The organism is Microbacterium sp. SWDP-B6 (genome assembly GCF_059803615.1).
This window is the reverse complement of sequence record NZ_JAPFGV010000004.1, coordinates 1-55,938: the sequence shown is the minus strand read 5'-3', so window position 1 is coordinate 55,938 and position 55,938 is coordinate 1. Positions and strand designations below refer to the sequence as shown.

56 protein-coding genes and 1 riboswitch (1 of these 57 only partly in view) are annotated in these 55,938 nt (G+C 67.6%); of the genes, 36 read left to right on the top strand and 20 right to left on the bottom strand.

Features of this window, described 5'->3' with window-relative positions:
* Positions 1 to 224, top strand: partial view of a class I SAM-dependent methyltransferase gene (locus OPU70_RS07560; protein WP_311879468.1) — the 3' portion only. Its footprint begins 526 nt before the window's first position; the window shows 224 of its 750 coding nt (coding positions 527–750); the start codon falls outside the window, past its left edge; it ends in the stop codon at positions 222 to 224.
* 49 nt (positions 225 to 273) lie between these two features.
* On the top strand, positions 274 to 1,347 hold the full coding sequence (ychF, locus tag OPU70_RS07555) for a redox-regulated ATPase YchF (RefSeq protein ID WP_042542040.1): 1,074 nt from the start codon (positions 274 to 276) through the stop codon (positions 1,345 to 1,347).
* Positions 1,348 to 1,410: 63 nt separating this feature from the next.
* Here the strand turns inward: ychF and OPU70_RS07550 are convergent, their stop codons facing one another.
* Entirely contained in the window at positions 1,411 to 1,701 is a 291-nt protein-coding gene (locus tag OPU70_RS07550; RefSeq protein WP_498557453.1) for a hypothetical protein, read from the bottom strand.
* Between the two features lie 76 nt (positions 1,702 to 1,777).
* Entirely contained in the window at positions 1,778 to 2,557 is a 780-nt protein-coding gene (locus OPU70_RS07545; protein ID WP_498557452.1) for an alpha/beta fold hydrolase, read from the bottom strand.
* 84 nt (positions 2,558 to 2,641) lie between these two features.
* On the opposite strand from OPU70_RS07545, the gene OPU70_RS07540 reads away from it, so the two are divergent.
* Together OPU70_RS07540 and OPU70_RS07535 are read left to right on the top strand one after the other, a co-directional pair.
* Positions 2,642 to 4,408, top strand: coding sequence for a GNAT family N-acetyltransferase (locus OPU70_RS07540; protein WP_498557451.1), 1,767 nt, complete (start codon positions 2,642 to 2,644; stop codon positions 4,406 to 4,408).
* A 40-nt stretch (positions 4,409 to 4,448) separates the two neighbouring features.
* Positions 4,449 to 4,604 carry a hypothetical protein gene (locus OPU70_RS07535; protein WP_498557450.1) on the top strand — a complete coding sequence of 52 codons (156 nt, stop codon included), beginning with the start codon at positions 4,449 to 4,451 and terminating at the stop codon, positions 4,602 to 4,604.
* Positions 4,605 to 4,742: 138 nt separating this feature from the next.
* On the opposite strand, the gene OPU70_RS07530 is transcribed toward OPU70_RS07535, so the two are convergent.
* Positions 4,743 to 5,849 (bottom strand): N(5)-(carboxyethyl)ornithine synthase, encoded by a 1,107-nt coding sequence (locus OPU70_RS07530; protein ID WP_309694259.1) that lies wholly within the window; start codon positions 5,847 to 5,849, stop codon positions 4,743 to 4,745.
* Between the two features lie 248 nt (positions 5,850 to 6,097).
* Between OPU70_RS07530 and OPU70_RS07525 the strand changes: the two genes are divergently transcribed.
* From OPU70_RS07525 to OPU70_RS07515, 3 genes are read left to right on the top strand one after another with little or no spacing between them, the layout of a single operon-like run.
* Complete coding sequence (locus OPU70_RS07525; RefSeq protein ID WP_309687074.1) at positions 6,098 to 6,661, top strand: alpha/beta fold hydrolase; 564 nt, start codon at positions 6,098 to 6,100, stop codon at positions 6,659 to 6,661.
* 5 nt (positions 6,662 to 6,666) lie between these two features.
* On the top strand, positions 6,667 to 7,203 hold the full coding sequence (locus OPU70_RS07520) for an isochorismatase family protein (RefSeq protein WP_498557449.1): 537 nt from the start codon (positions 6,667 to 6,669) through the stop codon (positions 7,201 to 7,203).
* Between the two features lie 49 nt (positions 7,204 to 7,252).
* The gene (locus tag OPU70_RS07515) at positions 7,253 to 8,917 is read left to right on the top strand and encodes an ABC-F family ATP-binding cassette domain-containing protein (RefSeq protein WP_498557448.1); all 1,665 of its coding nucleotides are present in this window, start codon (positions 7,253 to 7,255) and stop codon (positions 8,915 to 8,917) included.
* Positions 8,918 to 8,920: 3 nt separating this feature from the next.
* Here the strand turns inward: OPU70_RS07515 and OPU70_RS07510 are convergent, their stop codons facing one another.
* The 3 genes from OPU70_RS07510 to OPU70_RS07500 all read right to left on the bottom strand — a co-directional run bounded on the left by OPU70_RS07510 (position 8,921) and on the right by OPU70_RS07500 (position 10,316).
* On the bottom strand, positions 8,921 to 9,265 hold the full coding sequence (locus OPU70_RS07510) for a LysR family transcriptional regulator (protein ID WP_079112513.1): 345 nt from the start codon (positions 9,263 to 9,265) through the stop codon (positions 8,921 to 8,923).
* Positions 9,266 to 9,399: 134 nt separating this feature from the next.
* Complete coding sequence (locus tag OPU70_RS07505) at positions 9,400 to 9,699, bottom strand: iron-sulfur cluster assembly accessory protein (RefSeq protein WP_042542033.1); 300 nt, start codon at positions 9,697 to 9,699, stop codon at positions 9,400 to 9,402.
* 77 nt (positions 9,700 to 9,776) lie between these two features.
* A complete protein-coding gene (locus OPU70_RS07500; protein ID WP_228385670.1) occupies positions 9,777 to 10,316 on the bottom strand; it encodes a GNAT family N-acetyltransferase in 540 nt (179 codons plus the stop codon).
* A gap of 97 nt (positions 10,317 to 10,413) precedes the next feature.
* On the opposite strand from OPU70_RS07500, the gene OPU70_RS07495 reads away from it, so the two are divergent.
* Complete coding sequence (locus tag OPU70_RS07495; RefSeq protein ID WP_042542032.1) at positions 10,414 to 10,956, top strand: Dps family protein; 543 nt, start codon at positions 10,414 to 10,416, stop codon at positions 10,954 to 10,956.
* Positions 10,957 to 10,976: 20 nt separating this feature from the next.
* Here the strand turns inward: OPU70_RS07495 and OPU70_RS07490 are convergent, their stop codons facing one another.
* On the bottom strand, positions 10,977 to 11,510 hold the full coding sequence (locus OPU70_RS07490) for a DUF6328 family protein (protein ID WP_311879459.1): 534 nt from the start codon (positions 11,508 to 11,510) through the stop codon (positions 10,977 to 10,979).
* 69 nt (positions 11,511 to 11,579) lie between these two features.
* Here OPU70_RS07490 and OPU70_RS07485 point away from each other — a divergent pair, with 69 nt between their 5' ends.
* Entirely contained in the window at positions 11,580 to 11,801 is a 222-nt protein-coding gene (locus tag OPU70_RS07485; RefSeq protein ID WP_042542030.1) for a hypothetical protein, read from the top strand.
* Positions 11,802 to 11,811: 10 nt separating this feature from the next.
* On the opposite strand, the gene OPU70_RS07480 is transcribed toward OPU70_RS07485, so the two are convergent.
* Positions 11,812 to 12,393 (bottom strand): 1-acyl-sn-glycerol-3-phosphate acyltransferase, encoded by a 582-nt coding sequence (locus OPU70_RS07480; protein ID WP_042542029.1) that lies wholly within the window; start codon positions 12,391 to 12,393, stop codon positions 11,812 to 11,814.
* A 96-nt stretch (positions 12,394 to 12,489) separates the two neighbouring features.
* Here OPU70_RS07480 and OPU70_RS07475 point away from each other — a divergent pair, with 96 nt between their 5' ends.
* Positions 12,490 to 12,633 (top strand): hypothetical protein, encoded by a 144-nt coding sequence (locus OPU70_RS07475; protein ID WP_164481686.1) that lies wholly within the window; start codon positions 12,490 to 12,492, stop codon positions 12,631 to 12,633.
* A gap of 28 nt (positions 12,634 to 12,661) precedes the next feature.
* Here OPU70_RS07475 and OPU70_RS07470 read toward each other — a convergent pair whose 3' ends face one another.
* Positions 12,662 to 14,140, bottom strand: a complete 1,479-nt coding sequence (locus OPU70_RS07470; protein WP_309687097.1) for an MDR family MFS transporter — start codon at positions 14,138 to 14,140, stop codon at positions 12,662 to 12,664.
* A 171-nt stretch (positions 14,141 to 14,311) separates the two neighbouring features.
* Between OPU70_RS07470 and OPU70_RS07465 the strand changes: the two genes are divergently transcribed.
* Positions 14,312 to 16,357 (top strand): ABC transporter ATP-binding protein, encoded by a 2,046-nt coding sequence (locus tag OPU70_RS07465; RefSeq protein ID WP_079112518.1) that lies wholly within the window; start codon positions 14,312 to 14,314, stop codon positions 16,355 to 16,357.
* 7 nt (positions 16,358 to 16,364) lie between these two features.
* Here OPU70_RS07465 and OPU70_RS07460 read toward each other — a convergent pair whose 3' ends face one another.
* From OPU70_RS07460 to OPU70_RS07430, 7 genes are read right to left on the bottom strand one after another with little or no spacing between them, the layout of a single operon-like run.
* Positions 16,365 to 17,138, bottom strand: coding sequence for an SDR family NAD(P)-dependent oxidoreductase (locus OPU70_RS07460; protein ID WP_311879455.1), 774 nt, complete (start codon positions 17,136 to 17,138; stop codon positions 16,365 to 16,367).
* Positions 17,139 to 17,158: 20 nt separating this feature from the next.
* Positions 17,159 to 18,106, bottom strand: a complete 948-nt coding sequence (locus OPU70_RS07455; RefSeq protein ID WP_311879453.1) for a glycosyltransferase family 2 protein — start codon at positions 18,104 to 18,106, stop codon at positions 17,159 to 17,161.
* Positions 18,107 to 18,143: 37 nt separating this feature from the next.
* Entirely contained in the window at positions 18,144 to 19,283 is a 1,140-nt protein-coding gene (locus OPU70_RS07450; protein ID WP_311879452.1) for a cysteine desulfurase family protein, read from the bottom strand.
* A gap of 5 nt (positions 19,284 to 19,288) precedes the next feature.
* Positions 19,289 to 20,140 (bottom strand): carboxylating nicotinate-nucleotide diphosphorylase, encoded by an 852-nt coding sequence (gene nadC / locus OPU70_RS07445; RefSeq protein WP_498557447.1) that lies wholly within the window; start codon positions 20,138 to 20,140, stop codon positions 19,289 to 19,291.
* The gene (gene nadB / locus OPU70_RS07440) at positions 20,140 to 21,642 is read right to left on the bottom strand and encodes an L-aspartate oxidase (RefSeq protein WP_498557446.1); all 1,503 of its coding nucleotides are present in this window, start codon (positions 21,640 to 21,642) and stop codon (positions 20,140 to 20,142) included. Before nadB ends, nadC begins: the two co-directional genes overlap by 1 nt.
* Positions 21,639 to 22,976: a quinolinate synthase NadA gene (gene nadA / locus OPU70_RS07435; protein ID WP_498557445.1), complete on the bottom strand. Its 1,338-nt coding sequence runs from the start codon at positions 22,974 to 22,976 to the stop codon at positions 21,639 to 21,641. The genes nadB and nadA overlap by 4 nt, the downstream gene beginning before the upstream one ends.
* Entirely contained in the window at positions 22,973 to 23,689 is a 717-nt protein-coding gene (locus OPU70_RS07430) for an NUDIX hydrolase (RefSeq protein ID WP_042542020.1), read from the bottom strand. Before OPU70_RS07430 ends, nadA begins: the two co-directional genes overlap by 4 nt.
* Before the next feature lie 245 nt (positions 23,690 to 23,934).
* On the opposite strand from OPU70_RS07430, the gene OPU70_RS07425 reads away from it, so the two are divergent.
* The 13 genes from OPU70_RS07425 to OPU70_RS07365 all read left to right on the top strand — a co-directional run bounded on the left by OPU70_RS07425 (position 23,935) and on the right by OPU70_RS07365 (position 40,339).
* Entirely contained in the window at positions 23,935 to 25,629 is a 1,695-nt protein-coding gene (locus tag OPU70_RS07425) for an ABC transporter substrate-binding protein (RefSeq protein ID WP_498557444.1), read from the top strand.
* A gap of 39 nt (positions 25,630 to 25,668) precedes the next feature.
* The gene (locus tag OPU70_RS07420; protein ID WP_042542018.1) at positions 25,669 to 26,664 is read left to right on the top strand and encodes an ABC transporter permease; all 996 of its coding nucleotides are present in this window, start codon (positions 25,669 to 25,671) and stop codon (positions 26,662 to 26,664) included.
* Complete coding sequence (locus tag OPU70_RS07415) at positions 26,657 to 27,637, top strand: ABC transporter permease (protein ID WP_079112526.1); 981 nt, start codon at positions 26,657 to 26,659, stop codon at positions 27,635 to 27,637. The genes OPU70_RS07420 and OPU70_RS07415 overlap by 8 nt, the downstream gene beginning before the upstream one ends.
* Positions 27,634 to 28,497, top strand: coding sequence for an ABC transporter ATP-binding protein (locus OPU70_RS07410; RefSeq protein ID WP_475436360.1), 864 nt, complete (start codon positions 27,634 to 27,636; stop codon positions 28,495 to 28,497). Before OPU70_RS07415 ends, OPU70_RS07410 begins: the two co-directional genes overlap by 4 nt.
* On the top strand, positions 28,494 to 29,330 hold the full coding sequence (locus OPU70_RS07405; protein ID WP_079112527.1) for an ATP-binding cassette domain-containing protein: 837 nt from the start codon (positions 28,494 to 28,496) through the stop codon (positions 29,328 to 29,330). Before OPU70_RS07410 ends, OPU70_RS07405 begins: the two co-directional genes overlap by 4 nt.
* Before the next feature lie 126 nt (positions 29,331 to 29,456).
* Positions 29,457 to 29,551: riboswitch (glycine riboswitch) on the top strand.
* A gap of 234 nt (positions 29,552 to 29,785) precedes the next feature.
* Positions 29,786 to 30,970 (top strand): glycine cleavage system aminomethyltransferase GcvT, encoded by a 1,185-nt coding sequence (locus OPU70_RS07400; RefSeq protein ID WP_042542014.1) that lies wholly within the window; start codon positions 29,786 to 29,788, stop codon positions 30,968 to 30,970.
* Positions 30,967 to 31,344 carry a glycine cleavage system protein GcvH gene (gcvH, locus tag OPU70_RS07395; protein WP_042542013.1) on the top strand — a complete coding sequence of 126 codons (378 nt, stop codon included), beginning with the start codon at positions 30,967 to 30,969 and terminating at the stop codon, positions 31,342 to 31,344. Before OPU70_RS07400 ends, gcvH begins: the two co-directional genes overlap by 4 nt.
* Before the next feature lie 61 nt (positions 31,345 to 31,405).
* On the top strand, positions 31,406 to 34,237 hold the full coding sequence (gcvP, locus tag OPU70_RS07390; RefSeq protein WP_498557521.1) for an aminomethyl-transferring glycine dehydrogenase: 2,832 nt from the start codon (positions 31,406 to 31,408) through the stop codon (positions 34,235 to 34,237).
* 225 nt (positions 34,238 to 34,462) lie between these two features.
* Positions 34,463 to 36,136 carry a peptide ABC transporter substrate-binding protein gene (locus tag OPU70_RS07385; RefSeq protein ID WP_153302152.1) on the top strand — a complete coding sequence of 558 codons (1,674 nt, stop codon included), beginning with the start codon at positions 34,463 to 34,465 and terminating at the stop codon, positions 36,134 to 36,136.
* 103 nt (positions 36,137 to 36,239) lie between these two features.
* A complete protein-coding gene (locus OPU70_RS07380) occupies positions 36,240 to 37,166 on the top strand; it encodes an ABC transporter permease (protein ID WP_042542011.1) in 927 nt (308 codons plus the stop codon).
* Positions 37,159 to 38,103: an ABC transporter permease gene (locus tag OPU70_RS07375; RefSeq protein WP_042542010.1), complete on the top strand. Its 945-nt coding sequence runs from the start codon at positions 37,159 to 37,161 to the stop codon at positions 38,101 to 38,103. The genes OPU70_RS07380 and OPU70_RS07375 overlap by 8 nt, the downstream gene beginning before the upstream one ends.
* A complete protein-coding gene (locus OPU70_RS07370; RefSeq protein WP_079112530.1) occupies positions 38,100 to 39,773 on the top strand; it encodes a dipeptide ABC transporter ATP-binding protein in 1,674 nt (557 codons plus the stop codon). Before OPU70_RS07375 ends, OPU70_RS07370 begins: the two co-directional genes overlap by 4 nt.
* Positions 39,774 to 39,775: 2 nt before the next feature.
* A complete protein-coding gene (locus OPU70_RS07365) occupies positions 39,776 to 40,339 on the top strand; it encodes a PH domain-containing protein (protein ID WP_498557443.1) in 564 nt (187 codons plus the stop codon).
* Positions 40,340 to 40,354: 15 nt separating this feature from the next.
* Here OPU70_RS07365 and OPU70_RS07360 read toward each other — a convergent pair whose 3' ends face one another.
* The gene (locus OPU70_RS07360; RefSeq protein ID WP_498557442.1) at positions 40,355 to 41,140 is read right to left on the bottom strand and encodes a CPBP family intramembrane glutamic endopeptidase; all 786 of its coding nucleotides are present in this window, start codon (positions 41,138 to 41,140) and stop codon (positions 40,355 to 40,357) included.
* A gap of 101 nt (positions 41,141 to 41,241) precedes the next feature.
* On the opposite strand from OPU70_RS07360, the gene typA reads away from it, so the two are divergent.
* From typA to OPU70_RS07340, 4 genes are all read left to right on the top strand, one after another.
* Positions 41,242 to 43,155, top strand: coding sequence for a translational GTPase TypA (typA, locus tag OPU70_RS07355; protein WP_042542007.1), 1,914 nt, complete (start codon positions 41,242 to 41,244; stop codon positions 43,153 to 43,155).
* Positions 43,156 to 43,318: 163 nt separating this feature from the next.
* Positions 43,319 to 44,203, top strand: coding sequence for an aggregation-promoting factor C-terminal-like domain-containing protein (locus tag OPU70_RS07350; protein ID WP_052493020.1), 885 nt, complete (start codon positions 43,319 to 43,321; stop codon positions 44,201 to 44,203).
* 172 nt (positions 44,204 to 44,375) lie between these two features.
* Positions 44,376 to 45,389, top strand: a complete 1,014-nt coding sequence (gene glsA, locus OPU70_RS07345; RefSeq protein ID WP_042542006.1) for a glutaminase A — start codon at positions 44,376 to 44,378, stop codon at positions 45,387 to 45,389.
* Between the two features lie 28 nt (positions 45,390 to 45,417).
* Positions 45,418 to 47,061, top strand: coding sequence for an MFS transporter (locus OPU70_RS07340; RefSeq protein WP_498557441.1), 1,644 nt, complete (start codon positions 45,418 to 45,420; stop codon positions 47,059 to 47,061).
* A 3-nt stretch (positions 47,062 to 47,064) separates the two neighbouring features.
* On the opposite strand, the gene OPU70_RS07335 is transcribed toward OPU70_RS07340, so the two are convergent.
* A complete protein-coding gene (locus tag OPU70_RS07335) occupies positions 47,065 to 47,613 on the bottom strand; it encodes a helix-turn-helix domain-containing protein (protein WP_079112533.1) in 549 nt (182 codons plus the stop codon).
* A gap of 93 nt (positions 47,614 to 47,706) precedes the next feature.
* Here OPU70_RS07335 and OPU70_RS07330 point away from each other — a divergent pair, with 93 nt between their 5' ends.
* From OPU70_RS07330 to OPU70_RS07300, 7 genes are all read left to right on the top strand, one after another.
* Positions 47,707 to 48,417: an AzlC family ABC transporter permease gene (locus tag OPU70_RS07330; protein WP_455904513.1), complete on the top strand. Its 711-nt coding sequence runs from the start codon at positions 47,707 to 47,709 to the stop codon at positions 48,415 to 48,417.
* Entirely contained in the window at positions 48,414 to 48,728 is a 315-nt protein-coding gene (locus OPU70_RS07325) for an AzlD domain-containing protein (RefSeq protein WP_056376172.1), read from the top strand. Before OPU70_RS07330 ends, OPU70_RS07325 begins: the two co-directional genes overlap by 4 nt.
* A gap of 35 nt (positions 48,729 to 48,763) precedes the next feature.
* On the top strand, positions 48,764 to 49,240 hold the full coding sequence (locus tag OPU70_RS07320) for a histidinol dehydrogenase (protein ID WP_367821124.1): 477 nt from the start codon (positions 48,764 to 48,766) through the stop codon (positions 49,238 to 49,240).
* Between the two features lie 9 nt (positions 49,241 to 49,249).
* The gene (gene fdxA / locus OPU70_RS07315; RefSeq protein ID WP_042542002.1) at positions 49,250 to 49,570 is read left to right on the top strand and encodes a ferredoxin; all 321 of its coding nucleotides are present in this window, start codon (positions 49,250 to 49,252) and stop codon (positions 49,568 to 49,570) included.
* A 3-nt stretch (positions 49,571 to 49,573) separates the two neighbouring features.
* A complete protein-coding gene (gene dapC / locus OPU70_RS07310) occupies positions 49,574 to 50,686 on the top strand; it encodes a succinyldiaminopimelate transaminase (protein WP_498557440.1) in 1,113 nt (370 codons plus the stop codon).
* Between the two features lie 144 nt (positions 50,687 to 50,830).
* The gene (locus OPU70_RS07305) at positions 50,831 to 52,150 is read left to right on the top strand and encodes a citrate synthase (RefSeq protein WP_153302153.1); all 1,320 of its coding nucleotides are present in this window, start codon (positions 50,831 to 50,833) and stop codon (positions 52,148 to 52,150) included.
* A gap of 11 nt (positions 52,151 to 52,161) precedes the next feature.
* Positions 52,162 to 52,632, top strand: coding sequence for an SRPBCC family protein (locus tag OPU70_RS07300; protein WP_042542000.1), 471 nt, complete (start codon positions 52,162 to 52,164; stop codon positions 52,630 to 52,632).
* Between the two features lie 98 nt (positions 52,633 to 52,730).
* Here OPU70_RS07300 and OPU70_RS07295 read toward each other — a convergent pair whose 3' ends face one another.
* Positions 52,731 to 54,146: a DEAD/DEAH box helicase gene (locus OPU70_RS07295; protein WP_042541999.1), complete on the bottom strand. Its 1,416-nt coding sequence runs from the start codon at positions 54,144 to 54,146 to the stop codon at positions 52,731 to 52,733.
* A 227-nt stretch (positions 54,147 to 54,373) separates the two neighbouring features.
* Positions 54,374 to 55,327 (bottom strand): 2,3,4,5-tetrahydropyridine-2,6-dicarboxylate N-succinyltransferase, encoded by a 954-nt coding sequence (gene dapD / locus OPU70_RS07290; RefSeq protein WP_498557439.1) that lies wholly within the window; start codon positions 55,325 to 55,327, stop codon positions 54,374 to 54,376.
* Between the two features lie 65 nt (positions 55,328 to 55,392).
* Here dapD and OPU70_RS07285 point away from each other — a divergent pair.
* A partial coding sequence (locus OPU70_RS07285; protein ID WP_498557438.1) for a M20/M25/M40 family metallo-hydrolase occupies positions 55,393 to 55,938 on the top strand: 546 nt, incomplete at its 3' end.

The window sequence follows — 55,938 nt, the reverse complement described above, 5'->3', positions numbered from 1 at the left end:
TCACGCACGTCGAGAAGCAGCAGTGGGAGTGGACGCGCGCGATGAGCAGGACGAAGTTGCACCAGATGGCGCTCTCACGCAGCTACCTCATCACCGCTCCCGCCGACGAGCGCGCGGAGATCACGCGACAGATGGACGACCTGTTCGACGAGCTGGGGCTCGAGGGCGACTCGACGATCGACCTCCCCTACGTGACGCACGCGTTCCGCGCCGTGCGCGCCTGACCGGCATCCCGGAGGGGCTGCGCATCTGCGCCAGGTAGACTCGACCCCCGTGGCTCTCACTATCGGAATCGTCGGCCTGCCCAATGTCGGCAAGTCCACCCTTTTCAACGCTCTCACCAAGAACGACGTGCTCGCGGCGAACTACCCGTTCGCGACGATCGAGCCGAACGTCGGGGTGGTGAATCTTCCCGATCCGCGTCTCGACAAGCTCGCCGAGATCTTCGGCAGCGAGCGCATCCTGCCCGCAGCGGTGTCGTTCGTCGACATCGCCGGTATCGTGCGCGGTGCCAGCGAGGGCGAGGGGCTCGGCAACAAGTTCCTCGCGAACATCCGCGAGGCCGATGCGATCGCTCAGGTCGTGCGCGGTTTCGCAGATGACGATGTCGTGCACGTCGACGGCGCGGTCAACCCGGCATCCGACATGGAGACCATCAACGCCGAGCTCATGCTCGCCGACCTCGAGACCGTCGACAAGGCGATCACGCGGTACGAGAAGGAGGTGCGCGGCAAGAAGATCGAGCCCGTCGTCCTCGAGACCGCCCACGCGGCCAAGGACGCCCTCGAGCGCGGTGTGCTGCTGTCTGTCGCCGGCATCGATCTGACCCCGATCCGCGAGCTCGGGCTTCTCACGGCCAAGCCGGTCATCTTCGTCTTCAACGTCGACGAGGGCGTGCTCACGAACGATGCGCGCAAGGCGGAGCTCGCCGCTTTGGTCGCTCCGGCGAAGGCGATCTTCCTCGACGCGAAGATCGAGTCCGAGCTGATCGACCTCGACCCCGAGGATGCCGCAGAGCTGCTCGCGTCGACCGGCCAGGACGAGTCCGGTCTCGACCAGCTCGCCCGCATCGGCTTCGACACCCTCGGTCTGCAGACCTACCTCACCGCTGGCCCCAAAGAGGCTCGCGCGTGGACGATCCCCAAGGGATCCAAGGCGCCGCAGGCTGCCGGCGTCATCCACACCGACTTCGAGAAGGGCTTCATCAAGGCCGAGATCGTCTCGTTCGACGACCTCGTCGAGACCGGCTCCGTCGTCGAAGCCCGATCCAAGGGCAAGGCCCGCCTCGAGGGCAAGGACTACGTCATGCAGGACGGCGACGTGGTGGAGTTCCGCTTCAACAACTGAGCGGGGTCCGGCCCGAGCGCTGAGGAGATTGAGGGCGGCTCGCACGACGCCGCGGGTCGCGAATCAGATCTCGTCGCCACGCAGAGCGCGCGCGGTCCAGCCGACCCGCACCAATGCCTCCGCAAGGCGGTCGGCGGCAGCGCGCGCGACGTCGAAGCTCGCATCGGAGCAGACGTCGACGGCGATCGGCGGCGGATCGGCGAAGCGTGGTATCTGCACCTCCGCCCAGGCGTCGGGCGAAAGCGGTACCCGAGGGGACGCGGTGCGTGCGTCTCTGATGGCACTGTCCGACGCGAAAGCGATGACGTCCAGCGCATGGAGCTTGGTGATCGGCATGTCCACGACGATGGTCACGACGAAAGCCGCGTTTGCGGTATCCCGGAACTCTGGCCTCACCGCATGAAGGTATCACTCGGCGCGAACAGTCGGTCTAGCCGCGACGCTCGACGTCCTGACGCAAGACCTCGGGCCACGCTTCGACATCTCCCGGGGTGCGAGCGACCGCAAGAGTTGCATTCGGGAGCAGTGCGGCGAGGGATTCGGCGGTCGACAACGGGTGGCCTGGATCATCGACCCACGCCAAGATCGTCGTCGGCACATCGATCTGCGCGACGGCCTCAGGGGCAGGAAGGTCGCTGAGGGCCGCGCCGCGCAGCAACGACGGCAACAGAGCGTCGGCGACGTCGGGCCATGTCTCCGGGGCGCCGACGGTGGCCGGGGGCGGAACTGATCCCCGCGTGGCGGCGTGGAACGCTTCCACACCGTCAGACTCGATGAGCGCAGCCGCTGCTCGGTAGTTCGCGGCCTGATCGGGTCTGGTGTCCCACGCGGTGGGCGGCACCATGAGCGTGAGCCCGGTGAAGCGGTCAGGCTCGAGCGACGCGGCGTGCAAGAGCGTCGCGGCGCCCATGGAGGGGCCGACTCCATGGACGCGTTCGCCCGGGAACCAGTCATCGAGCAATCGCAGAAGATCCTCGGCGAGGTTGTGCCAGCGGTAGTCCTCCGGGACCTTTCGCCCCGTCGACCTGCCATGGCCGCGTGCGTCGTATCGCAGCAGTCGTGTTCCGCTGAGCCCTCGACCCAGATCGAGATTGAGCACTCGATCGCGGGCACGGCTCGACGTGAGACCGTGCAGCTGGACCACCGGGTGTCCGCCTTCATCGCTCAAGGACACAGCCAGCTCGGCTCCGGGCACCTCGAAAGTGGGCATCGGGCTCCTCGATCGGGGACTCACCGCGTCGGCTCGGGCAGTCGTGGAGTTTTCAGGTTATCTGGGGCCGCTAAGGTACTGCCCATGCGACTGACCAACGTCACGCACCTCCGCCTCCCGTTCGGACGGCTCTGGGGGTACGACGTGAGCGCGTCTGGGCTCGGGCGACGCATCCCCGTGTCATTCGATCAGCGACTCCACGTCGGAGCAGGCGACCGATCGGGCTCGTGGATGGCATTGTCCTTCCGGCTGCCTGCAGCGACTCGACGCGAGTCGATCGCCGATGCCTGGCTGGCTGTCGTCGCTCGCCACGGCACGCTGCGATCGGCATTCGCGCCCGGTGCTGACGGCGATCCCGTGCTTCACGAGATCGAGATCGGCCCCGGAAGCTGGGTCGAGCATCAGGTGGCCCCCGGCCAGGCTGTCAACGATGCCTTGCGGGACATCCTCGACGCGGCATGTTCGCCGTACCAGCATCCTTCGCATCGCCTGTGCGTGTTGGAGACCGCTGCGGGGCTCACGGTCGTGATCGCGGCGGACCACGCGCACGTCGACATGTGGTCGATGCTGGTGATCGCGCGCGACCTGCTGTCTGCCCTCGATGCCGAGAGGGCAGGCGCGAAACCGATGCCGGAGGCGGCGCCGGCGTTCGTCGAACACACGCAAGCATTGCTCGATCGGGATGCTGCGCCAGACCACGTTCGTCAGCGATGGAAAGCCATCATCGAGGACAGCGGCGGTGTGATGCCGCAGTTCCCGTTGCCGCTCGGCACGCCCGAGCCGCATCGTGAGCGCGTGGAAGTGCGCGATGTGTTCGACGTCGACGACGCGGCAGCCTTTGCCGTGCAGGCGCGTGACGACGGCGTCTCGACCCTCGCACGCGCGGTGGTCGCGATGACCGCGGTGACGCGCGAGTTGGCGGGCACCCCGCTTCGAGCCGTGTTTCCCGTGCACAGCCGCTTCGAGGACACGTGGCATGACTCGGTCGGCTGGTTCATCACCAACTCCGTCCTGGAGTCGGACGTCGCCGAGCCGCGCGCGGCGGCGGCCGCGGTGAAAGAGGCGGTGCAACTCGGTGCGTGGCCGCTCGCCGACGTACTCGCTCCGTGGGGTGGCATGCCCGTAGCGCCTGGGATGTTCGCGATCTCATGGCTGGATCTGCGCAGGCTGCCGGTGCGAATCGACTCCGTCGCGCTCGACGCCCAGTATGTCAGCGCGGCGACCGACACCGACGGCGTCATGCTGTGGTTCATCCTCGATGAGTCGGGCCTGCACCTGCGATGCCGCTATCCCGATACCGCTGAGGCTCGCGCCAACGTCGGCGGGTGGCTCGACCTGTTTGTGGCCAGACTGCAGGCGGACGCGCGGTCCTCTGTCCGTGGGCGACTGCAGGTCGCCGACCGGACCTTCCGGCTCGAGCGTGCGAGCCGCGATGACATCGAGGCCATCGCTGCGCTGCTGCTCGATGATCAATTCGGCTCGGACCGTGAGAGCGTCGAGCTCGAGCGATATGAAGCCGCCTTCAGCGCGGTCGCTCGCGACAGTTCCCACTATCTGGGGGTTGTCCGCGACAGTGCCGACCACATGGTCGCCACGATGCAACTCACCGTCATCCCCGGCCTCTCGCGCGGTGGTTCGACCCGATTGCAGATCGAGGGACTGCGGGTTGCGCCGGGGGAGCGGTCACGGGGCTTGGGCACGGCGATGCTCGAGTGGGCACACGAATTCGGTCGCGCGCGGGGCGCGCGACTGGCGCAGGTGACCACAGACGAAGCACGGGATCGGACTCGCGCCTTCTATACCCGACTCGGATATCAGACTGCCCACGTCGGGCTGAAACGGCACATCTAGCGGCGTACGCTAGCCGTGTTGCCGACCGAAGGACTTCGCCGTGTCTGACCACAACGCGCACATACCCGCCCCGGACGAGCCGTCAGTCCCGGAATTCGAACTCGACGAGACCGTCGCGCCGCGACCGGAGGAGGAGATCGCCGATGTGCTGCGGACGGAACCCGACCTCGAAGACCGCAGCGATCACTCCGAGTGAGAAGGCGTCTGAGGCTGGGGTGAGGCCGTGGCGCGTGCCTGGCACGCGTGGTCGCGCAAGGCCACGCTCACGGTCTTGATCTCGCCTCGGACCCGGTGACGGTGGCTGCCGTCGCCGTCTGCGAAGCTCGGACCCTCGCTACGCGACGAGTGGGTGCGGGTAGGTGGCGTCTCGGCCCTGGAAGCTCAGGATGCTGGGGTTCTGGATCACTCCCTGGCGGATCTCGATCGCGCGTGTGAGCGTCGAGTTCTCAGCCCATGCCTCGGGACCCGAGAGCACGGTGCGGAGGAAGGGCAGCAGCGCTTCGCTGATGTCCCACGTGGCGGAATTCCACAGGTATGACGGGCTGTGATCGACGGCGTAGTAGTTCACGCCCTGACCCACCGTGAACATCGGCTCCTCGAACGACGTCGGGATGGCCCATTCGAAGCCCATGCCCTCGTCGCAGGAGACGTCGATGATCAGGCTGCCCGATGCGAATCGGTCGAGGTCCTCGGTTCGCAGATACGTCAACGGCGCTGCGACGTCCTGCAGGGTGCAGTTGACGACGATGTCGTACGTCGCCAGGAAATCGGGGAGGAGCACGGGGCCGTCCTCCGTCTCGACTGTGCTGAGGTGTGTGGGCCCGTCGTCGGTGTTGAGCTGGGTGAGATGAGAGTTGTGGATGGGGGAGCCCACCGCCGCTGCCCCGCGCTGCGTGAGGACTTCGATGTCGTGGACTCCGTGCGCGTTCAGCGCGGTCACTGCGCCTCGTGCCGTCGCGCCGAAACCGATGACCACGGCGCGAAGTCGCGGCCCGTAGTCGCCGGTCGAACCGACGAGGCTCAGAGCATGGATGACCGAGCAGTAACCGGCCAGCTCGTTGTTCTTGTGGAAGACGTGCAGACTCATGTCGCCCTGTGAGGTCCAGTGGTTCATGGCCTCGAACGCGATCAGTGTGAGGCGGCTGTCGATCGCGGTCTGCGTGAGGGCCGCATCCTGCACGCAGTGCGGCCAGCCCCAGAGGATCCGCCCCTCGGCGAGCTCGGCGACGTCTGCGAGCTGCGGTTTGGGCAGCAGCAGGACGTCGGCGGAGGCGAGCACCTCGGCGCGATCGGCGACGCGTCCCACGCGGGTTTCGACGTAGCCGGGCTCGAGCTGGAAATCGGTGCCGTAGCCGCGCTCGACGATCATGCGAGCACGAATATCTGCGTCGATGCGGTCGAGATGGCGGGGATGGATGGGGAGGCGTCGCTCGTTCTCCATCGAGGAGTTCGCCAGCACACCGAGGGTCAGAAGCCCCTGGGTCGCGGTCGAAGTCGAGGGTGACGTGCGAACTGCGGACGAGCGTGTCGTGTCGGACAACGGGTTCCCATCTTCGGGGAACCAGGGTCAGCTCCTGCCCTGACTCTATGCCCCTGGGCAGCGGGGCGTCGCGCGGGGCCGATCTTCGCATCCTGCTCGGGCTACGCTTGATGTCGATCCCTGACACTCGAACGAGGAGCCGCGCGCCCATGACCGATACCCAGATCTTCGAGCCAGAGGGCCGCGCCATCCCCTTCGTGGACGAGGGAGACGGCCCCGTGAAGCTGGTTCTGATCCAGGAGCAGGGGCTCGCCGCCGACGTTCTGGGCGTCGCCGCGCACTACCTCGCCGAGGAGGCGGGCTTCCACGTACTGCGGATCGGGCACCGGTCGGAGTCCGAGGCGACGCTCGACGAGCGCGTCGAGGACGCCATCGCCGTGATCGATCACGTGGGCATCGAAGACACCTGGGTCGGCGGTCACGGCTTCGGCGGCACGATCGCACGTGCGCTGGTGTCAGCGCACAGCGACCGGGCCAACGGCCTGCTGCTGCTCGGTGTCGAGGACGTCGACATCGCGGTCGCACCGGCGATCCCCGTGCTCATCGTGCAGGGAACCGAAGACACCGACACCCCCGCAGCGAACGCAGAAGCACTGCAGGCGACGATCCCTGACCGGTCGAGCATCAAGACGATCGCGGGCGACCACCTGTTCCCGATGCACCACCCGATCGAGACCGGCGTGATCATCGAGGAATACCTGGACTGGGACTGACTCCGATGGCAGCATCTGGCCGCACCGTCGTCCTCGCGATCGATCTGCAGGCCGGAGTGACACCCGGGTGCTTCGACGAACAGGGCGTGCTCTCCCGCGCCGCAGCCCTGGTCGACAGAGCTCGCGCAGCCGGAGTGCCCGTCGTCTGGGTGCATCACGACCCCGTCGGCGTGGGCACGCCTGAATGGGAGCTGGCGGCTCCACTGCATCGCGCCGAGGGCGAGGCCCTCGTGCGCAAGGACTACCGGGACTCGTTCGCCGACACGACCCTGCGCGCGACGCTCGACGAGCTGGGTGCGACGCGTCTGGTGATCACCGGAGCGCAGTCCGACTTCTGCGTGCGCACCACCACACAGCGCGCAGCAGCCGAGGGGTACGACGTCACGCTCGTGAGCGACGCGCACACCACGGTCGACACCGCATGGGACGGCGTGCCGATCTCGGGCGAGCAGATCGTCGCACACACCAACATGTACTTCTCAGGACTGCGGTATCCGGAGCAGGAGTTCGGGATCGCGACGCACGATCAGGTCGTTCTCTGACGACCCGATCCGAGTCTGAGATTCCCTCGCCGCCTGAGATGATGGTCTGATGACCGCCACCCTCGTCGCCCAGAACCTGGCAGGCGGCTACGGCCACCGCATCCTCTTCGAGGGGCTCGATCTGACGGTCGCTCCTGGCGAAGTGATCGGCGTCGTCGGGGCGAACGGAGCGGGTAAATCGACGCTTCTCCGCCTTCTCGCCGGCGTGGACGCGCCGATGGGAGGGGCGATCTCGCTCGCACCCACTGACGCGTTCGTCGGGTGGCTTCCACAGGAGCACGAGCGAGTGGAAGGTGAGACGGTCGCGGAGTACATCGCGCGCCGCACCGGGTGCGCGGCGGCGACGCGAGATATGGATGCGGCTGCGGCGGCGCTCGGAGACCCGACGCTCGCGCCGGCGGGCACAGACCCGGCCGACACCTACTCTCAGGCGCTCGACCGGTGGCTCGCAAGCGGGGCGGCCGATCTCGACGAACGCATCCCTGCCGTGCTCGCCGACCTCGGGCTCCCGAGCGGCAGCGGTGTCGCGGCTGATGCGCTCATGACGGGGCTCTCGGGTGGTCAGGCTGCTCGCGTCGGGCTCGCGGCGTTGCTGCTGTCGCGCTTCGACATCGTGTTCCTCGACGAGCCGACCAACGATCTCGACCTCGATGGGCTCGATCGACTCGAGTCGTTCGTCCGCGGACTCCGTGGCGGTGTCGTGCTCGTCAGCCACGACCGCGAGTTCCTGGCGCGCAGCGTGACTCGTGTGCTCGAGCTCGATCTCGCACAGGGATCGAATCGCCTCTACGGCGGCGGCTACGACGCCTTCATCGAAGAACGAGCCGTCGTGCGCCGGCACCTGCGGGAGAAGTACGACGAGTTCGCCGACAAGAAGGCCGACCTCGTCTCGCGTGCCCGCACCCAGCGCGAGTGGTCGAGCCAGGGTGTGCGCAACGCGATGAGGAAGTCGCCGGACAACGACAAGATCAAGCGCAAGGCGTCAGCCGAGTCGAGCGAGAAGCAGGCGCAGAAGGTGCGTCAGATGGAGAGCCGGATCGCGCGCCTCGATGAGGTCGAGGAGCCCCGCAAGGAGTGGCAGCTGGAGTTCACGATCGGTTCGGCGCCTCGATCGAGCAGTGTGGTGTCCACGCTCAGCGGTGCGGTGTTCCGGCAGGGGACCTTCACCATGGGGCCGCTTTCGCTGCAGATCGATGCCGGCGACCGCATCGGCATCACCGGCCCGAACGGTGCCGGCAAGTCGACGCTGCTGCGAGCTCTTCTCGGGCGGCAGGAGCCGGTCGAGGGGACGGCGAGTCTCGGGAGCAGCGTGCAGATCGGCGAGATCGATCAGGCCCGATCCTTGCTCACCGGTGACGCGGCGCTCGCGGACGCGTTCGAGGCTCTCGTTCCCGAGCTGACATCGGCGGAGGTGCGCACCCTGCTGGCCAAATTCGGCCTCAGAGCCGACCACGTCACCCGCCCCGTCGGCGCCCTGTCTCCGGGCGAGCGCACCCGGGCGGCGCTGGCGCTGCTGCAGGCGCGCGGAGTCAACCTGCTGGTGCTCGACGAACCCACGAACCACCTCGATCTGCCGGCCATCGAGCAGCTCGAGCAGGCGCTCGAGTCGTACGCGGGCACGCTGCTGCTCGTGACGCACGACCGGCGGATGCTGGAGGCCGTGCAGACGAACCGTCGATGGAGCGTCGAGAACGGCCAGGTGAGCGAGGTCTGAGGCTCAGCGCCCCTGACGCTTCTTGTAGGGCTTCGGCTGCCCCTTCACGACGGGCGCACGGCCTTTGCCCTTCGACGCCTTGGCCTTGCCGCCGGCCGGGCCCACCGTCTTCGGCGCGGGCGGGGGAGCAGCGGCCACAGTCGCCTGAGCCTCGACGAGGAACAGCTCGCCGACGCTCGTCAGCCTCGGTGTCCCTTCGCGGTTGATCAGGGTGTGTCCCACCTCGTCCTCGAGCTTGTCGAGAGAGGTGTAGAGCGATGCCAGGGGGATGCCCAGCTGCTTGGCGGCTCGGGGGAAGTGCAGCGTCTCGGCGACGACGACGTAGCGACGGAGCAGTGCCAGCTTCATGCGGGTGAACGATCTCTCTGAATCCGCGACGATCGCGGGTCCCCACCTAACCTACGCGAGGCGGATGCGCGGCCGCCCCACACAGACACGGATGCCGCGGCTCGATGAGCCGCGGCATCCGGTGATCCTGTCGTTCAGGCGACCTGCGGGAGAACCGCGAAGGACACAGAGCCTTCGTCGTCGACACCGGCGTCGAGCACCTTCTCATCGAGCGCTGCGGCAGCGGCCTCGTCGAGGAAGAGTCGGGTGCCGGCGACCTCGACCACCCGGTCGTCGGGCTCGGGGTCCGGGGTCACGAGGACCGCGAGGCGTGCGCCCCCGTCCGGGCCGGCAGTAGGCGTGGAATGGATGCGAAGGCCTGCGTCGGTGGCGTCGGTCTGACGGCTGACGAGAGTGTTCACGATTGCGGTGGCGTTATCGGTGAGGGTGAGCACGAGACTCTCCTTCCGGTTGCGGTCACGCCGCGGGTGCGACGTGTCCGGGCTACGATTCCGCACACCCCTGGGGCGATTCAACCCGACGCGCCCGGTTCGGAGGGGTCTCCCACCTGATGCAGAGGTTTTCTCAGGAACACCTGCTCGGTTCCGTCGCCCTGGGGCACCCGCTCCGCCTCTTCATAGCCGCATGCCTTGTAAAGACGTATGTTCGCCTCGCTCAGGCTGCCGGTGAAGAGCTCGGCTTCACGGGCCGTCGACGAACGCTCGGCCGCGTCGAGCAGCGTGCGTCCGATGCCCTCGCCCTGCATATCGGGGGCTATCGCTATCCGGCCGATCAGCAGCACTCCGTCAGCTTCGACGAATCGGATCACTCCCACCAGACGGCCGTTCTGGCGGGCTGTCAGCCCCCTGCTCGACCGCAGCTCGGCCTCGACTTCGGGCAGGGTCTGGGTCAGCGGAGGCATGTCGGCGCTGCCGTAGATCTGCGCCTCCGAGACGAACGCCGCCCTTTGAAGGGTGAGCACCTCGCCCGCATCCGATTCTGAGACGGGCCCGATCACCACGTCCGATGCGTTCTCGTCGATGTCCGTCTGTGCTCTCTCTGATTTCGTCACTGCGCCACGATCTGATGAGACCGGGGGGACTGTCAACCCCCTCGATCCGGGCGCGCCGCGGAGCTAGCCTCGCAGTTCCCAACCTCAGGAGGACTCCATGGCTGAGAAGACCGCGTCCAAGACCGGCACCGCATCCAAGCGCGGAGCGAAGACGACCAGACGACAGAACGCCGAGAAGGGATTCACGGCATCCACGACGCTCGCCGCCAATCTGCAGCTCGTGCTCGTCGACCTGATCGAGCTCTCGCTGCAGGGCAAGCAGGCGCACTGGAACGTCGTCGGCCGCAACTTCCGGGACACGCACCGACAGCTCGATGAGATCATCGACGCCGCGCGCACGTTCAGCGACACGGTCGCGGAGCGCATGCGCGCGCTGCACGCCGTGCCCGACGGGCGCACCGATACGATCGCCGAGTCGACGTCGCTTCCCGCGTTCCCGATGGGCGAGGTCTCGACGACCGACACCATCGATCTCGTGACCGCGCGTCTGGATGCCGTCGTCGGAACGATCCGCGACGTGCACGACGCGGTCGACGAAGAAGATCCCACCTCTGCCGACATCCTGCACGCGGTGCTCGAGAGCCTCGAGCAGTTCGCATGGATGGTCAGCGCCGAGAACCGCACCCCGGCCGGCCGCTGACCTCTGCGGGGAACCTCGCGTCAGGTCTTGTCGTCCGCCCCGCCTCGTTCGGCCTCGCGCCGCACGAGGCGGGGGAGGACGAGCCACAGGAGGAGCACAGCCACGCATGAGGACACGAGCGCGATGAGCCCCGCGGAGCGGTCGACGGTGAAATCGATGATGAGGGTCGTGACGCCGATCGTGAGCGCGGCGATCGCCACGAGATCGATCTTCACGATGCGAGCGGCAACCCGCACGAGTTCGGGCTTGCGGCGGCGGCCGAACAGCGCTCGATGCATCCCCACCGGTGCCAGCGCCAGAATCGTGGCCACCGCGGCGAGCCCCACCAGCACCACGTACACGTCTCGCTGGAACTCGTCCATGTCCTCGAATCGAGGAGTGAATGCCACGGCGAGCAGGAACCCCGTGAGGATCTGGGTGCCCGTCTGCATCACGCGCAGTTCTTGCAGCAGCTCCTCCCAGTTGCGGTCTGCTCGCTCGTTGCGCGTCTCATCGCGCCCGTCACGGCGGTCGTCGAGCTCCGCGGAGCGCGTGGGGTGGTCATCGGGTTCCATGCGGCCAGTCTCGCGGGAGGCCTCGAATCCTGTCCAGCCACTTGTGCGTCGACCGAGAAGGAGACCATGATGACGCTTCCCCCGATCCGGGAATGGTGGTCAGCGCTGTCGCTCGAGGCGCGGGTCGACGTGCTCGGCGAGTCGGCGCCGCAGCTGAGCGAACGGACTCGAGAGGAGATCCGGACGATCACGGGTGCGGTGGTCGGCATGAAGGAGACCCTCTCGGACGAGGACCTCGAATACGCCCGCTCCGAGACGCGCTCGGAGATCGCCGACGAGGACTCCGACTGACTCGACGCACTCAGCTGTCTTCGGGGGCCTGCTCCTCGCGCAGTCGGGGTGTGGTTCGGCGTTCCGGACGCAGACCCGCCTTGTCGGCGTAGAACGCGCGGATCCTGTCCATGTCGGCGGCGACGTCCCCCGTCAGCTCGAGAGTGGGCCCGAGACCGGTGGTCATCGTGGTGCGGTCGACGAATCCGAGCGTCACCGGCATCCCGGTCTCTCTTGCGATGCGGTAGAAGCCGGACTTCCAGTACTCGTTGCCCCCGCGAGTGCCGTCGGGCGTGATGACGAGACCGAAGACGCTGCCGGAATGCACCTGCGCGACGACGTCGTTGACCACTCGTGCCGGGTCGGCTCGATCGACTGGGATGCCGCCGATGCTCCGCATGATCGGCCCCCGCCAACCCCGGAACAGACTGTTCTTGCCGAGCCAATGCACCTCGATGTCGAGCCGCCACGCGATCGCCAGCATGAGGACGAAGTCCCAGTTCGACGTGTGCGGCGCGCCGATCAGGATGGTGGGTCGCACAGGCGTCGCCTCGGCAGTGAGGGTCCAGCGGCTGACTGCCCAGAAGAGGCGGGCGAGGAGTCGTTTGAGCACTCGTCAACCGTAGGGCAGAACTCCTGGGAGCCACTGTCGTCGGGCGAAAGAGGGCCGTTTCGAGCCATCACGTCGCCACGGGCGTACGATCGAATGATGGCCAAGACACAGGACTCCGCAGAGCAGGACGCACCGACCGTGCTTCAGCCGCTGACCGGAACTCCGAACCTCCTCGATGACGACGCCGCCGGGTACTGCAGCGGCGGCGTCTGCCACTTCCCTGCGCCGAAGACGCAGTAGCGATCAGACGCCGCCGCAGCGGCGACGTTCAGTGCCCGCCATGCATCGCGTCGGCCAGATCGTCTGCGGGCTTGCGGACGAACGCGCTCAGCGCGACGGCGGCGAGCGAGATGATCGCGGCGATGAGGAACGCCATCCGAGCGCCAGGTGCTCCAGCCGCGGCCGTCTCCAGTCCCTCGGCCTCTCCTGCGTGCAGGATGGCGGAATAGGTGACGGTGAGGACGGCGACGCCGGCGGCCCCGCCGACCTGCTGGAGAGTGTTCAGCACCGCGGAGCCGTGCGAGTACAGCGAGCGCGGCAGTGATCCGAGCGATGCGGAGAACAGGGGCGTGAAAGACATCGCGAGCCCGACCGACATCGCGGCCTGCACGATGATCAGCACCCACCACACGGTGTGCTCTCCGACGGTCGAGTAGTAGAACAGCGCTGCCGACACGAGGATCGTTCCGGGGATCAGCAGCGGGCGCGTTCCACGAGCGTCGTACACGCGGCCCATGACGGGGCCGAGCAGACCCATCAGCACGGAGCCGGGAAGCAGGATGAGACCTGCTTCGAGGGCGTTGAGTCCGGCGACGTTCTGCAGGTACTGCGGGAGCAGCGTCAGCGTGCCGAACATCGACAGCGCGAGGATCGCCATGATGATGACCGCGAACGTGAAGTTGACCGAGCGGAACACTCGCAGATCGAGCAGAGCGTCATCGATGCGCTGCAGCACCAGCTGACGCCAGACGAACAGCGCGAGGGCGACGGCACCCACGACGAGTGCGATCACGCCGCTGGTCTCGCCGGATCCGCCCTCGCCGCCGAACTGGCTGAGACCGAAGACGATGCCGCCGAAGCCGAGTGCCGCGAGCGGGATGGAGAGCACGTCGAGGGGAACCTTGCGCGTCTCTCCGAGGTTCGTCATCCACTTGACCCCTATGAAGAGCGAGATGAGGGCGATCGGCAGGATGATCGCGAACAGCGCGCGCCAGTGGAGCGTCTCGAGGACCGCGCCGGCGAGCGTCGGGCCGATCGCGGGAGCGAGCGAGATGACGAGGCCGACCCGGCCCATCATGCGACCGCGCGACTGCGGAGGGACCACGTTCATGATCGTCGTCATGAGCAGCGGCATCATGATTCCGGTGCCGGCGGCCTGGATGACTCGACCCACGAGGAGGACCCCGAAGCCGGGCGCCACGAGGGCGACCAGCGTGCCGAGCGAGAACGAGACCATCGCCGCGATGAAGACCTGGCGGGTCGTGAAGCGCTGCAGGATGAACCCGGTGGTCGGGATCACGACGGCCATGGTCAGCATGAACGCGCTCGTCAGCCACTGCCCGAGCTCGGGCGGGATGCCCAGATCGGCGTTCAGATGCGGGATCGCGATCCCCATCGTCGTCTCGTTGAGGATGGCGACGAACGCGGCGACGAGAAGCAGCCAGATCACGCGCATGTCGCTGCGAGCGATCTCACCGCTCGCCGCAGCCGGGGGCGTGGTGATCGAACCGGTGTCGACGGCAGACATACGGCCTCCTGGGCACGAGAGAAAGAGGGAAGGCGCGCGAGTGCGCGTTGGACATTCAGCGTAACCACAGCTTCGGACATTCCATTCCGGATCCGGGCGAATCCGCTCTCAGCGGAGGCTCAGCCGCGCCGGATCGGTCCCGATGTCGACCTCGCTGACTACGCTGGCGAGATGAGCATGGGTGGCGGACGCGGTGGATTCCGCGGGGTGGATGAGACCGCGCAGCGTCGGCTCAACGCAGAGGCGCCGCGGATCAGCGGCCTGGGCGCCAGAGTGATCGCCCTCTTCCGGCCCTACCGATGGCGCATCTTCTGGACCGGCGTGCTGGTCGTCATCGGCGCCGCGATCGCGGTGATCCCTCCGCTGATCGTCCAGCGCATCTTCGACGACGCCCTCTTCCCGGTAGACGGCGGGGGTCCGCAGCTGCAGCTGTTGATCTGGCTCGTCTCGGCGATGGTCGGGTTCTTCCTCGTCTCGGCCGTGCTCGGTGTGGCTCAGACCTGGCTCACCTCGACGGTCGGCAACAGCGTCACCGGCGACCTCCGTGTGCGCCTGTTCGAGCACCTGCAGGCGATGGAACTCGGCTTCTTCACCCGGACGAAGACAGGCGTGATCCAGTCCCGCCTGCAGAACGACGTCGGCGGCGTCTCAGGGGTGCTGACGAACACCGTCACCAGCATCCTGGGCAATGTCGTCACCGTGATCGCGTCGCTCGTCGCGATGATCCTCATCGACTGGCGTCTCACTCTGATCGCCGTCGTGCTGATGCCGTTCCTGATCATCGTCCAACGCCGCGTGGGCCAGGTGCGTGCGCGCATCGCGGGAGAGACGCAGGAGTCCCTCTCGGAGCTCACCTCCATCACGCAGGAGACGCTGAGCGTCTCGGGGATGCTGCTGTCGAAGGCGTTCAACCGCCAGCGCACGGAGTCCCAGCGATACCAGGCCGAGAATCGCAACCAAGTCACGCTGCAGGTGCGGCGAGCGATGAGCGGCCAGGGCTTCTTCGCCGTCGTCCAGGTGCTGATGGCGAGCGTGCCCGCCGTCATCTACCTCGTCTCGGGCTACCTCATCGCCGGCGGCAGCGGCGCCATCACCGCCGGCACCGTCGTGGCCTTCACGACCGTCCAGGCGCGTCTTCTGCAGCCGCTGATGGGACTCATGCGGGTGTCGCTCGACCTTCAGACATCATCCGCGCTGTTCGCGCGCATCTTCGAATACCTCGACCTCGTCCCCGAGATCCAGGACGCTCCGGATGCGATCACCGTCGCCGAAGCCCCGGGGCCGCGCGGACGGATCGAGTTCGCGGATGTCGTCTTCCGCTACCCGGACGCGGCGCCCGACGCTCGACCCACTCTGCAGGGCGTGTCGTTCGTCGCCGAACCGGGACAGCACGTGGCATTCGTGGGTCCGTCCGGCGCCGGCAAGACGACGGTGCTGTACCTCGCTCCGCGGCTGTACGAGGCGCACGGCGGCGCCGTGCTCTTCGCGGGTGCGGACGTGAAGACCCTCACGCAGGAGTCCATCATCGATCAGGTCGGCATCGTGTCTCAGGAGACCTACCTGTTCCACGCCACGATCCGCGAGAACCTGCTCTACGCCCGCCCGGAGGCGACCGACGAGGAGATGATCGCGGCCTGCACCGCGGCGAACATCCACCACATCATCAGCGGGTTCGAAGACGGCTACGACACGGTCGTCGGGGAGCGGGGATACCGTCTCTCGGGCGGTGAGAAGCAGCGCATCGCGATCGCGCGTGTGCTGCTGAAGGATCCGCCCGTGCTTCTGCTCGACGAGGCTACCTCCGCTCTCGACACCGTGTCGGAGCGGGTCGTACAGGAGGCACTCGACGAGGCCGCGAAGGGGCGCACGACGCTCACGATCGCGCACCGTCTCTCGACGATCATGGGCGCAGATGTCATCCACGTCGTCGAGGCGGGGCTGATCGTGGAGTCGGGAACGCATGCCGAGCTCCTCGCTCTGGGCGGTCTCTACGCCGAGCTCGCCGCGCAGCAGGTCGCCGCATCACGCGTGCTCGACACGGAGATGGTCATCGAGACGGCGGTCACGGGAGGCATGCGTGCCGCTCTCGCCGACCGCAGAGCGGACCGGGCGCCGGAGGATTCGGCCGGAGCGGATGCGGTCGATGCGCTCACCGCGCCGGTTCCGCTGCTCGATATGCCTCGCGCGGACGAGCGGGTGTACCCGGCCGAAGGGTGAGACGCGGTCAGTGCACCGACAGGCCGCCGTCGATGAACAGCGACTGCCCGGTGACATAGCTCGAGCCGACGCCCGCGAGGAACACGGAGGCCGCCGCGAAGTCGGCGGGCAGTCCGTTGCGCCCGATCATCGTCCGGGCCGCCAGCGCCGCGATCTGCTCCGGATCCTCCTGCAAGCGTGCGTTGAGCGGAGTGAGCACGAATCCGGGAACCAGGGTGTTGCTCGTGACTCCGGTGCCGCCCCATGCCTCGGCCTCCGAGCGCATCAGCGACTCCACGGCTCCCTTCGACGCTCCGTAGACGCCGCTGCCGACGAAGGCACGATGCGCCTGCTGCGAGCTGATGTGGATCAGGCGCCCGAAGCCGCGCTCGGCCATGCCCGTGGCGTAGCGCTGTCCGAGCAGGAACGGGGCGAGCGCATTGACGGTCATCGTCGCATCCCAGTCGTCCTCGGTGATCTCGGCGAACGGCGGGCGGATGTTGATCCCTGCAGAGTTCACGAGGATGTCCGGCTCGCCGAACGGCTCGGTGGCGGCCTCGGCGAGGGTCCGGATCCCTTCTCGGGAGCCGAGATCGCCGACGACTCCGGCCGCCCGGCATCCGGCGCTCGTGAGCTCGGCGACGGTCTCGGCGATCCGGGCTTCGCCGCGTGCGACGATCACCGTGGCGGCCCCGGCCTTCGCGAGTGCGGTCGCGATGCCGCGTCCGATGCCCGAGCTGCCGCCCGTGACGACGGCTGTGCGGCCCTCGAGCGAGAAGAGGTCGGCGAGGTACTGGTTCATCGGTCTCCTGGTGGCGAGCCTCACCACGCCAGGGCGGCGGTGAGGGCGGGGTCGGGGCGGACGTCGGCGTGCTCGGGGAGCGCTTCGATCTCGGCGACGAACGCGTCGATCTCCGCCGAGTACGCGGGATCGGCGTGAGTGCGCGCGATCTCGACCAGTGGGGGCACATCCATGGCGAGGATCAGCTCGAGTCGGGCCGTGACGGCGGCCCGGGCGCCCGCCTCGTGCAGCACGCGGATTCCCCCGCGCAGAGCGTCGACGTAGTCGCGCAGCACCGGGAGCTGCGCCCGGCTCTGCGTGATCGAGGTGCCGTCGGCCCGCAGACGCCACCGCACGACGGTGTCGGGGATGACGTCGAAGGCGCGGGCGCGGGTGTACATCAGCTGCGCGACCACCTGGTCTTCGTACGCCACGCCCTCGGGAAACCTCAGGTCGGTCCAGAAGTCGGTGCGGCTGACCTTCGACCACGCGACGATGTTGGCGCTCGCGCGGGGGTGCTCCATGATCGTGGTGCCCAGCCGTGCAGGAGACGTCGCCGCCGACACCCATGGCTGCACCCGCCCGGCGACATAGCTCTCGCCGTCGAAGCGCGATCGCACATACGCGCCCGCGACGAAATCGCTGCCGGTCTCGGCGAGGGTGCCGAGGAGGCGCCCGAGCGCCGTCGAGGTGAGCTCGTCATCGCCGTCGAGAAACCCCACGAAGGGGGTGTCGACCAGGTCGAGGCCCACGTTGCGCGCAGCGCCGAGCCCTCGGGACGCCTCGTGCCGCAGGCTTCGGAACCTCGGATCCGACGCGGCGGCTGCGGCGAAGATCTCTCCGGTGTCGTCGACGGAGCCGTCGTCGATGAGGAGAGCGCGCCACCGCGTCTCGGACTGCGCGCGCAGCGAGTCGAGAGCGGCCGGAGCGAAGGCGCCGATGTCGCGGCCGGGGACGATCAGAGTCACGATCGGGGCGGTGGCGGTCACCAGCCGAGTCTATGGCCGCACGCACAGCTCTCGCCGTTCAGGGGTGGCCGACCGCCCTCACCGACTCGGCCACCAGCGCGCCGAGCCGCTCGGGCAGATCGGAGGGCAGCGCCTCGCGTCCGAAGGTGAAGCGCACCGAGGTCTGTGCGACCGCAGGAGACACCCCGCACGCGAGGAGCACATGCGAAGGCTCGTCGCTCCCGGCAGCGCAGGCAGAGCCGCTCGACGACACGACTCCCCGTCGCTCGAGCTCGAGCAGAACCGCCTCGCCGCTGACACCGGTGAACGTGAAGCTCGCCGTCGCGGGAAGCCGCGCCGCCGGATCACCGGTGAGCGACGCCTGCGACACGAGCGACTGAACCACCTCGATGAATCGTCCCGTGGATGCGCTGAGCCGGGCGTTCACCTCGTCGCGCTCCGCTTCGGCGAGCTCCAGCGCCGTGGCGAGGGCCACCGCTCCCGCGACGTTCTCGGTGCCGGAGCGGCGACCCCGTTCCTGCCCGCCACCGTGCATCAGGGGTTCGAGAGCGACGCGCCCGCGCACGCCGAGCACGCCGATCCCCTTGGGGGTCCCGAGCTTGTGCCCGGCCACCGCTATCGCATCCGCCCCGAGATCGGTGAGTGGCAGCCACCCCGCCGACTGCACGGCGTCGACGTGCAGCGGTACGCCGGCATCACGGGCCACCGCGGCGAGTGAGGGCACGTCCTGGATCGTGCCGATCTCGTTGTTGGCGTGTCCGATCGCCACCAGGGCGGTGTCCTCACGCAGGGTCTCCGTCAGTGCAGAAGCGGAGATCCTGCCGAGGGCGTCGACCGGAGCGGCCGACACCTCGACCCCATGGAAGCGATGCAGATAGTCGGCGGACTCGAGGATCGACTCGTGCTCGATCGGCGAGACGACCAGATGCCCGCGGCCGCGCGCGAGAGCCGCGAGCACGATCCCCTTGACCGCGAGGTTGTTCGATTCTGTTCCGCCGGAGGTGAAGATCACATCTCCGGAGCGCATCCCGAGCACCCGCGCGACCCGTGCGCGTGCTTCGTCGAGCGCGCTCGCCGCAGCTTCGCCGTATGTGTGATGGCTCGACGGGTTGCCGAACACCCCGGCGAGGAACGGGCGCATCGCGTCGAGCACCTCCGGACGGACCGGGGAGGTCGCGGCGTGGTCGAGATAGAGCATCCGCGTCAGTCGATCCGCACGTCCAGGCCGAGGTCGAGCGCCCTGGCCGAGTGCGTCAATGCGCCGACCGAGATCACATCGACTCCCGTCGCCGCGATGCCGCCGACCGTGTCGAGATTCACCCCGCCCGAGGCCTCGACCTGCGCGCGGTCGCCGATCAGAGCCACTCCTGCGCGCAGATGGTCGACCGAGAAGTTGTCGAGCAGCACGGTGTGCGTGCCGCCGTCGAGCACAGCCGGGATCTGATCGAGCCGGTCGACCTCGACGACCACGTGGGTGGTGTGAGGCAGGCGCGAGAGGGCGTCGCGCAGGGCGGTGGCCAGGTCGACTCCCGAGCGCTTCAGCACCGCGAGATGGTTGTCCTTGGCCATCACCGCGTCGGACAGGGAGTGGCGGTGGTTGTGTCCGCCCCCCGAGAGCACGGCATGTCGTTCGAAGGCGCGGAGCCCCGGGGTCGTCTTCCGGGTGTCGGCGATGCGTGCCGACGTTCCCTCGATCGCACGCACGTATGCGGCCGTGACCGTCGCGATGCCGCTCATCCGCTGAGTGAAGTTGAGTGCGATGCGCTCGGCGGTGAGGATTCCGCGGGCGGGGCCCGACACCGAGGCGAGCACGTCACCCGCCGCGAACGCGTCGCCGTCGCCCACGTGCACATCGACCGAGATGCTCGGATCGGTGAGATGGAACGCAGCCGCGAAGACCTCGCCCCCGCTGAAGGTCCCGGCTTCTCGAGCGACCAGATCGGCGGTGGCGGTGGCGTCCGAGGGCAGCAGAGTCGTGCTGGTGAGGTCGCCCCAGGGAGCGTCCTCCTCGAGCGCAGCGCCGACGACGCGGGTGATGTGGGCGGGAGTGAGCATCAGACGGTCTCCAGGAGAGGTGCGGCGACGGATTCGCGGAAGTGCGCACCGATCGAGTCGGTGCGAGCGAGAGCTGCGGATGCCGTCGCGTCGGCGAGCAGGAGCAGGTTCGCGTCCTCGCGCTCGGCGACGGTGGTCGGATCGGGAGCGGTGGCGAGCCAGCGACGCAGCGTGATCAGGGCGTACCGGAGACCGTCTTCCGAGCGCAGCAGACCCACGTGGTCCCACATCAGTCGCTGGAGTGCTGCCCGACTGAATACAGTGCCGTGATCGTCCACGTCTGAGTCGGGGCCATCGCCGTGCGTCGGGCCGTTCGCCTTTCGCACGGTCATCGGAGGCTGCCAGGGAGCCTCGAGTGCCGCTGCCGCGCGAGCGCCGAAGACGGCACCCTCGAGCAGGGAGTTCGAAGCGAGGCGGTTCGCTCCGTGCACGCCCGTGCGCGCCACCTCGCCCACGGCCAAGAGGCCCCGGATGGATGTGCGGCCGTCGAGGTCGGTGACGATGCCGCCCATGAGATAGTGCGCTGCCGGTGTCACGGGAATCGGCTCGGAAGCCCAGTCGAAACCGCGTTCGCGTGTCACCCGATCGATCGTCGGGAACCGATGTGCGAGCCGGAGTCTTCCGATCATCGTCGCGTCGAGACGCACGGGGGAGCCTTGCCGGGCTGCCTGGCGGGCGATCGCGCGTGCGACGACATCGCGCGGAGCGAGTTCCCCGTCGGGGTGGCTGTCGAAGACGAACCGACGACCGGCCGCGTCGATCAGGGTCGCGCCCTCGCCGCGGACGGCTTCGGAGACGAGGAAGGCGGGGCCTTCGCCCAGGATCGTCGGATGGAACTGCACGAACTCGAGGTCCGCGACAGCCGCGCCGACACGGAGAGCTGCGGCGATGCCGTCGCCGGTGGCGCCCAGGGGGTTCGTGGTGTGCGCATAGAGGTGACCGGCACCGCCGGTCGCGAGGATCACCGCATCTGCGGAGAGGTCGGAGGCCACGCCGTCGACCACCACGCGGATGCCGCGCGCGATGCCGTCTTCGACGAGCACGTCGGCGAGGAAGGCGCCCTCGACCACGGTGACGTCGGTGCTGCGAACAGCAGCCACCAACGACTGGGCGATCGCCGCACCGGTGGCATCGCCGCCGGCGTGCACGATTCGGGCGTGACGATGAGCAGCCTCGCGTCCGAGCAGGAGCTCGCCGTCCGGCGACCTGTCGAATGCGACGCCTCGGGTGATCAGCTCGGCGATCCGAGCCGCGCCGTCGCGCACGAGAACCCCGACGGCCACCTCATCCGAGAGGCCTGCCCCCGCTTCGATCGTGTCGGCCGCGTGCTGCGCCGCAGAGTCGCCGGTGCCGTAGATCCCGGCGACGCCGCCCTGCGCGTACCCCGTGGAGCCGTCGCCGATCGCTCCCTTCGTCACGAGGGTGACCGAGTGCCCTGCCTCTCGCGCATGCAGCGCCGCGGTCAGTCCGGCGATCCCCGAGCCGACGACGACGACGTTCATCGTGCGCTCGTCACCACGGGCGGCTTCGCCGCCAGCATTCGCTCGAGAGCGATGCGGGCGGGGTCGGCCACATCAGCCGTCACCGTGATCCGGTTCGGCGTGCGACCCGCGACGAGCTCTTCGAGCACCCACGCGAGGTACCCGGGGTGGATGCGGTACATCGTCGAGCAGGGGCACACCACCGGGTCGAGGCAGAAGATCTCATGCTGGGGGAACTGCGCGGCGAGGCGGCGGACGAGGTTGATCTCGGTGCCGATCGCGAAGGTCGTCGGCGTGGTCGCAGCGGCGATCGCCCTCCGGATGTAGTCGGTCGAGCCCGCCTCGTCGGCCGCGTCGACGACCGCCATGGGGCATTCGGGGTGCACGATCACTCGCACACCGGGGTGCTCGGCCCGCGCCTGGTCGATCTGGTCGACGGTGAACCGACGGTGCACCGAGCAGAACCCGTGCCAGAGGATCACCCGGGAGTCGACGAGCTCGGATGCGGAGGAGCCGCCGAGAGCCTTGCGAGGGTTCCACATCGGCATCTGCTCGAGAGGCACGCCCATCGCCTTCGCGGTGTTGCGTCCGAGGTGCTGGTCGGGGAAGAACAGCACCCGCCGCCCGCGCTCGAATGCCCACTCGAGCACGGTCTGCGCGTTCGACGAGGTGCAGACGATTCCGCCGTGTCGGCCGACGAAGCCCTTGATCGCGGCGGAGGAGTTCATGTACGTGACGGGGATGACGGGCACGCGGCCGTCCTCGTCCTGCGCGTCGAGGTCGCCGAGAACCTCTGCGAGCTGCTCCCAGCAGTCCTCGACCTGGTCGATGTCCGCCATGTCCGCCATCGAGCATCCGGCCGCGAGATTCGGCAGGATCACGGCCTGGTCGGGGCCCGAGAGCAGGTCGGCCGTCTCGGCCATGAAGTGCACGCCGCAGAAGACGATGGCCTCGACATCCGGCCGCTCCTTCGCCGCGGTCGCGAGCTGGAAGGAGTCGCCCACGTAGTCGGCGTGACGCACGACCTCTTCGCGCTGGTAGAAGTGCCCGAGAATGACGGCGCGGTCGCCCAGCACCGCCTTCGCCGTGCGGATGCGCTCGTCGAGCTCGGCTTCGCTCGCCTCCCGGTACGCGGCGGGGAGCTCACCCTGACGCGGTGCTCCGGTCGGGATGACGTCGCCCATCGACGACCCTGGGCCGTAGCCGGGGCGGGAGTCGAAGTCCCAGGGGCCGGCGGCGAGGTCGGTCGCGCACGTCGCGTCGGTCGAAGCGCCCGACACGATCGACTGGATCGCGTGGTCGACGGAGGCGTCGAACGGCTGCACGGCCGGTGTCGGAACGAAGGTGATGCTCATCGGGTGCTCGTCTCCTCAGGGCCGAGCGGGCCGTGATCGGCGAGCTCGACATCGGTGTTGTAGCGGTACAGGCGGGCGGGGCGGTGGTTGCCGGTGCGGAAGCGGTCTGTGGGCAGGAGGTTGCCGGCCGACTCGACCTGACGGCGGAAGTTGGCGGGATCCAGGTTCTTGCCGAGGATCGCCTCGTAGGCCTCGCGAAGGTCGGCCAGAGTGAATTCGGCGGGGAGGAAACCATGCGCGACACGGCTGTAGCCGACTTTGCTCCGCAGCCGCCACAGGGCGTACTCGACGATCTTCGCGTGGTCGAAGGCCAGCGCTGGCAGCTCGTCGAGCCCGAACCAGCGCACGTTCTCGGGGGCGCGACCCGATGCGCGGTGTGCCGAGCTCTGCGCGTCGACGTCGTCCTGGCGGAGCAGCGCCCAGTACACGATCGACACGACGCGCGTGGGGGAGCGGTCGACCGCCCCGAACGCATAGAGCTGCTCGAGATAGCTGGGGGTCAGTCCGGTGGTCTCCGCAAGGGTTCGAGCTGCGGCGTCGACGGGTGATTCGGTCTCGGTGAGCCACCCTCCGGGGAGGGCCCACTGGTCGGCGAAGGGCTCGCGCGTACGCAGCACGAGAGGCAGCGCCAGCACCGCCGAACCGTCATCGGTGCGCCGAAGAGTGAGGATCACTGTCGACACGGCGACGTCGATCCCTCCGCTTTGGGTCATAAGTACCTTAACCTCCTGATCCGATCTTAGTGTCATCGGGACTGTTAGTGCACCTCCGTGACCCGATGAGTCCTGAGGCCGAAACGTTATATACCAGCGTTCTGACCTCTTGTCGCTATGAAAGCGATTTGTTAGGTTACTGTCCTAACAAATCCCTTCGCGGGGATCTGTCGCGGGTTCCGATCTGGGACTCGGCTCCATCCCGGAGATCCCTCCTGCAGTGCAGCACCGAGAGGAAATACAGAATGATCCGTAACGGAAGGCGCAAGATCGCGCTCACCGCTGTGGCGGGGGCATCCGTCCTCGCCCTGGGTTTGACAGCCTGTGGCGCAGGCGGCGGCAACGAGGGGAGCGGTGGCGACGGCGACCGGGCTCTTCGCGTGTGGGCCGGCAGCCAGACCCCCATCACCGCGAACTACAATCCGTTCGCACCGACCGTGCTCCACGGTGCGCTCGGGCCGATCTACGAGCCGCTGTTCTTCTACAACAAGACGGCGGATGCCGAACCGGTCGGCCTGATCGGCGACTCGTTCGAGTACAACGAAGACGGCACGGTGATCACGATCACCATCAAGCCCGACCTCAAGTGGAGCGATGGAGAGCCGCTCACCGCGGCCGACGTCGCGTTCTCGTTCACCTACGAGGCGAACAACCCCGAGGGCAACGGCCTCGTCTCCGCCGAGGCGACCGACGACACCACCGTCGTGCTCACCTACACGACCGCGCAGTACACGACCGAGTTCCAGCGACTCGGCTCGACCTACATCCTCCCCGAGCACGTGTGGTCGGAGGTCACCGACTTCGCGAACTTCGCCAACGAGGAGCCGGTCGGCTCGGGCGCTTACGTGGTCGACAAGACGACGAGCGAGTCGTACACGCTCGTGGCCAACGAGAACTTCCGCGATGCCGACGAGCTCGGCGTCAAGAAGGTCCAGTACATCGCCGTCGACAACAACCAGACCGCTCAGGACCTGCTCGCCGCGGGCAAGCTCGACTGGACCGGAATGTTCATCCCGAACCCCGACGACGTGACGGGCAACGGAGCGATCGACTGGATCAACACCCCGCAGGACCCGACAGTGCTGTACACCTGCTCGAACACCGAGCTCGGCTGCACCGGTCCCCAGACGGACGTGGCCGTTCGCCAGGCGCTCAACGTCGCGATCGACCGCACCGCGATCAAGGACAAGGCGTTCGTCGGCCTGACCGGCGACATCTCGCCCACCTTCGCACTGCTGCCGCGCGACGAGAAGTGGGTCGCGGACTCCGCCAACGAGGTCAGCCCTCAGGAGGCGAACGCCGATGAGGCGGGCGAGATCCTCGAGGCCGCCGGCTACACCAAGGGATCGAGCGGCATCTACGAGAAGGACGGCGTGCCCGTCGAGCTCAGCCTGATCTCGGTCGACGGATGGACCGACTACAACGACGCCGCCAAGCTGATCGCCGAGCAGGCGGAGGCGGCCGGCATCAAGGTCACGGCATCCACCGTGCAGTGGCAGGAGTTCTCCGACGCCCGTCAGGGCGGCGACTTCCAGCTCATCGTCGGCGGAGTCATCGGCACCTCGGTCGCCGACCCGTTCCAGATCTACCGCGACTGGTTCGGCGGCACGGCCGTCGAGTCGACGGCTGCGGTCGGCACTGAGGTGCCGGCAGGCCGCTGGAACTTCAGCCGCTACAGCAACCCGGTCGTGGACCAGGCGATCCAGGCCGCCGTCAGCACGAACGACGAGGCGGAGAAGAAGGAGCTGTACGGCACGATCCAGACCGAGATCGTCCGTGACCTGCCCTACATCCCGCTCGTGATCAACGCGACCCAGACCTTCTACAACACGAAGGACTTCACGGGATGGCCGACGGAGGAGGACCTCTACGCCTTCCCGCCGTCCTGGGGAGCGATCGCGGCGGGCTACGTCCTGACGCAGCTCGAGCCGGTCAAGTAAGCACATGAAGACGGGGGAGCAGGAAGCACGGTCAGTGACATGAAGTTCTATGCACGAAGAATCGGGTTCTACGCGTTCACGCTGTGGGCCGCGATCTCACTCAACTTCCTGCTTCCCCGGCTCATGCCGGGGAACCCGGCGGACATCATGATCGCCAAGATGCAGCGAGCGGGCGGCGAGGTCTCCGAGACCACGATCCGCAACATCAAGCTGCTGCTCGGCGGCGACGACTCGTCTCTCTGGGAGCAGTACATCGCGTACTGGGGACGCATGTTCCAGGGCGACCTGGGCATCTCCGTCACCAAGTTCCCGGCCCCGGTGAGTGAGCTGATCGGGCAGGCCCTGCCCTGGACGCTCATCCTCGTCGGCACGGTGACCGTGATCTCCTTCATCCTCGGCGTCGTGCTCGGCGCCTGGGCCGGATGGAAGCGCGGAACCTGGGTCGATCACCTGATCCCGGCGACCACCGTGCTGCAGTCCATCCCGTACTTCTGGATGGCGCTGCTCCTCGTCTCGGTGTTCGCCGTCGGGCTCGGCTGGTTCCCGATCTTCGGGGGCTACGACGTGTTCGATTTCCCGGACGGCCCCGAACCGACCTGGGCGTTCTTCACGGACGCGCTCTCGCACGCGATCCTGCCCGCGCTGACCATCGTCATCTCATCGGTCGGCGGGTGGATGTTCGGCATGCGCAACATGATGGTGCAGACCATGGCCGAGGACTACGTGCTCACGGCCGAGGCCAAGGGGCTCCGTCCTCGTCGCATCATGACGACCTACGCGGCACGCAACGCCGCGATCCCGTCGATCGCCGGCTTCTCGATCACCCTGGGCTTCGTGGTGGCCGGTTCCATCGTCATGGAGCAGGTGTTCACCTACCCGGGCATCGGGAAGCTGATGTTCCAGGCGGTCACGAACAACGACTATGCGCTGATGCAGGGGCTCTTCCTCGTCATCACCATCACGGTGCTCGCCGCCAACTTCATCATGGACCTCGTCTATGGATTCATCGACCCGAGGGCGCGCCAGAATGTCTGACACCGAGAACGCAGTCCTGATCACCAAGGATCAGCCCATGACCCAGCCGGCGAGCACGATCTCGTTGGCCACGCAGCGGGGACGCAAGCGCCGGAGGGTGCTCCCGACGACCTCGCCGAAGTTCATCACCGGGGCGACGATCGTGATCGCGATCGTCCTGTTCGCGATCATCGCGCCGATGTTCTCGCAGAATCCGCGGAGCACCGACAACCCGGCTCTGCTCCCGCCGTCGCCGGAGCACTGGCTCGGCACCACCAAGCTCGGCAACGACATGTTCGCCCAGCTCGCCATCGGCGCCCAGGGCTCGCTCCTGGTCGGCGTGGTGGCGGGCGGCATCGCCATCATCCTGTCCCTGCTGTTCGGCGTTCTCGCCGGCTACCTCGGCGGATGGCGTGAAGACACTCTCGCGCTCCTGACGAACGTGATGATCGTGATCCCCGGCCTGCCGCTCGTGATGGTGATCTCGTCCTTCGTCCCGCAGCGAAGCTGGCAGCTCGTCGCCTTCGTGCTCGGCATCACCTCCTGGGCCGGGGCCGCCTACGTGCTCCGGCTGCAGACGCGATCGCTGCGCACCCGCGACTACGTCTACGCGTCCAAAGTCGCCGGGGAGCGATCCTTCCGGGTGATCCTGGTCGAGATCATGCCGAACCTGCTGCCGCTGCTCACGGCCCAGTTCCTGTTCGCGATCATCTTCGCCATCCTCGGTGAGGCCGGCCTCTCGTATCTCGGCCTCGGACCGAACTCCTCGATCACCTGGGGCACCATCCTCAACGACGCGCAGTCGGGTCAGGCGCTCGGACGAGGTGCGTGGTGGTGGTTCGTGCCTCCGGGTGTCATGATCGCGATGCTCGGTGCGGGTCTCGCCCTGATCAACTTCGCGATCGACGAGGTCATCAACCCCAAGCTGCGCAATGCACCCGACGCCGCTCGACGCGTGCGCAAGGCGGCCAAGACGAAGGGGGTCGCTGTATGAGCGCTCCGGATGCCGTGCTCACTGCACGCAACGTGTCGATCGAGTACGAGGTGGACCCGCCCGTCAAGGCGGTTCGCAACGTCTCGCTCACTCTCAACCGAGGAGAGATCCTGGGGCTGGCCGGCGAATCGGGCTGCGGCAAGACCACCCTCGCCTACGGCATGAACCGGCTGCTCAAGGCGCCGGCGCTCATGACGAGCGGCGAGATCGTGTTCCACGACCGCGACGGGCACAACATCGATATCGTCGCGCTCGACGGCGACGGTCTGCGCGCGTTCCGCTGGGACAAGATCTCGATGGTGTTCCAAGGGGCGATGAACTCGCTCAACCCGGTGATCAGCGTCAAGGCGCAGATCTTCGACATCTTCGACACGCATCGTCCCGGAATGTCCAAGAAGGACAAGCAGGCTCGGGCCGAAGAGCTGCTGACTCTGGTCGGGGTCGACCCGTCGCGTCTGACGAGCTTTCCGCACGAGCTGTCGGGGGGTATGCGGCAGCGCATGATGATCGCCATGGCGCTCGCACTGGATCCGCAGGTCATGATCATGGACGAGCCCACCACCGCGCTCGACGTCGTGGTGCAGCGCGGGATCATCCGCGAGATCATGCGGCTGCGCGAGCGGCTCGGGTTCGCAGTGATCTTCATCACGCACGACCTGCCGATGCTGATCGAGATCAGCGACCGCATCGCCGTGATGCTGCAGGGCCAGATCGTGGAAGAGGGCACCGCCGAGGAGATCTACCGCACGCCTCAGCACGAGTACACGAAGAAGCTGCTGTCGAGCTTCCCGAGTCTGACCGGCGAGCGCGGAGACTTCGTCCGCACCGGCAACCAGCCCAGTCAGGAGGAGATCCGATGAGTGCTCCCACCCTCGAAGCCCGCAACCTGGTGAAGGACTTCACCCTGCGATCCGGGCTCAAGACATCGACCCTCCACGCGGTCAAGGACGTCTCGTTCACGATCGAAGCGGGTAAGACGGTCGCCCTCGTGGGCGAATCGGGGTCGGGCAAATCGACCATCGCGCGGATGCTGATGAAGCTCGAGACTCCGACCAGCGGGCAGATCCTGCTCGACGGCAAGGATGCGGGCATGCGGGGCCGCGCGGTCGAGGACTACCGCTCGCAGGTGCAGATGGTCTTCCAGGATCCTTTCGCCTCGCTGAACCCCTTCCACACGATCGTCCACCACCTGGAGCGCCCGATCAGGCTCCACCACCCCAAGCTCTCCGGTGGGGAAGTGCGTGCGCGCGCCATCGAGCTGCTCGAGCGCGTGCGGCTGTCACCCGGCGAGAGCTTCGCCGAGCGCCGCCCGCATGAGCTGTCCGGTGGTCAGCGTCAGCGTGTGGCGATCGCGCGGGCGCTCGCGCCGGGGGCACGCTTCATCGTCGCCGATGAGCCCGTCTCGATGCTCGACGTCTCGATCCGGCTGGGCGTGCTCAACCTGCTGGCCGACCTGCAGCGGGAGGAGAATCTCGGCGTGCTCTACATCACGCACGACCTCGCGACGGCTCGGCACTTCAGCGACGAGATCATGGTGCTCTACAAGGGCGACGTCGTCGAGCGCGGGCCCGCTGACGAGGTCATCCTCCATCCGCAGCACGAGTACACGAAGACGCTCCTCGGGGCGGCGCCGGAGCCCGAGAACCTCGGCCGCCTCCGGGATGAGGTCAGGGCGGAGCTCGCCGGTCGCTGAGCATCCGTTCCGGTCCCCCTTCGTGCCGCCGGCCACTCGTTCGCGCGGCACGAAGGGCGACCGGAACGGCATCCGTCTCGGAGCACACGACCCGCTAGACTGATCGCACAAGTGAAGACAGGCCGAATGACCCACGCGGGAGAGCCCCGGCGAACGCAGCCGGGCACCGAAGGAGCAAGCCTCCCCGCCAATCTCTCAGGTACGCGTACCGCGCGGTTCCGGCCACTCTGAAAAGCGATTTCCAGCGAAGCGAGAAATCGGGTTGAGCGAGGCCGCCGGAGGCGCCCGAGTCGAAACCCTGGCGACATGCATTATGCGCGTCTCCGTCTCTTCGCCGGCGGTCCGCCGACGGTGAAAGCCCAGTCTCTGGGCGAAGCTCTCAGGCCCATGACAGAGGGGGAGTTCCGAGGAACGGCGTCTGCGCTGTTCCGCCCGACCCAGCCCGGGAGAACTCCATGTCCGACCCTCGCTACACCCCGCTCCGTGAGCGCCATGAGGCGCTCGGCGCCTCGTTCACCGACTTCGGCGGCTGGCAGATGCCGGTGCGCTACACATCCGACCTCGCCGAGCACCACGCCGTGCGGCAGGCCGCCGGGATCTTCGACATCTCGCACATGGCCGAGTTCCTGGTCACCGGTGACTTCGCCGGCGAGTTCCTCGACTACTCCCTGGCCGGACGACTCTCCGCGATGCCCGTGGGCAAGGCGAAGTACTCGCTGATGCTCGCGGACGACGGCGGGATCATCGACGACGTCATCGTCTACCGGCTCGCCGATGACCGCTTCCTGGTGATCGCGAACGCGGGCAACCGCGGATTCGTCGACTCGGCGTTCGCTTCACGAGTGCGCTCGTTCCCCTCGCGGATCGAACGTGAACGTGCGCCGCTCGCCGCAGGGGAGGACCGCACTTTCGAGGGCTTCCTCGGAGATCGCGGGGTCGACGTCGAGGACGTCTCCGACGAGTACGCGCTGCTCGCCGTGCAGGGCCCCGCATCCGAGGCGATCGTCTCGTCGACGGCCGGCATCACCGACCTCAGCACTCCGTGGGTGGAGCAGAAGTACTACGCGTGGGCCGACGCGATGTTCCTGGGGGCGCCGCTTCTCCTCGCCCGCACCGGGTACACCGGCGAAGACGGCTTCGAACTGCTCGTGCGTGTCGCCGATGCCCCTGCACTCTGGGACGCACTCACCGAAGCCGGACAGAAGCACGGACTCGTGCCCGCCGGCCTCGCAGCGCGCGACACTCTCCGACTCGAAGCGGGCATGCCGCTCTACGGCCACGAGCTCTCCCGTGAGACGAAGCCGTCGCAAGCCGGGCTCGGTCGCGTCGTCGTGTCCGACAAAGAGGACTTCATCGGCAAGGGAGCGGTGGATGCCGCATCCGACGCTCCGGTTCTCGTCGGTCTCGTCGCCGAGGGCAAGCGCGCCGGACGGGCGGGCTACTCCGTGGTCGACGCAGACGGTGTCGCCCTGGGTGAGATCACGAGTGGCGCCCTGAGCCCGACACTAGGCCATCCGATCGCAATGGCCTACGTCGCCCCTTCTTCCGCTGCGGCGGGAACCGCAGTATTCCTTGATGTGCGGGGAACCAGGATCCCTGCGACCGTGACCGCTCTGCCTTTCTACCGGAGGACCAAATGACCGACCTCAACGCACTGCGCTATACCGACGAGCACGAGTGGATCGCCGCTGACGGCGACACCGTGACCATCGGCATCACCGACTATGCGGCCGACAAGCTCGGAGACGTCGTCTTCGTCGAGCTCCCGGCTGTCGGCACCGAGGTCACCGCCGGTTCGGTCGTGGGCGAGATCGAGTCGACCAAGTCGGTCGGCGAGCTCTACGCCCCGGTCACGGGCACGATCGTCGAGATCAACGACTCCGTCGTCGACGACCCCTCGCTCGTGAACGCCGAGCCGTTCGCCGGAGGCTGGCTCATCAAGGTCTCCGTCGGTGCCGGTGCGCTCGACGGCCTGATGGACCGCGACGCGTACGTCGCTCTCACGGAGGGCTGATCGACCAGTGGTCTCTTTCGCCGATCGTCATATCGGAACCACCGCCGCCACCCAGCGTCAGATGCTCGATGCCCTCGGCGTCGAGTCTGAGCTCGAGGACTGGAGCCCCGTCGAGGCGCTGATGCGCCAGGCCGTGCCCGCCTCGATCTTCACCCCCGCCTCCACGGACTCGGTCATCCCGCGCGCGGCGAGCGAGACCGAGGCGCTCGCCGAGCTGCGGGCGATCGCCGCTCGCAACACGGTGAACCGGCCGATGATCGGCCTCGGCTACTACGGCACCGTCACCCCTCAGGTGATCCAGCGCAACGTGCTCGAGAACCCCTCGTGGTACACCGCCTACACGCCGTACCAGCCGGAGATCTCGCAGGGTCGTCTCGAGGCGCTCATCAACTTCCAGACCATGGTGGCCGAGCTCACCGGTCTCACGACGGCCAACGCGTCGATGCTCGACGAGTCGACCGCTGTCGTCGAGGGGATGCTGCTGGCACGCCGCGCATCCAAGAAGGCGTCGAACGTCTTCGCCGTCGACGCAGATGCGTTCCCGCAGACCAAGGCGCTGCTCGAGACCCGCGCCGAGGCCGTGGGCATCGAGCTCGTGACGGTCGACTTCGCCGCCGGCGAGGAGCTTCCGTCCGAGCTTTTCGGTGTGTTCGTCCAGTACCCCGGCGCCTCAGGGCGCGTCTGGGACCCGAGCGCCGTGATCGACGCCGCGCACCTCGCCGGCGGGCTCGCCGTCGTCGCAGCCGACCTGCTCGCTCTCACTCTCATCTCGTCGCCCGGTTCGCTCGGTGCGGATGTCGCGGTCGGCACCACGCAGCGCTTCGGCGTGCCTATCGGCTTCGGAGGGCCGCACGCGGGCTACATGGCCGTGCGTGCAGGACTCGAGCGGCAGCTGCCGGGGCGCCTGGTGGGCGTCTCGGTCGATGCGGACGGCAAGCCGGCGTACCGACTGTCTCTGCAGACCCGCGAGCAGCACATCCGCCGGGAGAAGGCGACCAGCAACATCTGCACCGCGCAGGTGCTGCTCGCGGTCATGGCATCGATGTACGCGGTGTACCACGGACCCGACGGGATCAAGGCGATCGCTCGGGAGGTCGCGGCCAAGACCGTGATGCTGCGCGACTGGCTCGTCGACGCAGGCTCTGACATCGTCCACGACTCGTTCTTCGACACCCTGCAGGTGCGGGTGCCCGGGCGCGCGGCGGAGTATGCGGAGCAGGCTCACCACGGTTTCGGCATCCTGCTGCACGCCGCGGATGCCGACACGATCGGGATCTCGGTCGACGAGACCACGACGGTCGCCGAGCTCCACCAGGTGGCTCAGGTGTTCGGTGGGGCCCGCGAGCGCGCCTTCGGGTTCTTCGGCTCAGGATCGCAGGGCGGCCTTCCCGGCGACCTGATCCGTCAGGACGACTACCTCACGCATCCGGTCTTCCATGCACACCGCAGCGAGACGGCGATGATGCGCTACCTCAAGAGCCTGGCCGACCGCGACTACGCGCTCGACCGCGGCATGATCCCGCTCGGCTCGTGCACGATGAAGCTCAACGCGGCGACCGAGATGGCGTCGATCACGTGGCCCGAGTTCGCGGGCATCCACCCGTTCGCCCCGGCATCCGACGTCGAGGGGTACCTCGACATGATCACGCAGCTCGAGGCGTGGCTCGCCGAGGTCACCGGATACGATGCCGTGTCGCTGCAGCCGAACGCGGGTTCGCAGGGTGAGCTCGCGGGCCTGCTCGCGATCCGCGGCTACCACCTCGCGAACGGCGACACCCAGCGCACCGTGTGCCTGATCCCGTCGTCCGCGCACGGCACGAACGCGGCGTCGGCGGTGCTCGCCGGAATGAAGGTCGTCGTCGTGGCCTGCGACGAGCTCGGCAACGTCGACCTCGGCGACCTGCGGGCGAAGATCGCGGCGCACGCCGACGAGCTCTCCGCTCTGATGATCACCTACCCGTCGACCCACGGCGTGTACGAGCAGGACGTGGTGGAGATCACGACCGCCGTGCACGACGCCGGCGGACAGGTCTACGTCGACGGCGCGAACCTCAACGCGCTGCTCGGCTACGCCCGCTTCGGCGATCTCGGCGGCGACGTCTCGCATCTCAACCTGCACAAGACGTTCGCGATCCCGCACGGCGGTGGCGGCCCGGGCGTCGGCCCCGTCGCTGCGAAGGCGCACCTCGCTCCGTACCTGCCGTCGCACCCGCTCGCTCAGCGCGCGGAGCATGCGGGCGGATTCGTCTTCGAGGGTGGCGCCGTGTCCGCCGCGCCGTACGGGTCGGCCGGCATCCTGCCGATCTCCTGGTCGTACGTGCGGATGATGGGGGCGGACGGCCTCCGCCATGCGACCGCAGCTGCCGTGCTGTCGGCGAACTACATCGCAGCGCGCCTCGGCGAGCACTTCCCGGTGCTGTACGCGGGAGAAGACGGTCGGGTGGCGCACGAGTGCATCCTCGACCTGCGGCCCCTCCGAGAGGAGACCGGAATAACGGTCGACGATGTGGCCAAGCGACTCATCGACTACGGATTCCACGCCCCCACCATGTCGTTCCCCGTCGCGGGCACGCTCATGGTGGAACCCACGGAGTCCGAGGACCTCGGCGAGATCGAGCGGTTCATCGAGGCCATGATCATGATCAAGGCCGAGGCGGATGCCGTCGCCGCCGGGCGCTGGCCCGCGGACGACAACCCGCTGGTCAACGCTCCGCACACCGCGGTCTCGCTGATCGCGGGGGAGTGGAACCACGCCTACACGCGGGAGGACGCGGCCTACCCGGTGCACGCTCTCGTGGCAGGCAAGTACTGGCCGCCGGTGCGCCGCATCGATCAGGCGTACGGCGATCGCAACCTCGTGTGCGCCTGCCCGCCGATCGAGGCGTTCGCCTGAGACGAATCCTGACGAGGGACGGCGTCGCGTCCATCCGGACGCGACGCCGTCGCTCGTTTCCGTGCATTTCCGCGTGTTTCAGGGATGTTTCAGTTGATCACCACTCAGTAACGGTTCATTAGCCGAGAGCGGAGTCCCCTGAATCGCGGGTTACAGTCAACTATCCCTACGCGTTCGACGATGAGCGCGCAGTCTGATGAATACCCGTCCACAGGAGGACACAAAGTGAAGCGCAACAAGATCGCCCTTGCGGGCACTGCGTTGTTCGCGATCGGCGCCCTGGCGCTCGCGGGCTGCGCGAGCGGTGGAAGCGACGACGGCGACGGCGGATCCGGTGCAACCGGTGACGCGGACGCCATCATCACGACGAACGGCTCGGAGCCCGAGAACCCGCTGATCCCCACCAACACCAACGAGGTGGGTGGCGGAAAGATCCTCGACGAGATCTTCGCCGGTCTGATCTACTACGACGCCGACGGCAAGCCCGTCAACGACGTCGCTGAGGAGATCACCACGGAGGACCCGCAGAACCTCACCGTCAAGATCAAGGAAGGCCTGACCTTCACCGACGGTGAAGAAGTCACCGCCGACAACTTCATCAAGGCGTGGAACTACGGCGCTCAGGCTGAGAACGCTCAGCTCTCGGGCTACTTCTTCGAGGACATCGAGGGCTTCATCAACGACGCCGGTGACCCCGCGAACCCCGATGACGACGTCTTCGGCGCGCAGGGCGACATGGCCGGCCTCAAGCAGGTCGACGACTACACCTTCACGATCGCGCTGAACAAGCCGGCCTCCGACTTCGCTCTGCGTCTCGGATACTCGGCGTTCTACCCGCTGCCCGACGCCGCCTTCGAGGACATGGAGGCCTTCGGCCAGTTCCCGATCGGCAACGGCCCGTACATGATCGACGGCGAAGACGCGTGGCAGCACGACGTGCAGATCGACCTCGTGCGCAACGACGACTACGACGGCCCCCGCAAGGCGGCCAACGGCGGTCTGACCATCAAGTTCTACGCCACGCAGGAAGCGGCATACGCCGACCTGCTGTCGAACGAGGTCGACGTCATCGACGCGATCCCGACCAACTCCCTGCCCGTCTTCGCAGACGAGCTCGGCGACCGCGCAGTGAACCAGCCGTCGGCTGTGTTCCAGTCGTTCACCATCGGTCAGTTCCTCCCGCACTTCAGCGGCGAAGAGGGCCAGCTGCGTCGTCAGGCGCTGTCGATGGCCATCAACCGCGAAGAGATCACCGAGACCATCTTCTCGGGCACTCGCACCCCGGCAGCCGACTTCACGTCGCCGGTCATCGCGGGCTGGTCCGACTCGGTTCCCGGCAGCGAGGTCCTCGACTACGACCCCGAGAAGGCGAAGGAGCTGTGGGCCGAGGCCGACGCCATCTCGCCGTGGGACGGCGAGTTCAAGATCGCTTACAACTCCGACGGCGGGCACGACGCCTGGGTCGACGCGGTGAGCAACAGCATCAAGAACACGCTCGGCATCGAGGCATCGGGCGACCCGTACCCGACCTTCCAGGATCTTCGCACCAAGATCAACGACCGCTCCATCACCACGGCAGCGCGTTCGGGCTGGCAGGCCGACTACCCGGGTCTGTACAACTTCCTCGGACCGCTCTACGCAACGGGCGCCGGTTCCAACGACGGTGACTACTCGAACCCCGAGTTCGACGACCTCATCAAGGCCGGAATCAGCAACCCCGACGCCGACGCGCAGATCGAGGACTTCAGCAAGGCTCAGGAAGTGCTCTTCCAGGACCTTCCCGCGATCCCGCTGTGGTACTCGAACGTGACCGGTGGCTTCAGCGAGAACGTCGACAACGTCACGTTCGGCTGGAACTCGGTTCCGCTCTACTACGAGATCACGAAGGCCGGCGAGTAAAGTCTGACGGCACTTCACCTGTGAGGCGGTGACGATTCTTCGTCACCCCCTCACAGGCTTGTGTTCGCACGGCTTTCTCTGCCCTCTAAGAAGGGACAAGCGGATGCTCGGTTACATTCTGAGACGTCTACTGCAGGTGATCCCGGTCTTCTTCGGAGCCACCCTGCTCATTTACTTCCTCGTGTTCGCCATGCCCGGCGATCCGATCCTCGCCCTGTTCGGCGACAAGACGCCGAGTCCGGCAGTCGTCACGCAGCTGCGCGAGCAGTACCACCTGAACGATCCGTTCATCGTGCAGTACTGGTACTACATCACCGGCGTGTTCCAGGGCGACCTGGGCACCACCTACTCCGGTCGGCCGGTTTCTGCAGTGCTCGCCGCCACGCTTCCGGTGACGGGGCGCCTCGCGGTGATGGCGATCGCCATCGAGTTCGTGCTGGCGATCATCATCGGCACCATCTCGGCGCTGCGCAAGGGCAAGCTCTTCGACAACATCTCGCTCGTCGTCGCGCTGGTCGCGATCGCGATCCCGATCTTCGTCGTCGCGTTCCTCGCACAGTACTTCCTCGCGATCCAGCTCGGATGGTTCAAGCCCACTGTCGGCGCCGACAACGACTGGGGCGGTCTCTGGCTGCCGGCGATCGTGCTCGGCTTCAGCCTCTACGCCGTCAGCATGCGTCTGATGCGCAGCTCCGTCATCGAGACCCTCAACCAGGACTGGGTGCGCACGGCATACAGCAAGGGCCTCTCGCGCAACCGCGTGCTGCCCGTGCACGTGCTGCGCAACTCGCTGATCCCCGTGATCACCAACTCCGCCACGAACTTCGGCGTGCTGCTCGTGGGTGCCACCGTCACCGAGGGCATCTTCAACGTCCCCGGTGTGGGAAACACGCTGTTCCAGGCGATCCAGCGCGGCGAGGGACCCACGGTCGTCTCGTTCGTGACCGTGTTCGTCATCCTGTACGTGTTGGTGAACCTTCTCATCGACCTGCTCTACGGTCTGCTCGACCCGAGGATTCGCTATGCCTGATCCCACCTCTCAGAAGCACTACGTCGCTCCGATCGAGACGGAGTCGATCGCTGTCGACGCCGTCCGCATCTCCGACAAGCCCAGCAATCTGTGGCGAGACGCCTGGTTCGACGTGCGGCGTCGACCGCTGTTCTGGTTCTCGATAGTGCTGGCGCTCTTCTTCCTCGTGATGGCTTTGTGGCCGACACTGTTCACCGCCACACCTCCGAACGACGACTGCCAGCTGGCGAACAGCAACGGCGGTCCGACCGACGGCCACCCGCTCGGGTTCACGTTCCAGGGCTGTGACATCTACGCCCGCATCGTCTGGGGTTCGCAGACCTCTCTCGCAGTCGGCCTCATCGCGACCCTGATCTCGTCGATCCTCGGACTGATCATGGGAGCCCTCGCGGGCTTCTACGGCGGCTGGCTCGATGGCCTGCTGTCGCGCATCGGCGACATCTTCTTCGCGATCCCGTACATCCTCGCGGCCGTGGTCGTGATGACCGTGTTCCGGGACTCCCGTTCGGTGTGGACACTCGCATTCGCCATCGGAGCATTCGCGTGGGCCTCGACGGCTCGCGTCGTACGCGCTGAGGTGCTCCGGGTGCGTCAAGCGGACTTCGTGATGGCCTCACAGGCGCTCGGGCAGTCCAAGTTCAAGATCCTCTTGAATCACGTCGTCCCGAACGCCATCGCGCCGCTCCTCGTCGTCTCGACCCTCGGACTCGCGGCGGCGATCGTCGCGGAGGCGACGCTGTCGTTCCTCGGCGTGGGGCTCGGCAGTGACGTGATGTCGTGGGGTAACGACATCGCGAAGGCTCAGGCATCACTGCGTGTCGCACCGATGGCACTCATCTATCCGTCGATCGCGCTCACCCTCGCGGTGCTGGCGTTCGTCACCCTGGGCGAGCTCATCCGAGACGCCCTCGACCCGAAGGCGAGGGCACGCCGATGAGCGAGCGAATCACCGAACAGGTCCCGCTGCTGAGCATCCGCGACCTCACAGTCGCGTTCCGCACGCAGGAGGGTCTGCGCGAAGTGCTCCACGGAGTCAGCTTCGACGTCATGCCGGGCGAGACCGTCGCGATCGTGGGCGAGTCGGGCTCGGGCAAGTCCACGACGGCCACGGCCATCGTGAACCTGCTCCCGGGCACCGGTCAGGTCACCGCCGGGTCGATCACCCTCGAAGGGCGCGAGCTCACGACACTCAACCGTCGCGAGATCGAGGCTGTGCGCGGTCGGGACATCGGCTTCGTGCCGCAGGACCCGATGTCGAACCTCAACCCTGTCTGGAGCATCGGCTTCCAGGTCAAGGAGGCGATCCGTGCGAACGGCATCGCCCAGGGGCGCGACGCCGCCAAAGCACGCACCGTCGAGGTGCTGCAGCAGGCGGGCCTGGCCGACGCCGAGAAGCGTCTGCACCAGTTCCCGCACCAGTTCTCGGGTGGCATGCGTCAGCGCGCGCTGATCGGGATGGGCCTCGCGGCCGACCCGAAGCTGCTCATCGCCGACGAGCCGACCTCGGCTCTCGACGTGACGGTGCAACGCGTGATCCTCGATCACATGGCCTCGCTCACCCGCGACAAGGGCACCTCGGTGCTGCTGATCACGCACGATCTGGGCCTCGCGGCCGAGCGTGCCGACAAGATCATCGTGATGAACGGCGGCAACATCGTCGAGGCCGGCCCCAGCCGCGAGATCCTCGAGAACCCGCAGCATCCGTACACGAAGCGTCTGGTCGCCGCGGCGCCCAGCGTGGCATCGCAGCGCATCCAGGCGGTGGTGGAGGACCGGGGCATCGAGACTCTCGACGACCTCGCCGCCATCCCGCCGACGGTGCGCGTCGCCGGGCTCACGAAGGACTACCGGATCCGTCAGGGCGGCTTCCGCAGCGAAGCCTTCCGTGCGGTCGACGACGTCTCGTTCGCGATCCCTCGAGGCAAGACCCTCGCACTGGTGGGGGAGTCGGGTTCCGGCAAGTCCACCGTCGCGAAGATGGTGCTGAAGCTCGAGGAGCCGACCAGCGGCGTGATCGAGATCGACGGCCAGGACGTGTCGAAGCTCTCGAACGCCCAGGCGTTCGGACTGCGTCGCCGCATGCAGCCGGTGTTCCAGGACCCGTACGGCTCGCTCGACCCGCTGCGCAACATCGGCAACACCATCGCAGAACCGCTGCAGATCCATGGCGTCGGCGACCGCACGTCACAGCGTGAGCGGGTCGAGGAGCTTCTCGACCAGGTCTCGCTGCCGCGCGTTCTGGCGACCCGGTATCCGAACGAGCTCTCGGGCGGACAGCGTCAGCGTGTCGCCATCGCGCGTGCGCTGGCGCTCAAGCCCGACATCATCGTCCTCGACGAGGCGGTGTCGGCGCTCGACGTGCTGGTGCAGGATCAGGTGCTGCAGCTGCTCGCCGAACTCCAGTCAGAGCTCGGGCTCACGTATCTGTTCATCACGCACGACCTCGCCGTCGTCCGTGTCTCGAGCGATCTCGTGTGCGTCATGGAGAAGGGCAAGATCGTCGAGCAGGGCACCGTCGACGAGATCTTCGCCAACCCGCAGCAGGAGTACACCGATCGTCTGCTGAAGGCGATCCCCGGTGCGACGATCACCCTCGGCGGTCACTGAGAGTGAGCACCGAACCTCGACCGGAGGCCGCACGGAGATTCCGTGCGGCCTCCGGGCCTGTCTCCCTCGTCCTCTGCTCGCTGCTCGCGATCTTCCTGCTCGGCGATGCGGTCGTGCGCGCGGGATGGGGGCAGATGCTGCTGCTCGCCCCCTGGGTGCTGCTCGGTCTCTGGGTCGTGTACGAGATCGCCTTCGTCTCGGTCGTGCGTGTCGACGGCGAGGGAGCGATGGTGCAGAACATGCTGCGCCGGACGTCCTTCGGCTGGAGCCGCGTCCGCGACATCGACCTGCGCTGGCAGCTCGTCTTCTCGCTCGAGGACGGCTCGGAGCTCTCGAGTTACGGGGGGCCTGCGAGAGCGCGTCCGATTCGGCGCCAGGTGCGCGAGGACGACGAGGCCAAGGCGCCGGCCGGCCTCCGCGAGCTCACCGACATCCGTGACCGCTGGCAGGCGGCTCCCTCGACCGCGGACGCGCCGATCCGCCGCACCTGGGACTCTCAGGCGCTCATCGCGCTCGGTGTCATCGTGATCTGGGCCGTGACGTCGATCGTCATCGCGAACGCCTGATCGCGCGGAGCTGCCTCAGCCGGGGAGCCCGAAGAGCGTCGGCCAGGTGGCCGCCGCCCAGGGGTAGCCGACGAACACCGTCGCGTCGATCAGGAAGTGCGCGACGAGGAACGGCATGAGCCGTCCGCTGCGCTGGAACAGCCATCCGAAGAGCAGCCCCATGGCGAGGTTTCCGATGAACGCTCCGGGGCCCTGGTACAGGTGGTAGCTCGCGCGCAGCACGGAGGTGGTGAGAATGATCGCCCACGGCCCCCAGCCCAGCTGCCGGAGTCGGGCGAAGAGGTAGCCGAGCACCACGAACTCCTCCTGCAGTGATGCGCGCGTTGCCGCGAGGAGAAGGACCGGGATGGTCCACCAGTGACTGTCGAGCCCCGCGGGGTTCACCGCGACGAAGAGTCCGAGGGCACGACCGGCGAGATACAGACCGAGACCGGGGATGCCGATGGCTGCGACCAGGAGGATCCCGCGGCCCACATCCGCTCCGACCCGGGTGCCGTCGAGACCCAGCCTGCTCAGATGCGGTCTGGACGACTGCCACAGCAGGAAGCAGACGAGCAGCACCGGGACGAGGGAGAACCCGATCGACAGGACCTGGTAGATCAGGTCGAAGATCTCCCTGTCGCTCCGGGACGGATTCAGGGTCGCGGTCTGATCGGCCAGCGGCGTCTCGTCGGTGAGCCGGTAGGCCAGCTGCACGATCGCATACACCGCGGACTGACCGAGTCCGAGGGCGAGGACGATGGCGATCTCCCACCACAGACGAGCGCGCGAGGGCGGGGGAGAGAGGTCGACGACGGTCACGCTCCCGATCGTACTTCGAGCGCTCAGGAACGAGTCGTCGGCATACGGTAGTCTGGAACGTCGGCTTCTCGACAAAACCCCACACTCTTTAGGACATCTGCATGGCGCACGCCCTCCGTTCTGACCTCCGCAACGTCGCTATCGTCGCTCACGTCGACCACGGTAAGACCACCCTCGTCGACGCCATGCTGCGTCAGACGGGCTCCTTCGGCGAACACGCGCACGTCGATGAACGCGCGATGGACTCCAACGATCTGGAGCGTGAGAAGGGCATCACGATCCTCGCCAAGAACACGGCGATCACCTACAAGGGCAAGCATGCTCAGGGCAAGGAGATCACGATCAACGTGATCGACACGCCCGGCCACGCCGACTTCGGTGGAGAGGTCGAGCGCGGCCTGTCGATGGTCGACGGCGTCGTGCTGCTCGTCGACGCCAGCGAGGGCCCGCTCCCGCAGACCCGCTTCGTGCTGCGCAAGGCTCTCGAGGCCAAGCTTCCCGTCATCCTCCTGGTCAACAAGACCGACCGCCCCGACGCTCGCATCGCCGAGGTCGAGGAAGAGGCCCACGACCTGCTGCTCGGCCTCGCGTCCGACCTCGTCGACGACGTGCCCGACCTCGACGTCGACGCTCTGCTCGACGTCCCCGTCGTCTACGCGTCCGGCCGTGCCGGCGCCGCGTCGCGCAACCGTCCGGCCGACGGATCGCTGCCCGACAACGACGACCTCGAGCCGCTCTTCGAGGCGATCCTCGAGCATGTTCCCGCTCCGGAGTACGACGACGAGCACCCGCTGCAGGCCTGGGTCACGAACCTCGACTCCAGCCCGTTCCTCGGCCGCCTCGCGCTTCTCCGCGTCTTCAACGGCACGCTGAAGAAGGGCCAGACCGTCGCCTGGGTCCGTGCGGACGGCACGCACCAGAACGCACGTATCACCGAGCTGCTCAAGACGCGCGCGCTCGAGCGCTACCCCGCCGAGTCCGCCGGTCCCGGCGACATCGTCGCCATCGCCGGTTTCGAGAACATCACGATCGGCGAGACCATCGCCGATCCCGAGGACGTCCGCCCGCTTCCCGCGATCACGGTCGACGACCCCGCCATCTCGATGACGATCGGCACGAACACCTCGCCGCTGATGGGCAAGGTCAAGGGCCACAAGCTCACCGCTCGAATGGTCAAGGACCGTCTCGACAAGGAGCTGATCGGCAACGTCTCGCTCAAGGTGGTCGACATCGGACGCCCCGACGCCTGGGAGGTCCAGGGCCGCGGCGAGCTGGCGCTCGCCATCCTGGTCGAGAACATGCGTCGCGAGGGCTTCGAGCTCACCGTCGGCAAGCCGCAGGTGGTCACGAAGAAGATCGACGGCAAGACCTACGAGCCGTTCGAGCACCTCACCATCGACACTCCTGAGGAGCACCTCGGCGCGATCACGCAGCTGCTCGCGAACCGCAAGGGCCGCATGGAGAACATGACGAACCACGGCACCGGCTGGGTGCGCATGGAGTTCATCGTCCCGTCTCGTGGTCTGATCGGCTTCCGCAGCGAGTTCCTCACCACGACCCGCGGCACCGGAATCGCCAACGCGATCTCGCACGGCTACGAGCCGTGGGCAGGGTCGATCACGACCCGCCAGAACGGCTCGATCGTCGCCGACCGCTCGGGTGTCGTCACCCCGTTCGCGATGATCGCCCTGCAGGAGCGCATGTCCTTCTTCGTGCAGCCCACTCAGGAGGTCTACGAGGGCATGGTCATCGGCGAGAACTCGCGTGCCGACGACATGGACGTCAACATCACGAAGGAGAAGAAGCTCACCAACATGCGTGCGGCGAGCTCCGACACCTTCGAGTCGATGACCCCTCCGCGCCAGCTCACCCTCGAGGAGAGCCTCGAGTTCGCGCGTGACGACGAATGCGTCGAGGTCACGCCCGAGGTCGTCCGCATCCGCAAGGTCAACCTCGACGCCAACACGCGTGCTCGCGACACCGCGCGCCTGAAGCGTCAGGACGCCGGCTCCTGAGAATCGTCTAAGAGAAGGGCCCTGTACCGCCGAAAACGGCTGTACAGGGCCCTTTTCTCACGAAACGTCCAGGCTAGCCGTTGCAGAATCGTTACCTTGCGCCTGGGGCGATCTCCCGATGAGTGTCCTGTGACGGGCGTACGACGACCCGAAAGTCGAACCCATGCTTCAGAACACCCGTGCGCTTCGGCGCGCCCACGCGGCGGCGTCAGCCCGCAACGCGATCACGGCACGTCGCCCCAAGCTGATTCTCGGAACGATCACCGGCGGTGTGCTCGGCCTCGCCCTGACCGTCGGCATGGTGTCGGCGCCCGCGGCTGGTGCCGAGGTGCCGGACGCCGTCGCCGGCGTCACGTCCTTCGTCACCGGCGAGACCGAGCAGCCGGCGAAGAGCGCCGACGACTCAGCCCTGACGATGGTCGCCGCTCAGGACGCCGTTGCTGCGGCCGAGGCGCTGAACGCCGAGGTCGCGGCATCGGGCCTCGACCTCGGCGCGGCACCCTCCTCGGTCGATACCTCCGACGTGACCGCCTGGGTCGATCAGCTCGCCGACCGCGATGAGTTCTCGAACAGGCAGCTCACGAGCCTCACTGCGTATGCGGTCACCGGCACGGACGAGATCGTCGCTGAGACCGCCGCCCTGCAGGAATCCTACGTGGCGGCTCAGCAGGCCAAAGCCGCTGCGGATGCGGCTGCCGAGCAGGCGGCCGCTGAAGCCGCCGCACTCGCTCAGACGAACACCGTCGACGGCGCGAAGGCCGCGGCGCGCGACATCGCGTCAGGTCAGTACGGGTGGGGCGCCGACCAGTTCTCCTGCCTGGATTCGCTGTGGACCAAGGAATCCGGGTGGAACTACCAGGCGTACAACGCCTCGGGCGGCGCGACGGGGATTCCGCAGGCTCTGCCCGGAAGCAAGATGGCGTCTGCCGGATCCGACTGGCAGACGAATGCGGCCACGCAGATCCGCTGGGGTCTCGGATACATCTCCTCCGTGTACGGCACCCCCTGCAGCGCGTGGGGGCACTCCCAGTCCGTGAACTGGTACTGAGCCTCCGCCGCCCGACCGGCACCACCGAGACCCACCCCGCATGCGTGCGGCGGTGGGTCTCGGCGTTTCAGGGCGCAGCCTGAAACCGGCGCTCCGTGCTCTAGGCAGAGCGAGGCATTGCCACTACGGTGAGCGGTGACGGCTGGGGGGTCGTGGACTCGGAGGAGAACGCATGGACGTCGCGGCACTGACAGACATCCCGCAGCAGGTGTCGACCGGCGCCCTGCCGGGGTGGGACCGCGTCGACGAGCTCGTGCGCGAAGCCCACCGCCGCTATGCGGACGACCGCACGGGTGCAGTCGCCGATTACATCCCCGTGCTCGCGGAGGCCGACCCCGAGCTGTTCGGTCTCGCGGTCATCGAGGTCGATGGCGGCCTGCATGACGCCGGAGACGCGCTGCATCCGTTCTCGATCCAGTCGATCTCGAAGATGTTCGTGTACGCGCTGGCCATCCAGGAGCACGGCCATGAGCGGGTTCGCGAGATCGTGGGGGTCAACAACACCGGGCTCGCCTTCAACTCGCTGATGGCGCTCGAGCTCAACGCGGGGCATCCGATGAATCCGATGGTCAACGCGGGTGCGATCGCCACCACGGCGCTGATGCCGGGGCAGACGTCCGTCGAGCAGTGGGAGCGCGTCCGGGAGGGGTTGTCGGCCTTCGCCGGACGCCCGCTGAGTCTTGACGGGGTCGTCTATGCGTCCGAGGCGGAGACGAACGAGCGGAACCGAGCGATGGGGTGGCTGCTGCGAAGCTACGGGCGGCTGACCGGCGACCCGGATGACGTGGTCGACGTCTACACGCGTCAGTGCGCGCTCAGCGTCACCGCTCATGACCTCGCGGTGATGGGCGCGACGCTCGCAGACGGCGGCGTGAACCCCATCACGGGTGAGCGCGTCGTCTCGGCGGACGTCTGCCGCGACACTCTCGCCGTGGTGGCGTCGACCGGCCTCTACGAGACTTCGGGGGAGTGGCTGTTCGAGATCGGCCTGCCGGCCAAGTCGGGGGTCGCCGGAGGCATCGTGGCTGTCGCCCCCGGCAAGGGGGCGGTCGCCGGATTCTCACCTCGCCTCGACCGAGCCGGCAACTCTGTGCGGTCGCAGCTCGCGATCGGCCATCTCTCGCGCGCACTCGGCCTGAACCTCTTCGCTTCCGCGCCGTCGGCGACCCCTCGCTCGACGGACTGACCCCTCTCACCGCTCGGAGGACCCTGTCATGACACACACCGCTCCGGCTCCCACGAAGACCTCCTGGATGCCGCTCGTCAGCCTCTTCCTCGCCCAGGTGCTCATGTCGTTCAACGTGGCCGCCCTTCCGATCTCGCTCGGCGGCATGGTCAGCGAGTTCGGCGTGCCGCCGACTGTCGCCAGCACGACGATCGTGATGTACGGGCTCGCCGTGGCCGCACTGGTGATGACCGGCGCGAAGCTCGGCCAGCGCATCGGGTGGGTGCTCATCTTCCGGATCGTGATCGGCCTCTTCGCCGCATCCTCGGTGCTCATGATCGTGTCGCCGAGCGTGGGCTGGGCCATCGCCGGGCAGGCGGTCGCGGGCGCTGCCGCGGCGATCATCGTGCCCGCGATCGTGGCGCTGATCGCCGAGAACTATCGCGGAGCGCAGCAGGCGACCGCGATCGGTGCGATCGGCTCGGCCAGGGCCATCTCGGGGGTCACGGCCTTCCTGATCGGCGGCACCCTGGGAACGCTCGTCGGATGGCGTCCGATGTTCTTCATCGTGTTCGGCATCGCGGTGGTGGTGTTCGCCTTCAGCTTCACGCTTCGCGGCGATCGCGGCGACGCGTCGATCCGCATCGACCTCGTGGCGTCGCTGCTCATAGGTGCGGCGATCGTCCTCCTCACCCTCGGCTTCAACAACCTCAACGGGTGGGGTGCCGTCGCCGCGACGGAGGCTGCGCCCTTCAGCATCCTGGGGCTCTCGCCAGCTCCCGCCTTCGTGGTCGTGGGAATCGTGCTCGGGCAGTGCTTCTTCGTGTGGACGCGGAGGCGGATGGCCGAGGGCAAGGTGCCGCTGATCGACCTCAGCATCCTGGACTCCTCGAAGGAGCGAGCGGCCGTCTACGCGATGTTCATCGTCGTGGCTCTCGAGGCGTGCGTGAACTTCACCATCCCGCTGTACATCCAGATCGTGCAGGGGAGGACGCCTTTCGACACATCCCTCGCGATGATGCCCTTCAACCTGACGGTCTTCATCACGGCCACCCTCGTCGTCCGCTTCTACAAGCGCTACCCGCCGCGGGTGATCGGCGTCTTCGGGTTCATCCTGACCACGGTCGCGCTCGTCTGGCTGTCCGTCGTGGTCAACAACAACTGGGAGACCCTGCCCACGATCCTGGGGCTGATCGTCTTCGGCATCGGCCAGGGCGCGCTCGTGACGCTCGTGTTCAACGTGCTCGTCACCTCGGCGCCCGCCGAGCTCGCGGGGGATGTCGGTTCGCTCCGAGGCACCACGCAGAACCTCGCCTCCGCGGTCGGCACCGCTCTGGCCGGCGCACTCCTCGTATCGCTCCTCGGATTGAGCATCGGTCGTGCGGTCGTCGAGCATCCTGAGCTGCCGCCCTCGCTCGTCACGCAGGTCGACATGGACAACCTCAACTTCGTCAGCAACGACGACCTCCGCGCCGCCCTCGAGCAGACCGATGCGACCCCCCAGCAGATCGACGCGGCGGTTGCCGTCAACGAGGAGTCTCGCCTGGGCACGCTGCGACTCGGGCTGCTCCTGCTCGCCGGCCTCAGCGCGGTGGCGATCCTGCCCGCATCGAGACTTCCGAAGTACAAGCCCGAGGAGATCCCCGACCCGTCACCGGTCTCGGGTTCGGGTCCGGGGCCGGGGCCGGAATGATGCTCAGCGGAGTTCGGAGATGAGAACCGCGCTTGTACCGGCGACGATCGCCTCGAACACGTGCGGTGCGTCTCCGGCGTACGAGAGGTAGTCGCCGGGGTTCAACAGCACAGGGGCGTCCGTCGGTCCGATCAGAGCTTGCCCCGAGATGAGGACCACGTGCTCGGTGGTGCCCGGATGATGCGGATCGGAGCGCCGCGGATCACCGGGTTCCGCCTGGATCAGGTACACATCCCTGCGGGCGCCCGGCGGGCTCGCGGACAGCAGCGTCGCGCTGTACGCCGCCGCAGACGACGGCACGCCGACGAGATCGTCGGCGCGGATGAGCGTCGGCGCGTTGATCTGCTGGTCGACGAGCGCGGCGAAAGGCACCCCGAGCGCGACACCCAGAGCCCACAGCGTCTCGACGCTGGGATTGCCGGAGCCTGATTCGAGTTGCGAGACAGTCGCCTTCGAGATCCCCGCCCGACGCGCGAGCTCGGAGACGGACAGCGCGGCTCTCTCACGCTCGTTGCGCACGGTACGGGCGATGCGGGTGCGGAGGTCCTCCATCTGTTCAGTATGTCAAACGATCGTTCGCTTGACTATCCGTGAGGCGTTGTTCAGAATGATGATCATGTGTTCACTGCAGCGAACGATGTCGCGATGAGCGCTGAGCGCGAAGTCTGGCGCGAGGCGCTGGGCGTGGTTCTCGCGACCAGCGCCTATGGCGTCTCTTTCGGCGCGCTCGCCGTGGCATCCGGTCTGGATGTCTGGCAGACGTGCGTGCTCAGCTTGCTGATGTTCACGGGCGGATCGCAGTTCGCATTCGTCGGGGTGTTCGCCGCCGGAGGCGTGTCGGCGCTTCCCTCGGCCATCGCCTCGGCGACGCTGCTCGGGGTGCGCAACGTCGCGTACGGCATGCGGATGTCTCCGATCGTCGGAACCACGCCCGCCCGCCGAGCGGCGGCGGCGCACTTCACGATCGACGAGTCCACCGCGGTGGCCATCTCGCAGAGAGATCCTCGTCTGAGGCAGGTCGGCTTCTGGGTGACCGGCATCGGGATCTTCATCGGATGGAACATCACGACGTTGATCGGCGCTCTGGTCGGCGACGTGCTCGGCGACCCGAAGACCTGGGGGCTGGATGCTGCCGCTGCCGCTGCGTTCCTGGCTCTGCTCTGGCCGCGCCTCAAGGAGCGCCAGGCGATCGCGGTCGGTGTGGCCGCAGCTGTCGTGGCCGCGTCGCTCACGCCCCTGATCATGCCCGGTCTGCCCGTGCTGGTCGCGGCTGTCGTCGCGATCGTCGTCGGCTGGTTCAACTGGCTGGGACGAGTCGACGGCTCCACGGCCGGCTCCGGGGAGGTCGACCGATGAGCGTCTGGAGCGCGATCCTGCTCGCTGCGGTGATCTGCCTGGCGCTCAAGGCCAGCGGTTATCTCGTGCCGCCGAGCGTGCTCGAGGCGCCACGACCGGCTCGCATCTCCGACCTGCTGACCGTGGCGCTCCTCGCCGCACTCGTGGCTGTGCAGACTCTCGGAGCCGGGCAGGCCGTGGTCGTCGATGCACGGGTCCCCGCTCTGCTCGTCGCGGCCGGTCTCCTGTGGTTGCGTCAGTCGTTCCTGGTCGTGGTGTTCGCCGCTGCGGTCGTCGCCGCAGTCCTGAGGCTTCTCGGCCTCGCTGCCTGAGTCGAGCAGATCCTCGGCGCGCGTAGGATCGACTCGTGCGTACTGGATGGATCTCCCGGGTGCTTTCCTGGATCGCCGCGGCTCTCGTCGGCGGCGTCTTCGGCGTCGCGGGAACGATCGGACACAGCCTGATGTGGGGACCGGTGCCCGTGGGGCTGCTGGTGGGAGCGGTCGCGTGCGGGGCGATCCTCGTCGCGATCCGGGCGCTCACCCACGACCGGGGAGCGACTCTCGCCGCGGGGCTCGGCATGCTCGGCATGCTGATGCTGATCTCCGGCGTCGGCCCTGGTGGGTCGGTGGTCGTCGAAGACACGCTCAGCGGTCGCATCTGGACCTATCTCGTCGCCGGACTCGTGCTTCTCGCCGTGGCATGGCCGTCCTTCTCCCGGCTTCCCGCGCGCACCGATGCGCCTGCGCCTGCGCCCGCAGTGTCGTCTGCGGCGTCCGACGGCGAAGCGCCGAGTGCTCGGCGTGCCCCCGCTCTGGGCGATCGGACCGGCGGCGAGTCGTAGACTGGTCGAGTGACGTATGTGATCGCTCTCCCGTGCGTCGATGTCAAGGATCGCGCCTGCATCGACGAGTGCCCCGTTGACTGTATCTACGAGGGCGAACGCTCGCTGTACATCCACCCCGACGAATGCGTCGACTGCGGCGCGTGCGAACCCGTATGCCCCGTCGAGGCGATCTACTACGAAGACGACCTGCCGGATGAATGGCAGGACTACTACAAGGCCAACGTCGAGTTCTTCGACGAGGTCGGCTCTCCGGGTGGTGCCGCCAAGGTCGGCGTCATCGCGCACGATCACCCGATCATCGCCGCTCTCCCGCCACAGGGCGAGTAGTCGGTGAGCGTTCGGGATCTCGCCGACTATCCGTGGGATGCGGTCGTTCCCTATCGTCAGCGCGCTGCCCTGCATCCGCAGGGGATCGTCGACCTGTCCGTCGGGTCGCCCGTCGACCCGACGCCCGAGCTGATCCGCCGAGCTCTGTCGGAGGCGACTGACGCGCACGCGTACCCGCAGACCGTCGGCACTCCCGCTCTGCGTGAGGCGATCGTCGCGTGGTACGCCCGCCGCAGGGGAGTGGTCGACCTCACGGTCGACAACGTCCTGCCCACGATCGGCTCGAAGGAGCTCGTGGCCCTGCTGCCGACCCTGCTCGGTCTCGGCGCCGGCGACATCGTCGTGCATCCCCGAATCGCATACCCGACCTACGAGGTGGGTGCCCGCGTCGTCGGGGCCACGCCGCTGCCTTCCGACGATCCTGCCGACTGGCCCGAGGGCACCAAGCTCATCTGGATCAACACGCCGGGCAACCCCGACGGCCGCACCTGGACGGTGGAGGAGCTCTCCGCCGCGGTTCTGCGCGCTCGGGAGGTGGGGGCCGTGCTCGCGAGCGACGAGTGCTACGCCGAGCTCGGGTGGGACGGCCAGTGGGCGACCGAGCCGATCCCCTCGGTCCTCGACCCGCGCGTGACGGGTGGGAGCAGGGCGAATCTGCTCAGCGTCTACTCGCTGAGCAAGCAGTCGAATCTCGCCGGCTACCGGGCCGCTTTCGTGGCGGGGTGCGCGCGCATCGTCGGCGAGCTGCTCACCGCGCGCAAGCACCTGGGGCTGATGCCACCGGAGCCTGTGCAGCACGCGATGGCCGTGGCTCTGGGTGACGACGAGCACGTCGCGGCTCAGAAGGAGCTCTACCGTGGGCGGCGCGACATCCTGCGGCCGGCGCTCGAAGCTGCGGGGTTCCGGATCGATGGATCGGAAGCCGGCCTCTACCTGTGGGCGACCGAGGGGCAGGATGCCTGGACGAGCATCGAGAGGCTTGCGGATCTCGGCATCCTCGCGGGTCCCGGCCCCTTCTACGGCGCGTTCTCGAACGAGCACGTGCGGCTGGCGCTGACGGCTCCTTCCGAACGGATCGCCGAGGGCGCCCGGCGCCTGCGCGAACAAGCCGTGTAGGTTCTCGCCTCAGACTGCGGGTTCTTTTGTCGGTTGTCACAGTAGGCCTGTGTGCCTACTAGGCTGTAAAGGCGATTCGGTTGTGTATCGATGATCTCGAACAGACCTGGTGCTCAGCGCCGTGACATCGCCACATCCGACTTGATGAAGATCCATGAGGAGGCCCGCGTGAGCGCAGCGGCAGAGCAGCAGGCGACAGCGAAGCTGACGATCGGCGATACGACCGCTGAGTTCCCACTCGTGCGAGGCACGGCGGGCACCGACAGCATCGACTTCTCGACGCTGACGCGGCAGACCGGCTACACAGGGCTCGACTACGGTTTCGTCAACACCGCGTCCACCAAGTCCGCGATCACCTTCATCGACGGAGACAAGGGCATCCTGCGCTACCGCGGATATCCGATCGAGCAGCTCGCCGGATCGACGAGCTACCTCGAGGTCGCCTGGCTCCTCATCTACGGTGAGCTGCCCTCCGCCGCCGAGCTCGCGGAGTTCGATGAGAAGATCCGTCGGCACACGCTGCTGCATGAAGACCTGAAGCGGTTCTTCTCGGCGCTGCCGCACACGGCGCACCCGATGTCTGTGCTGTCGTCGGCCGTCGCCGCTCTCTCGACCTACTACGAGGGTCAGACCGACCCGCACAACCCCGAGCACGTCGAGCTGAACATGATCCGGATGCTGGCGAAGCTGCCGGTCATCGCCGCCTACGCGCACAAGAAGAGCATCGGCCAGGCGTTCCTCTACCCCGACAACTCCCTCGGCTTCGTCGAGAACTTCCTCAAGCTCAACTTCGGCGTGCACTCCGAGGAGTACCAGGTCAACCCGGTCATGTCGAAGGCCCTCGAGCTGCTGCTCATCCTGCACGAGGACCACGAGCAGAACGCGTCGACCTCGACCGTGCGTCTGGTCGGCTCGACCGGTGCGAACCAGTTCGCATCGATCTCTGCGGGCATCCAGGCGCTGTCCGGCCCGCTGCACGGTGGTGCGAACGAAGCCGTCCTCACGATGCTCGGCCAGATCCGTGACTCCGGCCAGAGCGTGTCTCGCTTCGTCGAGCGGGTGAAGAACAAGGAAGAGGGCGTGAAGCTCATGGGCTTCGGGCACCGGGTCTACAAGAACTACGACCCGCGCGCCAAGCTCGTCAAGGAAGCAGCCGGTGAGGTGCTCGCCGAGCTCGGCGTCACGGACCCGCTTCTCGACCTCGCTCAGGAACTCGAAGAGCTCGCTCTCGCAGACGACTACTTCAAGGAGCGTCGTCTCTACCCGAACGTCGACTTCTACACCGGTGTGATCTACAAGGCGATGGGCTTCCCGACCCGCATGTTCACCGTGCTGTTCGCGATCGGTCGTCTCCCCGGGTGGCTCGCGCAGTGGCGTGAGCTGCAGCTCGACCCGCAGACCAAGATCGGCCGCCCGCAGCAGCTCTACACGGGATCTCCCGAGCGCACCTTCCAGACTCGCTGACGCCGAGCGCGATGCCTGTCGTCAGCGCCGAAGCGGTCGTGCCGGTGGACCCCGCGACGGCGTTCGCGGTGTCTCAGACGACGGGAGCGGTGCGGCGACGCTGGGACCGCTTCATCAGCGAGCAGCACCTCATGGACGACGCGGATGCGCCCGCTAAGGGTGTGCGCACCTTCACCCGGCAGCGGTTCGGTCTCTCGATGGTCAGCCGCTACGTGTCGTACGCCCCACCCACGAACGTGGGCATGGTGATGGAGCGGGGTCCCTGGTTCTTCACCAAGCTCGGTGGCGGCTGGCGGTTCACCGAGGTGCCGGAGGGCACGCTGGCTGTGTGGAAGTACAACTTCTCGTGCCGCCCCGCGTGGCTCGCACCGTTCGCCGAATGGATCGGAGTTCGAGTGCTCGGCTTCGAGATCCGTCGTCGGCTCGCCGGGTTCGCCCGCGGTTGCTCGGATCCGAAGGTGCTGGCGGCGGTAGGACGCTGATCACGGCGCCCTCCGCACACTCCGGTTTCGTCGGGGCGCAGAAAGGCGGGTGCGTCGATGCCTGAGCATCGGCGCACCCGCCTCTCTTGCAGCGGGGTTCAGCGACCCTGCGAGCTCCAGCCACGGCCGCCCTGGTTGCGCGACTGACCGCCCTGGCGAGATCCGCCCTGGCCGCCCTGTCGCGAACCGGTCTGCGCTGCCGGCGCACCCTGACCGCTCTGGCCAGAGCGGGGACGACGGCTGCGACGCGACGGCGGGTTGGCGGCCGAGTTGCGCTCGCCGCCCGCGGGACGCTGCTTGGGCGCCTGGCGCTGCTGCGCCTGGACGGGAGCAGGACGCACGTGTGCGGCGCGCTCGGGAACCAGCTCGCTGACGGCGGCCGTCGTGACGGGCTCGAGAGCGGCGCTGATCGCTGCTTTGCGCAGCAGATCCTTCACATCGCGGCGCTGCTCGGGGAGCACCACCGTGACGACCGTTCCTGCGGCTCCGGCACGAGCAGTGCGACCTGAGCGGTGCAGGTATGCCTTGTGCTCCATGGGCGGGTCGACGTGGACGACGAGATCGACGTTGTCGACGTGCACTCCGCGGGCAGCGACGTCGGTGGCGACGAGGACGCGCACGCCGCCGTCTTCGGGGGCTGCCGAGAAGGCGCCGAGGTTGCGCTCACGCGCATTCTGCGACAGGTTGCCGTGCAGGTCGACGGCCGGGATGCCGGCCGCGGTGAGCTGCTTCGCGAGCTTCTTGGCCTGGTGCTTCGTGCGGGTGAAGAGGATGCGCCGGCCGGTGCCTGACGCGAGCTCGCGCACGAGCTCGGTCTTGTTGTCGGTCGAGTCGACGACCAGCACGCGGTGGGTCATCTCGCCGACGGGCACGCTCTCTTCGTCGACCTCGTGGCTGACGGCGTTCGACAGGAAGCGACGGGCGAGCGTGTCGATGCCGCGGTCGAGGGTCGCGCTGAAGAGCAGACGCTGGCCGCCGGCCGGCGTGGCGGTGAGGATGCGGGTGACGCCCGGGAGGAACCCGAGGTCGGCCATGTGGTCGGCCTCGTCGAGGACGGTGACCTCGACGGCGTCGAGCTGCACGACCCGCTGCTTCATCAGGTCTTCCAGACGGCCGGGGCACGCGACGACGATGTCGACGCCGTTGCGCATCGCCTGCTCCTGCGGGCGCTGGCTGACGCCGCCGAAGACGGTCGTGACGCGCAGGCCCTTGGCCTCGGCGAGCGGTGCGATGGTCGCTGCGATCTGCGTGGCGAGCTCCCTGGTCGGCGCGAGCACGAGACCACGCGGGTGACCGGGGCGGCTGCTGCGCGAAGATGCGGAGAGGCGGGCGACGAGGGGGAGGGCGAACGCGATCGTCTTGCCGCTGCCGGTGCGGCCGCGGCCGAGGAGGTCACGACCGGCGAGGGAATCGGGAAGCGTGTCGCGCTGAATCGCGAACGCCTCGGTCTTGCCGTCCTTGGTGAGGACGGCGGCGAGGTCGGCGGGCACGCCGAGATCGAGGAAGGAAGTCATAAAGGTATCTCCGTGAGAATGCACGCACGTACCAACGGGCCGGGTGCGGAAGGGTGGGCGACGGCGCGGGATCGCGCATCGTTTCGCCGTTCGAAATGGCCAGAACCAGGCAAGTGGCGCGGGAGCGTGTCGACGACGCAGACGACTCGCAGTGCGAGGATCGTCGATTCGACACTATCACGCGTCAGGGGGAGAAGCCTGTGACGCGCTCCCGCTCAGCGCGTCGCTCAGGCGTGGAGCGCCTCGTTGAGTGTCACGCCGACACCCGCGCGCCGCACGGCCTCAACTGCTCCGCTGAGCGAATTGCGGCGGAACAGCAGGCCGTTCTGGCCCGACAGCTCAGCGCCCTTGACGGTCTTCCTGCCGCCGTCAGGGGTCGCCGGAGCGTCGAGGAGCACGACCTTGGTGCCCGCCGTCACGTAGAGCCCGGCTTCCACGACGCAGTCGTCGCCGAGCGAGATGCCGATTCCCGCGTTGGCGCCCAACAGAGTGCGGGATCCGATCGAGACGCGGTGTGCACCGCCACCCGAGAGCGTGCCCATGATCGACGAACCGCCGCCGATGTCGCTGCCGTCGCCGACCACGACCCCCTGAGAGATGCGTCCTTCGACCATCGACGCACCCAGCGTGCCCGCGTTGAAGTTCACGAAGCCCTCATGCATGACCGTCGTGCCGGGGGAGAGGTGGGCGCCGAGGCGGACGCGTGAGGCATCAGCGATGCGCACGCCCGCCGGCTGCACGTAGTCGGTGAGTCTGGGGAACTTGTCGAGCCCCTGCACCTGGATCCCTGCCCGCTGCAGCAGCGGGCGAAGTCGTGCGGCGTCATCGGGGTGCACGGGGCCGGCGTTGGTCCAGGCCACGTTCGGCAGGTGGGCGAAGATGCCGTCGAGGTTGATCTCGTTCGGCCGCACGACCAGGTGTGAGAGTGCGTGCAGTCGCAGATAGGCGTCGACTGTCGACGTGGGCGCGGCATCCAGGTCGATGTGCAGCTGCACGGTCTCGACGGTGACGTTGCGTCGCTCGTCGGGACCTGCCAGCGCTTCGAGCGCGAGGAGTGCGGCCTCGGCGTCTTCGGCCGACGGGGCTTCGGTGAGCACCCCGGGGAACCACGCGTCGAGAACTGTGCCGTCGCCGGCGGTCGTCGAAAGTCCGGTACCCCACACGGTGCGCGCCTCAGTCATGCCTCCACGGTATCGCGAGCGGGCGTGGACGATCGCACAGATGTCGGGGTAAGTAGGCTGGGTGCATGATGCTCGATCTGACAGCGTCCTCTGTCGACCTGACCCGTGCGATCTGCGACATCCCGAGTGTCTCGGGTGACGAGAAGACGCTCGCGGACGCCATCGAGGAGGCGATCTCCGTCTACTCCCACCTCGAGGTGATCCGTCACGGCAACACGATCGTCGCCCGCACGAACCTCGGACGAGCCCAGCGGGTGGCGATCGCAGGGCACATCGACACTGTGCCGATCAACGGCAACGTGCCGACGAAGGACCTCGAGATCGACGGTGTCGCCCACCTCTGGGGTCGAGGGACCGTCGACATGAAGAGCGGCACGGCGGTGCAGCTCAAGCTCGCGGCCGAGCTCACCGAGCCCACGTTCGACATCACCTGGATGTGGTACGACAACGAGGAGGTCGAGGCGTCGAAGAACGGGCTCGCTCTCCTCGCTGCGGTGCGGCCTGACCTCTTCCGGGCCGATTTCGCGATCCTCGGTGAGCCGTCGAACGGTGAGGTCGAAGGCGGCTGCAACGGCACGATGCGTGCGATCGTGCGCACCACCGGCGTGCGC

What these genes read in the sequence shown, in the direction of transcription:
- OPU70_RS07530 (WP_309694259.1), bottom strand. Translation starts at nt 5,849, where the DNA reads ATGGAGAACGAGCGACGCCTCCCCATCCATCCCCGCCATCTCGACCGC.
- OPU70_RS07400 (WP_042542014.1), top strand. Translation starts at nt 29,786, where the DNA reads ATGTCCGACCCTCGCTACACCCCGCTCCGTGAGCGCCATGAGGCGCTC.
- OPU70_RS07330 (WP_455904513.1), top strand. Translation starts at nt 47,707, where the DNA reads ATGAGCGCTGAGCGCGAAGTCTGGCGCGAGGCGCTGGGCGTGGTTCTC.
- OPU70_RS07305 (WP_153302153.1), top strand. Translation starts at nt 50,831, where the DNA reads ATGAAGATCCATGAGGAGGCCCGCGTGAGCGCAGCGGCAGAGCAGCAG.
- dapD (WP_498557439.1), bottom strand. Translation starts at nt 55,327, where the DNA reads ATGACTGAGGCGCGCACCGTGTGGGGTACCGGACTTTCGACGACCGCC.
- OPU70_RS07515 (WP_498557448.1), top strand. Translation starts at nt 7,253, where the DNA reads ATGACCGCCACCCTCGTCGCCCAGAACCTGGCAGGCGGCTACGGCCAC.
- OPU70_RS07450 (WP_311879452.1), bottom strand. Translation starts at nt 19,283, where the DNA reads ATGCTCTATCTCGACCACGCCGCGACCTCCCCGGTCCGTCCGGAGGTG.
- OPU70_RS07370 (WP_079112530.1), top strand. Translation starts at nt 38,100, where the DNA reads ATGAGCGAGCGAATCACCGAACAGGTCCCGCTGCTGAGCATCCGCGAC.
- typA (WP_042542007.1), top strand. Translation starts at nt 41,242, where the DNA reads ATGGCGCACGCCCTCCGTTCTGACCTCCGCAACGTCGCTATCGTCGCT.
- OPU70_RS07380 (WP_042542011.1), top strand. Translation starts at nt 36,240, where the DNA reads ATGCTCGGTTACATTCTGAGACGTCTACTGCAGGTGATCCCGGTCTTC.
- OPU70_RS07540 (WP_498557451.1), top strand. Translation starts at nt 2,642, where the DNA reads ATGCGACTGACCAACGTCACGCACCTCCGCCTCCCGTTCGGACGGCTC.
- glsA (WP_042542006.1), top strand. Translation starts at nt 44,376, where the DNA reads ATGGACGTCGCGGCACTGACAGACATCCCGCAGCAGGTGTCGACCGGC.
- nadC (WP_498557447.1), bottom strand. Translation starts at nt 20,140, where the DNA reads ATGCTCACTCCCGCCCACATCACCCGCGTCGTCGGCGCTGCGCTCGAG.
- OPU70_RS07375 (WP_042542010.1), top strand. Translation starts at nt 37,159, where the DNA reads ATGCCTGATCCCACCTCTCAGAAGCACTACGTCGCTCCGATCGAGACG.
- OPU70_RS07405 (WP_079112527.1), top strand. Translation starts at nt 28,494, where the DNA reads ATGAGTGCTCCCACCCTCGAAGCCCGCAACCTGGTGAAGGACTTCACC.
- OPU70_RS07485 (WP_042542030.1), top strand. Translation starts at nt 11,580, where the DNA reads ATGACGCTTCCCCCGATCCGGGAATGGTGGTCAGCGCTGTCGCTCGAG.
- OPU70_RS07430 (WP_042542020.1), bottom strand. Translation starts at nt 23,689, where the DNA reads ATGACCCAAAGCGGAGGGATCGACGTCGCCGTGTCGACAGTGATCCTC.
- OPU70_RS07420 (WP_042542018.1), top strand. Translation starts at nt 25,669, where the DNA reads ATGAAGTTCTATGCACGAAGAATCGGGTTCTACGCGTTCACGCTGTGG.
- nadB (WP_498557446.1), bottom strand. Translation starts at nt 21,642, where the DNA reads ATGAACGTCGTCGTCGTCGGCTCGGGGATCGCCGGACTGACCGCGGCG.
- OPU70_RS07470 (WP_309687097.1), bottom strand. Translation starts at nt 14,140, where the DNA reads ATGTCTGCCGTCGACACCGGTTCGATCACCACGCCCCCGGCTGCGGCG.
- OPU70_RS07545 (WP_498557452.1), bottom strand. Translation starts at nt 2,557, where the DNA reads ATGCCCACTTTCGAGGTGCCCGGAGCCGAGCTGGCTGTGTCCTTGAGC.
- OPU70_RS07495 (WP_042542032.1), top strand. Translation starts at nt 10,414, where the DNA reads ATGGCTGAGAAGACCGCGTCCAAGACCGGCACCGCATCCAAGCGCGGA.
- OPU70_RS07415 (WP_079112526.1), top strand. Translation starts at nt 26,657, where the DNA reads ATGTCTGACACCGAGAACGCAGTCCTGATCACCAAGGATCAGCCCATG.
- OPU70_RS07525 (WP_309687074.1), top strand. Translation starts at nt 6,098, where the DNA reads ATGACCGATACCCAGATCTTCGAGCCAGAGGGCCGCGCCATCCCCTTC.
- OPU70_RS07465 (WP_079112518.1), top strand. Translation starts at nt 14,312, where the DNA reads ATGAGCATGGGTGGCGGACGCGGTGGATTCCGCGGGGTGGATGAGACC.
- OPU70_RS07410 (WP_475436360.1), top strand. Translation starts at nt 27,634, where the DNA reads ATGAGCGCTCCGGATGCCGTGCTCACTGCACGCAACGTGTCGATCGAG.
- OPU70_RS07350 (WP_052493020.1), top strand. Translation starts at nt 43,319, where the DNA reads ATGCTTCAGAACACCCGTGCGCTTCGGCGCGCCCACGCGGCGGCGTCA.
- OPU70_RS07510 (WP_079112513.1), bottom strand. Translation starts at nt 9,265, where the DNA reads ATGAAGCTGGCACTGCTCCGTCGCTACGTCGTCGTCGCCGAGACGCTG.
- nadA (WP_498557445.1), bottom strand. Translation starts at nt 22,976, where the DNA reads ATGAGCATCACCTTCGTTCCGACACCGGCCGTGCAGCCGTTCGACGCC.
- OPU70_RS07325 (WP_056376172.1), top strand. Translation starts at nt 48,414, where the DNA reads ATGAGCGTCTGGAGCGCGATCCTGCTCGCTGCGGTGATCTGCCTGGCG.
- OPU70_RS07335 (WP_079112533.1), bottom strand. Translation starts at nt 47,613, where the DNA reads ATGGAGGACCTCCGCACCCGCATCGCCCGTACCGTGCGCAACGAGCGT.
- OPU70_RS07475 (WP_164481686.1), top strand. Translation starts at nt 12,490, where the DNA reads ATGGCCAAGACACAGGACTCCGCAGAGCAGGACGCACCGACCGTGCTT.
- OPU70_RS07520 (WP_498557449.1), top strand. Translation starts at nt 6,667, where the DNA reads ATGGCAGCATCTGGCCGCACCGTCGTCCTCGCGATCGATCTGCAGGCC.
- OPU70_RS07340 (WP_498557441.1), top strand. Translation starts at nt 45,418, where the DNA reads ATGACACACACCGCTCCGGCTCCCACGAAGACCTCCTGGATGCCGCTC.
- OPU70_RS07460 (WP_311879455.1), bottom strand. Translation starts at nt 17,138, where the DNA reads ATGAACCAGTACCTCGCCGACCTCTTCTCGCTCGAGGGCCGCACAGCC.
- OPU70_RS07300 (WP_042542000.1), top strand. Translation starts at nt 52,162, where the DNA reads ATGCCTGTCGTCAGCGCCGAAGCGGTCGTGCCGGTGGACCCCGCGACG.
- OPU70_RS07425 (WP_498557444.1), top strand. Translation starts at nt 23,935, where the DNA reads ATGATCCGTAACGGAAGGCGCAAGATCGCGCTCACCGCTGTGGCGGGG.
- gcvP (WP_498557521.1), top strand. Translation starts at nt 31,406, where the DNA reads ATGCTCGATGCCCTCGGCGTCGAGTCTGAGCTCGAGGACTGGAGCCCC.
- OPU70_RS07490 (WP_311879459.1), bottom strand. Translation starts at nt 11,510, where the DNA reads ATGGAACCCGATGACCACCCCACGCGCTCCGCGGAGCTCGACGACCGC.
- OPU70_RS07295 (WP_042541999.1), bottom strand. Translation starts at nt 54,146, where the DNA reads ATGACTTCCTTCCTCGATCTCGGCGTGCCCGCCGACCTCGCCGCCGTC.
- gcvH (WP_042542013.1), top strand. Translation starts at nt 30,967, where the DNA reads ATGACCGACCTCAACGCACTGCGCTATACCGACGAGCACGAGTGGATC.